Raw genomic sequence first — 56,988 nt, 5'->3', positions numbered from 1 at the left:
ATGTCTTCGGGTAGAGCAACTTCGACTATGGAATTTTCACATTATGTTGAAACTCCTTCGAATGTATCTGAAGAAGTGATCGCAAAAGCCAAAGGTTAATCTACTAAATAATACAAGATGAGTCAAAAAATTAGAATAAAATTAAAGTCTTACGATTACAACTTGGTAGATAAGTCTGCTGAAAAGATTGTAAAGACGGTAAAAAGTACTGGTGCTGTTGTAAACGGACCAATACCATTGCCAACACATAAAAAGATTTTTACTGTATTGCGTTCACCACACGTAAACAAAAAGTCTAGAGAGCAATTTCAATTAGCTTCTTATAAAAGATTATTAGACATCTATAGCTCTTCTTCGAAAACTATTGATGCTTTAATGAAATTGGAGTTACCTAGTGGAGTTGAGGTTGAGATCAAAGTATAAGAGTTTGATTAACTTTCGGTTTAATTTTTTTAAACCGAAAGTTTTCAATACTTTTGCAACCCAAATTAGAGTAGGGTGAAGCTGTTTTTGATGTAAAATTCAACAATAGTAACATGTCTGGAGCGTTTCGCGAAAGAAAAACGGAAAAAACAAAATCAGCGTTGACTTTGTTTGCGCTGTTTTTTTTGCACGAAATTTTAAGGAAAGAAATGAAACACACGTTTCAAAAACACAATTATTAATAAAGACGCGCTGGAGAATGCTCTATCGTCTAAAATTTTAACTAAATGTCTGGGTTAATAGGAAGAAAGATTGGAATGACCAGCTTATTCGATGAAAACGGGAAGAACATTCCTTGTACAGTGATCGAAGCGGGTCCTTGCGTAGTCACTCAGGTCAGAACCATTGAGGTTGACGGCTATAGTGCGTTGCAGCTTGGTTTCGATGACAAAACAGCAAAGAGTTCTAACAAAGCGTTAGATGGCCACTTTAAAAAGGCGGGCTCAGTTGCTAAGAAAAAAGTCGTTGAATTCCAAGGATTTGAAGAAGTGTATAAATTAGGAGATTCAATATCTGTTGCGCACTTTGAAGAAGGTGAGTTTGTGGATGTATCTGGTGTTTCTAAAGGTAAAGGTTTCCAGGGGGTTGTAAAACGTCATGGATTTGCTGGTGTTGGTCAAGCAACGCACGGACAACACAACCGTTTAAGAGCTCCAGGATCAATTGGTGCTGCATCATATCCTGCAAGAGTGTTCAAAGGAATGCGCATGGCAGGTAGAATGGGTGGAGATAAAGTGAAAGTACAAAACTTAAGAGTATTGAAGGTAGTTGCTGAGAAGAACTTACTGGTTGTTAAGGGAGCAATTCCTGGACACAAAAATGCTTTTGTAACTATTCAGAAATAATGAAAGTAGCAGTTTTAGATATTACAGGAAAAGATACAGGTAGAAAGGTTGAGCTTTCTAAGGATGTATTCGGTATCGAGCCTAATGATCACGCTATTTATTTAGACGTAAAGCAGTACTTGGCAAATCAACGTCAAGGAACGCACAAGTCTAAAGAAAGAGCTGAAATTAGTGGTTCTACTAGAAAGATAAAAAAACAAAAAGGAACTGGTACTGCAAGAGCAGGTTCTATCAAGTCTGGTGTTTTTAGAGGTGGTGGACGTATGTTCGGACCAAGACCAAGAGATTATTCTTTTAAATTAAACAAAAGTTTAAAACGTTTGGCACGAAAGTCTGCTTTGAGTATTCAAGCAAAAGACGAAAATGTGATTGTTATTGAAGATTTCAATTTCGAAACTCCAAAAACTAAAAACTTTTTAGACGTTTTAAAATCGTTAGAATTAGATACTAGAAAATCTTTATTCGTATTAAGTAATGAAAATGCAAATGTGTATTTGTCATCACGTAACTTAAAAAAGTCTAAAGTAATTAAGGCTTCAGAATTGTATACTTACGGTGTTTTAAACACCAACAAGTTAGTGATCACTGAAGGATCTTTAGAGGAAATAAACACAAATTTAAGCAAATAGGGATATGAGTATTTTAATAAAACCTATTATCACGGAAAAAGCTACAAACGATAGTGAAGTACACAATCGTTACGCATTTGTAGTAGCGAAAAAAGCTAATAAACTAGAAATCAAAGGAGCTGTTGAAGCAGCATACGGAGTTTCTATCTTAAGTGTAAAGACGTTAAATTATCCAATCAAAAGAAATACAAAGTTTACCAAAAAAGGTTTGGTAACAGGTATTAAGAGTGGGTATAAGAAAGCGATTATACAATTAGCAGAGGGAGAAAGTATTGATTTTTATAACAATCTTTAAGAAAAGACAAACATGTCAGTTAGAAAATTAAAGCCAATAACACCAGGTCAGCGTTTTAGAGTTGTAAATGGGTTCGACACCATAACAACTGATAAGCCGGAGAAAAGTTTACTTGCTCCGAAAAAACGATCTGGAGGTCGAAACAATCAGGGTAGAATGACAACACGTAATATCGGTGGAGGTCATAAACAAAAATACCGTATTATCGATTTTAAAAGAGATAAGTTAGGTATTCCCGCAACAGTAAAAACAATAGAGTACGATCCAAATCGTACCGCATTTATTGCGCTATTAAGTTATGCTGATGGAGAAAAGCGTTATGTGATTGCACAAAACGGTTTAAAAGTAGGTCAAGTAGTGGTTTCAGGTAGTAGTATTGCTCCAGAAGTAGGAAATGCAATGTATCTAAGTGAGATTCCTTTAGGAACTACAATTTCATGTATAGAATTACGTCCAGGTCAAGGTGCTGTTATGGCGCGTTCGGCAGGTTCTTTTGCACAATTGATGGCAAGAGAAGGGAAGTATGCAACAGTGAAATTACCTTCGGGAGAAACAAGATATATCTTGTTAACTTGTTTGGCTACGGTTGGAGTGGTATCGAATTCAGATCATCAATTACTAGTTTCAGGTAAAGCTGGTAGATCAAGATGGTTGGGTAGAAGACCAAGAGTGAACGCGGTAAGAATGAACCCTGTCGATCACCCAATGGGTGGTGGTGAAGGACGTGCTTCCGGAGGACATCCAAGATCTAGAAACGGTATTCCTGCAAAAGGATTTAAGACAAGGTCGAAAACCAAAGCTAGTAATAAGTATATTTTAGAACGTAGAAAGAAATAATAAGTTATGGCAAGATCATTAAAAAAAGGACCTTTCGTTCACTATAAATTAGAGAAAAAAGTGTTAGCTAATGTAGAAGCTGGAAGTAAAACAGTAATCAAAACTTGGTCTAGAGCAAGTATGATTACTCCAGATTTTGTTGGCCAAACGATTGCTGTGCATAATGGCCGTCAGTTTGTTCCTGTATTTGTTACAGAAAACATGGTAGGGCATAAGTTAGGCGAATTTTCACCAACACGCTCTTTTAGAGGACATGCAGGTGCGAAAAATAAAGGTAAAAAATAACAGACAATGGGAGTTCGTAAAAAAAATATGGCGGATCAGTTAAAAGAAGCGAGAAAGCACCGTGCTTTCGCTAAGCTTACTAACTGTCCTACGTCACCGAGAAAAATGCGTTTAGTAGCGGATCAGGTAAGAGGAGTAGAGGTTGAGAAAGCTTTACAAATTTTAAAATTCAGCCCGAAAGAGGCGTCTATAAACTTAGAGAAATTGTTGTTGTCTGCAATTGCAAACTGGCAAGCTAAGAATGGAGATGCAGTTATTGAGGAAGCTGGATTGTTCGTGAAAACGATTTGCGTAGATAGCGCAGGAATGTTAAAAAGATTAAGACCAGCTCCACAAGGGCGTGCTCATAGAATTCGCAAGCGTTCAAATCACGTTACACTAGAGTTAGGTGCTAAGAACCTAAGTAATCAATCAAAGTAGAAATGGGACAGAAAACAAATCCAATAGGAAATCGTTTAGGAATCATCAGAGGTTGGGAGTCTAACTGGTATGGTGGAAATGACTACGGAGATAGATTAGCTGAAGATTTTAAAATCAGAGAGTACGTAAATGCTCGTTTATCTAAAGCAAGTGTATCTCGTGTAATTATTGAGCGTACTTTAAAGCTTGTTACAGTAACAATTACAACTGCAAGACCTGGAATCATAATTGGTAAAGGAGGAACAGAAGTAGACAAGTTAAAAGAAGAGCTCAAGAAAATAACAGGAAAAGAGGTTCAAATAAATATTTTTGAAATTAAGCGTCCAGAATTGGATTCTAAGTTGGTTGCAGTAAGTGTTGCACGTCAAATCGAAAATAGAATTTCTTACAAGAGAGCTATCAAAATGGCAATCCAGGCTACGATGAGAATGAATGCTGAAGGAATAAAGATTCAGATTTCAGGTCGTTTAAATGGTGCAGAGATGGCGCGTTCAGAACATTTTAAAGAAGGTAGAATTCCGCTTTCAACGTTTAGAGCAGATATCGATTATTCACTAGTTGAAGCACATACTACTTATGGAAGATTAGGTATCAAAGTGTGGATTATGAAAGGTGAGGTATATGGTAAAAGAGAATTATCTCCTTTAGTTGGTTTGTCTAAGAAGCAAGTGGGCGGAAATAAAGGTGGTGCAGATCGTGGAAAGAGACCGCAACCTCGTAGAAGAAAATAATTTTTAAAATTAGAAATTAAAAATGTTACAGCCAAAAAGAGTAAAATACCGTAAGGTACAGAAGGCGAAAGGAAATATGACTGGTATTTCTGGTAGAGGAAATCAACTTTCTAATGGAATGTTCGGTATTAAATCTATAGATCAGAATTTATTAACTTCTCGTCAAATTGAAGCAGCTCGTATTGCAGCTACACGTCACATGAAAAGAGAAGGTCAGTTATGGATTAAAGTATTTCCAGACAAGCCAATTACTAAAAAACCGTTAGAGGTTCGTATGGGTAAAGGTAAAGGAGCACCGGATCATTTCGTTGCAGTTATAAAGCCAGGTAGAATATTGTTCGAAATTGGTGGTGTACCAATGAACGTTGCAAAAGAAGCCTTACGTTTGGCAGCGCAGAAACTTCCAGTAAGAACGAAGTTTGTGGTTGCAAGAGATTTTGATATTAACGCTTAATTCGCATAGAATGAAACAATCAGAAGTAAAAGAATTATCCATTGTTGCTCTTAATGAGAAACTTGGAGCGTTGCAAAAGAATTATACCGATCTTAAAATGGCTCACGCGATTACTCCTTTGGAGAACCCGTTACAGTTGAGAAGTTTAAGAAGAACTGTAGCAAGAATTGCAACAGAATTAACAAAAAGAGAATTACAATAATTCTATAGTCAGTTTTAAAGATGGAAAAAAGAAATCTTAGAAAAGAGAGAATTGGTGTAGTTTCAAGTAGCAAAATGGAAAAGTCTATTGTTGTTGCTGAAACTAAAAGAGTTAAGCACCCGATGTACGGAAAGTTCGTATTAAAGACTAAGAAGTACGTTGCACACGACGAAAAGAATGATTGCAACGAAGGAGATACCGTTAGGATCATGGAAACAAGACCTATGAGTAAATCTAAACGTTGGAGATTAGTAGAAATCCTAGAAAGAGCTAAATAATATGTTACAGACAGAATCAAGATTAAAAGTAGCAGATAATACTGGAGCCAAAGAGGTTTTAGTGATCAGAGTTTTAGGAGGTACAAGAAAGAGATATGCAAGTATTGGAGACAAGATTGTAGTATCTGTAAAGTCTGCGACTCCAAACGGAACTGTGAAGAAAGGACAAGTGTCAAGAGCAGTTGTGGTAAGAACTAAAAAAGAAGTAAGACGTAAGGATGGATCTTATATCAGATTTGATGATAATGCTTGTGTACTTTTAAATCCTACAGAGGAGATGAGAGGAACACGTGTATTTGGTCCTGTAGCTCGTGAGCTTCGTGAGAAACAATTCATGAAAATTGTATCATTAGCACCGGAAGTGCTTTAACATTATAACAAAATGAAGAAGTTTAAAATAAAATCAGGAGATACTGTAAAAGTAATCGCTGGAGACCATAAGGGATCTGAAGGGAAAGTTTTGCAAATCATTAGGGAGAAGGATAGAGTGTTGGTAGAAGGCGTGAATTTAGTTTCTAAGCACACCAAGCCAAGCGCACAAAAGCCCCAAGGTGGTATTGTAAAGAAAGAGGCATCACTTCATATTTCTAACGTGATGTTAGTGGAAGAAGGAGTTGCTGTAAGAGTAGGTTATCAGGTTGATGGAGATGCTAAGACTAGAGTCTCTAAAAAAACTAAAAAATAAGAATAATCATGAGTTACGTACCAAGATTAAAAGCAGAATACAAAGAAAGAGTGGTAAAAGCTCTTACTGAGGAATTCAGTTATAAGAATGTAATGCAGGTGCCAAAATTAGAAAAAATAGTTATTTCTAAAGGTGTTGGTGCTGCGATTGCAGATAAGAAATTAATAGATTATGCCATTGAAGAATTGACTAAAATTACAGGTCAAAAGGCGATATCTACGATGTCTAAAAAGGATGTTGCATCTTTTAAATTACGTAAGGGAATGCCAATTGGTGTGAAGGTTACGTTGAGAGGGGTTAAAATGTATGAGTTTTTAGATAGATTAGTTACTGCTTCTTTACCTCGAGTAAGAGACTTTAACGGTATAAAGGCAAATGGATTTGATGGTAGAGGTAATTACAATTTAGGAATTACTGAGCAAATCATTTACCCAGAAATAAATATTGACCAAGTGAAGAAGATCAATGGTATGGACATTACATTTGTAACGTCAGCAGCTACTGATAAGGAGGCGAAGTCACTATTAGGAGAATTAGGTTTACCGTTCAAAAAAAATTAAGAGATGGCTAAAGAATCAATGAAAGCTCGCGAACGTAAGAGAGCAAGCACGGTTGCAAAGTATGCTGAGAAAAGAAAAGCATTGAAAGATGCAGGTGATTATTTGGGTTTACAAAAATTACCAAAGAATGCTTCTCCAGTTAGAATGCACAACAGATGTAAATTAACAGGACGTCCAAAGGGATATATGAGACAGTTCGGTCTATCACGAGTTACATTTCGTGAAATGGCAAATCAAGGGTTGATACCAGGAGTCAAAAAGGCAAGTTGGTAGTATCCAAAAATAAAGCTTAAAAATAAAAATAGAATGTGTATATTTGCGCGCTCTATTTTTTTGGGTAAAAGAATTTTAACTGATTGTAGGTTCAAATATCACGGAGAATCCGTAGCACAAATAGAGGTGTTTGAAAACCATAATCGCAATATAAATAAGTATGTATACAGATCCAATCGCGGATTTTTTAACGAGAGTTAGAAATGCAATCGCAGCAGGGCACAGAGTAGTGGAAATTCCAGCTTCAAACTTGAAGAAGGAAATGACTAAGATTTTGTTTGATCAAGGTTTTATTTTAAGTTATCAGTTCAATGACAATAAGGTTCAGGGAGCAATCAAGATCGCTTTAAAATACGACAGAGAAACAAAGGAGTCAGTAATTAGAAAAATTCAACGTATCAGTACACCAGGTTTACGTAAATACGTTGGCTCATCAGAGATGCCAAGAGTATTGAACGGGCTTGGAATTGCTATTGTGTCAACATCGAAGGGTGTTATGACGAACAAAAAAGCACGTCTTGAGAACGTTGGAGGAGAAGTTTTATGTTACGTTTATTAAATCTTAAGAAATGAGTAGAATAGGAAAAAATCCCGTTAGCATTTCACAAGGTGTAGATGTTAACATAGAGAATAACGTGGTAATTGTCAAAGGAAAATTGGGTACGTTAACTCAGAAAATTTCAGATGGCATTACAGTTAAAATTGAAGATGGTATTATCACTCTTGATAGAACATCGGAAAGTAAAGACCATAAAGCACAACATGGTTTAATGAGAGCTTTGATCAATAACATGATTGAAGGTGTAAGCAAAGGTTGGACAAAAGATTTAGAGTTGGTAGGTGTAGGTTATAGAGCATCAAACCAAGGACAGAAATTAGATTTAGCTTTAGGTTTCTCTCATAATATTGTTTTAGAAATTGCTCCAGAGGTGAATATTGAAACAATATCTGAGAAAGGGAAAAACCCAATCATTAAATTATCTTCATTTGACAAACAGTTAGTAGGTCAAATAGCTGCAAAGATTCGTTCTTTCAGAGCTCCAGAGCCTTACAAAGGTAAAGGTGTTAAGTTTGTTGGTGAAATATTAAGAAGAAAAGCAGGTAAATCTGCATAATACATAGCATTATGGCATTATCAAAGCTACAAAGAAGAGCTAGAATTAAGCGTAGAATTAGAAAGATTATTTCTGGTACTGCTACCAAACCAAGATTATCGGTTTTTAGAAGTAATAAAGAAATTTACGCCCAAATAGTAGACGATGTAAACGGAGTAACATTAGCTTCGGTTTCATCACGAGATAAAGAGATAAAAGGGACTTCTAAACTAGAAGCTGCCGCAGCAGTTGGAAAGGCAATTGGTGAAAAAGCAGCGAAAGCGGGTATAGAAACAGTTGCTTTCGATAGAAATGGTTATTTATACCATGGTAGAGTTAAAGTATTAGCAGAAGCTGCAAGAGAATCTGGTTTAAAATTTTAAGAAATTATGCAAGGTTATAAAAACGTAGAAAGAGTAAAGCCAAGTGGGTTAGAGCTTGTAGATAAGTTAGTAGGAGTACAGCGTGTTACTAAAGTAACGAAAGGTGGTAGAGCATTTGGTTTCTCTGCGATTGTAGTAGTTGGTGATGGTAACGGTGTTGTTGGACATGGTTTAGGGAAATCTAAAGATGTAGCTTCCGCAATAGCGAAGGCAATTGAAGATGCCAAAAAGAATTTGATACGTATTCCTATCTTAGGAGGTACGTTGCCACATGAGCAAAAAGGAAAGTTTGGTGGAGCAAAGATCTTTATCAAGCCTGCTTCCCCTGGAACAGGAGTTATTGCCGGTGGAGCAGTACGTATGGTACTTGAATCTGTGGGTATACACGATGTATTATCAAAGTCACAAGGTTCTTCGAATCCTCACAATGCGGTAAAAGCAACTTTTAATGCATTGTTACAATTACGTAGTGCATCTGCAATTGCAAAGCAAAGAGGAATCTCTATAGAAAAGGTATTTAACGGATAAATCTAAGAACGATGGCAAGAATCAGAGTTACACAAGTAAAAAGTCAAATCGGGCGTCTTCAGAGTCAAAAAAGAACTTTAGAAGCATTGGGTTTACGCAGAATGAATCATACAGTTGAGCACGAGGCAACTCCTGCAATAGTAGGTATGGTAAATACAGTTAAACACTTAGTTTCTTTTGAAGAAATTAAATAAGACAGAAAAACATGAGTTTACATAATTTAACACCAGCAGTAGGTTCCATTAAAAAGGGAAAGAGAATTGCAAGGGGTGAAGGTTCTGGAAAAGGTGGTACCGCTACAAGAGGTCACAATGGACAGAAATCTCGCTCAGGGTATTCTAAGAAGATTGGTTTTGAAGGGGGACAGATGCCACTTCAAAGACGTGTGCCTAAATTTGGATTTACGAACATAAACCGCAAGGAATATCAAGGGATCAATTTAGACAAAATACAAGCTTTAGTAGATAGTGGAAAAATAACAGATACTTTGAGTTTAGAAACTTTAATTATTCATAGATTAGCAGGCAAAAATGAGCTTGTTAAGATTCTAGGTAATGGAGAATTAAAGGCGAAACTAAATATAACTGTACATAAGTTCACAGCAACAGCAAAAGCGGCGATTGAAGCTGCTGGAGGTCAGGCTGTAGCTTTATAAGAAACGTAAAGGATGAAGTTTATTAATACACTAAAAGACATTTTTAAGATTGAAGAATTAAAGAACAAAATTCTTCTTACGATCGGACTAATTGCGGTTTACCGTTTTATGGCGGCTGTTCCATTACCTGGAATAGATCCATTACAGTTGACAGCGTTAAAAGAAAGTACTTCGGGAGGTCTTTTAGGATTATTGAATGCATTTACGGGAGGGGCATTTGCTAGAGCATCAGTTATGGCGCTTGGTATAATGCCTTATATTTCAGCATCTATTGTAGTTCAATTGATGGGAATCGCGGTTCCTTATTTACAAAAACTACAGAAAGATGGTGAAAGTGGTAGAAAGAAAATTACACAAATAACGCGTTGGTTGACAATCGCTATTACATTGGTGCAAGCACCAACGTATATTACTGCGATAAAAACTCAATTTAATTTACCTCCAGAGGCTTTTTTAGTTGGTGGAGCTACATTTTGGGTATCCTCGATCATTATTTTAACTGCAGGTACAGTTTTTGCTATGTGGTTAGGGGAACGCATCACTGATAAAGGGATTGGTAATGGAATCTCACTGTTAATAACAGTGGGTATTATTGCAAATTTTCCCGCAGCATTTTTGCAGGAATTTGTGTCCAAAACGACCAATGCAGGTGCCGGTGGCGTAATGATGATTTTAATTGAGATTATTATGTGGTTTGTTGTAATTTTATTAACAGTCCTTTTAGTTACTGCGGTTCGTAAGATTGCGGTGCAGTACGCAAGAAGGAATGTAGCAGGAAGCGCTCAAAATGTTGCTGGTTCAAGAGATTATATTCCTTTGAAATTAAATGCGGCTGGAGTGATGCCAATAATTTTTGCACAAGCAATCATGTTTTTACCTTTAGCATTGGGACAAAGGTTTCCTGCCTTAGTAGGATTGACAAATCCTAATGGATGGCAATACAACGTCATTTTTGCTTTGTTGATAATTATTTTTAGTTATTTCTATACGGCAATAACGATTCCTACAAATAAAATGGCTGAAGATCTAAAAAGGAGTGGAGGTTTTATACCAGGAATTAGACCAGGTAAAGATACAGCAGATAGGTTAGATAGTATTTTGTCAAGAATAACGTTCCCAGGATCTTTGTTTTTAGCGGCACTATCAATTTTACCAGCAATTGTAGTTCAGTTTGGAGTGCAACAAGGTTGGGCAATGTTTTATGGAGGTACCTCTTTAATCATTATGGTAGGTGTAGCAATTGACACCATGCAACAAATTAATTCGTATTTATTAAACAATCATTATGATGGTTTAATGAAAGCGGGAAACAGCAATAGAAAATCGAATAAATAATATATGGCTAAACAATCAGCAATTCAACAAGACGGAACCATTACAGAGGCATTGTCTAATGCGATGTTTCGTGTCGAATTAGAAAATGGTCATATTGTTACGGCACACATTTCTGGTAAAATGCGAATGCATTATATTAAATTGTTACCTGGAGACAAGGTGAAATTAGAAATGAGTCCATACGATTTATCAAAGGCAAGAATAACTTACAGATACTAATTATAAAAACCAAACAGATGAAAGTTAGAGCATCAGTTAAAAAAAGAAGTGCCGACTGCAAAATAGTGCGCAGGAAAGGTAGATTATATGTGATTAATAAACAAAATCCTAGATTTAAACAAAGACAAGGGTAATGGCAAGAATAGCAGGTATTGATATTCCAAAGAACAAAAGAGGAGTTATTGCTTTAACTTACATCTTCGGTATTGGAAGCAGCAGAGCTAAAAAAGTTTTAGCGGAAGCAAAAGTAGACGAGAGTATTAAGGTTCAAGAATGGACGGATGACCAAATCGCAGCAATTAGAGAGCAAGTAGGTTCTTTTACAATTGAAGGGGAGTTGCGTTCAGAAGTTCAGATAAACATCAAACGTTTGATGGATATTGGTTGTCAAAGAGGGATACGCCACAGACTTGGTTTACCTTTAAGAGGACAGCGAACTAAAAACAATTCTCGTACAAGAAAAGGTAAGAGAAAAACCGTAGCTAACAAGAAAAAATAAAGTTAGACAAGTAATAAAGATCTGATAATAGAAATACTATAAAATTAGAAAACTAAATTACTAAAACTGAATCATTATGGCAAAAGCAAGTTCAAAAAAACGTAAGGTAATTATTGATGCAGTTGGAGAAGCGCACGTAACGGCGTCTTTTAACAACATCATTATTTCTTTGACAAATAAAAAAGGTGACGTGATATCGTGGTCGTCTGCAGGTAAAATGGGTTTTAGAGGTTCTAAAAAGAATACTCCGTATGCAGCTCAATTAGCAGCAGAAGACTGTTCCGCAGTCGCAAAAGAAGCAGGTTTACGTAAAGTAAAAGTGTATGTGAAAGGACCGGGAAATGGTAGAGAATCAGCTATCAGATCAATTCATAATGCAGGTATTGAAGTAACAGAAATTATTGATGTTACCCCAATTCCTCACAACGGATGTCGCCCACCAAAAAGAAGAAGAGTATAATTAAATATTTTAACCTATTGGGAATTAGATTATCGAAGGATTAGCCTTAATTCATAATCCCTAATTATAACAACAAAGAAATGGCAAGATATACAGGACCAAAGACCAAAATTGCACGTAAATTTGGCGAAGCAATTTTCGGCGAAGACAAGAACTTCGAAAAAAGAAATTATCCTCCAGGACAGCATGGAAATGCAAGAAGACGAGGAAAAAAATCAGAATATGCTACTCAATTAATGGAGAAGCAAAAAGCGAAATATACCTATGGTATTTTAGAGCGTCAATTTAGTAACTTATTTAAAAAGGCATCTGCTTCTCAAGGGATTACAGGTGAAATTTTGGTACAGTTATGTGAATCTCGATTAGACAATGTAGTTTACAGAATGGGAGTTTCAACTTCTAGAAGTGGAGCACGTCAGCTGGTTTCTCACAGACACATTACTGTGAATGGGGAAATTGTGAACGTACCCTCGTACAATCTTCTTGAGGGAGATGTTGTTGCGGTAAGAGAGAAGTCTAAATCGATACAAGCTATTGAAGATTCATTAGCATCTAATAGCAATGTATATGAATGGTTGACTTGGAATTCGGATAAAAAAGAAGGTACTTTTGTAAAGGTGCCAGCAAGACTTCAGATTCCAGAAAATATCAAAGAGCAGTTAATCGTAGAATTATATTCTAAGTAATAAATTAATCATATTGGAGTTTAGCCAAAGGGTTTATAAGTACTTCTTCAGACTTATTTTCCGCGCAACTAGATGACAATTAAAAAGAAGAAATATGGCAATTTTAAATTTTCAAAAACCCGATAAAGTAATCATGATTGAATCTACTGATTTTTCAGGTAGATTTGAGTTCAGACCGCTAGAGCCAGGTTTTGGTTTAACAGTAGGAAACGCTTTAAGAAGAGTACTTTTATCGTCGTTAGAAGGATTTGCAATCACCTCATTAAGACTAGATGGAGTAGAACATGAGTTTTCTACTGTCTCTGGTGTTGTTGAAGATGTAACAGAAATAATATTAAATTTAAAGCAGGTTCGTTTTAAAAAGCAAATTGAGGAAACAGACAGAGAAACTGTTTCGATTTCCGTTTCAGGTCAAGAGCAGTTTACTGCTGGTGATTTACAGAAATTTATTTCAGGGTTTCAGGTTTTAAATCCAGATTTAGTTATCTGTAACATGGATAAATCTGTGAAGTTGAATGCAGAGATAACAATAGAAAAAGGAAGAGGGTTTGTTCCTGCAGAAGAGAATAAAAAAGCATCTGCTCCCATAGGAACAATCTTTACAGACTCTATTTACACGCCAATCAAGAATGTAAAGTACGCAGTTGAAAACTTCCGTGTAGAGCAGAAAACCGATTATGAAAAATTGGTTTTTGATATTGATACGGATGGATCAATCAGTCCTAAGGATGCGTTAACAGAAGCAGCTAAGATTTTAATACACCACTTTATGTTATTCTCTGATGAGCGTATCACTTTAGAGGCAGATGAAATAGCACAAACTGAAACATATGATGAGGAGTCATTGCACATGCGTCAGTTATTAAAAACAAGATTGATTGACATGGATTTATCTGTGAGAGCTTTAAATTGTTTAAAGGCGGCAGAAGTAGATACATTAGGGGATTTAGTATCTTTTAATAAAAGTGATTTAATGAAATTTAGAAACTTTGGAAAAAAATCTTTAACAGAACTAGAAGAGTTAGTTATTGTGAAGGGATTAAGTTTTGGAATGGATTTAAGTAAATATAAGTTAGACAGAGATTAATCATTCATATTTTGCTCCTCAAAAAGAGTTGATGCAAGATGAAAGTTCAAAACAAAGGTCATGAGACACGGAAAAAAGCACAATCATTTAGGAAGAACAACTTCGCATAGAAAGGCGATGTTGTCAAATATGACTTGCTCATTAATAGAGCACAAGCGTATCAATACAACAGTGGCAAAAGCAAAAGCATTAAGAGTGTATGCAGAACCATTAATCACCAAGTCAAAATCAGATACAACGCACAATAGACGTATCGTTTTTTCTCATCTTCGTGATAAGGAAGCAGTAACAGAGTTGTTTAAGGAAATATCTGTGAAGGTTGCAGACAGACCAGGTGGATATTTACGTATAATCAAGCTAGGAAACCGTCAGGGAGATAATGCTCCGATGGCAATGGTAGAATTAGTTGATTATAACGAGATATATAATCCTAATGGAAATAAAGTAAAGAAAACTACAAGAAGAGGAAGAAGCAAAAAAGTTGAAACTCCGGAAGTAGAAGGTACTGTAACTGAAGAGAAATCTGAAGAAGAGTAAATGAGGCTTTGTTAAGTTATAAAAAAAGGGATAAACGTTTACGTTTATCCCTTTTTTTATAACTTGGTTTAATAGGATCGCCTTTCGGGGACAATCTATTTTTATTGATAATGCGCTGTTTCTTGGATACAATCAAATCTATGTTAAGAGAAGCATGAAAAAAAAGAAAATGTTGTCGTGCAGATTGGAATGGATGATACTTATAAACGGATGTAGCAGAGTAGAATTTATTCTATAACCCCAGAATGCAGTCAGTCCATTTTAGGTTTAAAAACGAGATTAAAGTTTAAAAAAGAAGAACGAGCACTGTTTATTTTTTTATATTTTTACATTAATTAATACAACAACCGATAATGAAATATCAAACAAGAAAGAAGGCATTGGTGCTATTGGCTGATGGTACTATATTTTATGGCAAGTCTGTAGGTATCGAAGGCACTGCAACAGGAGAGATTTGTTTCAATACAGGGATGACTGGATATCAAGAGATATTTACAGATCCGTCCTATTTTGGGCAGATGATGGTCACTGCGAATGCGCATATCGGAAACTATGGTGTAAATGATGAGGAAGTAGAGTCTGATGGTATTAAAATATCAGGATTAATTTGTAGAAATTTTAGTTTTACGCATTCTAGAGTAGATTCAGATGGAAATCTAAAAGATTGGTTTGAAAAACATAATATTGTAGCGATTTCTGACGTAGATACAAGAGCATTGGTAGCTTATATAAGAGATAATGGTGCTATGAACGCTATTATTTCTACTGAAATTGAAGATGTAGCTGCTTTAAAAAAGAAGTTGTCAGAAGTGCCTTCTATGGAAGGTTTAGAACTTGCCTCTAAAGTTTCAACGAAAAAGGCGTATTTCGTAGGTGATGAAAATGCAACGATAAGAATTGCTGCTTTAGATATCGGAATTAAGAAGAATATTTTAAGAAATTTAGCAAAAAGAGGTGCCTATATTAAGGTGTTTCCTTTTGATGCTGTATTTTCGGATCTTGAGGAGTTCATACCAAATGGATATTTTATTTCAAATGGGCCTGGAGATCCAGCACCGCTGAAAGCGGCACAAGAGCTGGCAAAGGAAATTATTAAAAGAGATTTGCCGTTATTTGGTATTTGTTTAGGACATCAGGTTATTGCGTTGGCAAACGGTATTTCTACCTACAAAATGCACAATGGTCATAGAGGGATCAACCACCCAGTTAAAAACTTAGTAACGGGCAAAGGAGAGATTACTTCTCAAAATCACGGTTTCGCAATTAACAAGGAAGAAACCGTTCAGAATGAAAATATAGAAATTACACACGTGCATTTAAATGATCACACAGTGGCGGGGATACGGTTAAAAAATAAACCTGTTTTTTCGGTGCAATATCATCCAGAAGCGAGTCCAGGACCGCATGATTCGGAATATTTATTTGATCAATTTATAGACATGATAAAAACAAGCAATCTTGTATAGTCTGGTTGGGTTTTTCAGATCACAAACAGTATTTTAAGAACTATTTTTATGTTAAACTTTAGAAACAGCCACTCAATTCAATTGAGTGGATGTTTTTTGTTCAATTTTAGCAAACGTTTTCGTAATTAACTGAAGACTATTTATCAAATGCTTCGTACATTTTGTAAATTAGCGAATAAATAGGTAAATTAATTAAACACAATATATAATGAGTATTATTATAAGCGTTCATGCCCGTCAGATTTTTGATTCTAGAGGAAATCCAACAGTAGAAGTAGATGTAACTACAGAAAATGGAATTTTAGGAAGAGCTGCGGTTCCTTCAGGTGCTTCTACAGGAGAACACGAAGCGGTAGAACTTAGAGATGGTGGTAAAGATTACATGGGTAAAGGTGTTTTAAATGCCGTTAAAAATGTAAATCAAATAATTGCGGCTGAGTTGTTAGGTGTTTCTGTTTTTGAGCAGAACGCAATTGACAAACTAATGATCGCTTTAGATGGTACGCCGAATAAATCTAAATTAGGGGCGAATGCCATTTTAGGAGTCTCCTTAGCAGTATCAAAGGCAGCGGCAAACGAACTAGGGATGCCGTTGTATCGGTATATTGGTGGCGTTTCAGCAAATACTTTACCCGTACCGATGATGAATATTATCAATGGGGGATCGCATTCTGACGCACCTATTGCTTTTCAAGAGTTTATGGTAATGCCAGTGAAAGCAGCAACTTTTTCGAAAGCAATGCAAATGGGTTCTGAAATTTTTCACAATCTAAAAAAAGTATTACATGATAGAAATTTATCCACAGCAGTGGGTGATGAGGGTGGTTTTGCTCCAAATTTACCAGGCGGAACAGAAGATGCGTTGGAAACAATTGCGATTGCAGTGAGCAACGCAGGATATACTTTAGGAGATGATATTATGATTGCCTTAGATTGTGCTGCTGCAGAATTTTATGTGGATGGAAATTACGACTATTCTAAGTTCGAGGGAGAAACTGGAAAAGTGCGATCTTCAAAAGAACAGGCAGATTATTTAGCCGATTTATCTGAAAAGTATCCGATCATTTCTATTGAAGACGGTATGGATGAAAACGATTGGGAAGGGTGGAAATACCTAACAGAAAAGATTGGACACAAAGTGCAGTTAGTCGGAGATGACTTGTTTGTGACAAATGTAGAGCGCTTGTCAAGAGGTATAGAAAATAATATTGCAAATTCTATTTTAATTAAAGTAAATCAAATAGGGACTTTAACAGAAACGATTGCAGCGGTGAATATGGCTAAAAATGCTGGTTATACTTCTGTAATGTCTCACAGATCTGGAGAAACAGAAGACAATACAATTGCAGATTTAGCAGTTGCTTTAAACTGTGGCCAAATTAAAACAGGTTCGGCATCGCGTTCCGATAGAATGGCGAAGTACAATCAATTATTAAGAATAGAAGAGGAATTAGGAGATGTTGCCTATTTCCCTAAGGAAAAAGCTTTTAATATTTAAGTTATATTTTTTCAAGAAGTAAAAAAGATTGTCTGAAAAGACAATCTTTTTTTGTTTTAAGATACAATTGATTTTGTCAAGCTTCTTAAGGACTTTAGTTTAAGAAACAGTTTATGAGCGCTATCCCTTTATTTAGAAGAGAGTATAGTCAATATTAGTAAAGCTGTTATTTTAAAATTACCAACGCCTAAATACTATTTAAACCAATTGAAGAGTATATCTATTCGTAGGATCCAATCAGAATGAAGTAGAGGCAAATCAACCGAGTTGCGAAAAAGCTGTTAAAAATGGGATAATAGCACCTTTAGCGCCCTGCTGGTGGAGGGAAGAGACGCATAGAGGTGTATATGCATCGTAACTTGGGTATGTTTTAAGAATTAAAAAGTTAATTCTAAAAATGTACTTGAAGTATTTTTTTCTTGTCGTGGCAAACAAAGATTTTTCGCGTCTTAATCTTTCAAGGATTCATTGCAAAAGTTAGAGTGTTGAAAAAGTAATACCCAAAGTTTCTTTTTTTTTAGAAAAATCATTTTTATTTTTAACAAGAGACTTGTGTTTTCGGTATCACACATATAATAAAATGCCTTTTTTAGTATTAAAATCGCAATAATTAGCTTTTATTTTGCAAGATTAATATTCTGGTAGAAGTTCTTCTAAATGTTATTAAATTCGCTACCTTAGCATCCTTTAGTTTACACGATAAAAACACAATAAATGTCAGATATAGCAAAATTACAAATTGGAGAAAATACCTATGAATTTCCACTAATAAAAGGAACAGAAAATGAGCTTGCCATAGATATCAAGTCTTTAAGAGCGGTCACAAATGGTGTAATTACTATTGATGCTGGTTTTAAAAATACAGGCTCTTGTGAAAGTGCGATTACTTTTCTAGATGGTGAAAAAGGGATTTTAAGATATCGAGGTTTTGCGATTGAAGAGTTGGCTGAAAAAGCAGGTTTTTTAGAAGTTGCTTATGCTTTAATTTTTGGAGAGTTGCCTACAAAGGAGCAGCTTGAGAAATTTCATACAGATATAAAATCAAAGTCTGTAGTAGACGACGATGTAAGAAAAATTTTAGAGGCTTTTCCAAAGTCCGCACATCCTATGGGAATTTTATCATCTTTGACCAGTGCACTGACTGCTTTTAATCCATCTTCAGTAAATGTAGATTCAGAAGAAGAGATGTACAATGCTATTGTGAAAATATTAGGTAAATTCCCAGTATTAGTAGCTTGGACTATGCGTAAAAAATCAGGCTTGCCTTTAAATTACGGTTCAAGGTCTTTAGGGTATGTAGAAAATGTTATGAAAATGATGTTTGAAGAGCCGAATGAAGAATACATTATAAATCCAATTATAAAAGATGCATTAGATAAGCTTTTAATTTTACATGCAGATCATGAGCAAAATTGTTCTACTTCAACTGTGAGGATTGCAGGATCTTCTCATGCAGGTTTATTTGCTTCTTTATCCGCAGGGATTTCAGCTCTTTGGGGTCCTTTACACGGTGGAGCGAATCAAGCTGTTTTAGAAATGCTAGAGGCTATAAAAGCAGATGGTGGGGATACAAAGAAATACATGGCAAAGGCGAAAGATAAAAACGATCCTTTTCGTTTGATGGGTTTTGGTCACCGCGTTTATAAAAACTTCGATCCAAGAGCTACTATCATAAAAAAGGCAGCTGATGAGGTATTAAAAGATCTCGGTGTAGAAGATCCTATCTTGGAGATTGCAAGAGGGTTAGAGCAAGAAGCTTTGAATGATCCTTATTTTGTAGAGCGTAAACTGTATCCAAATGTAGATTTCTACTCTGGAATTATATACAGAGCTATGGGGATACCTGTAGAGATGTTTACCGTAATGTTCGCACTAGGACGCTTGCCGGGCTGGATTGCTCAGTGGAAGGAGATGCGTTTAAATAAAGAACCTATAGGAAGACCTCGTCAGATTTATATAGGAGAAAACTTAAGACCTTTTAAGTCAATAGAAAATCGATAATTTAAAAGAGTATATTCACCCAAATAAAAAGCTTCATAACTCTATGAAGCTTTTTTTATCCTTTATTAGATGTTAGCACTCAATATTAAGAACGAAACTTCCAGGTTAAGAGCCGTTGTTTTAGGAATTGCAAAAAGTAACGGGGGAATTCCCAAAGTCGCAGATTGTTACGATCCGAAAAGCATACAGCACGTCCTGGCTGGTACCTATCCAGAGGAGTCTGCAATGATTGTGGAAATGGAAGCAGTAGCAGTAATTCTTAAAAAGTACGATGTACAAGTTTTTAGACCAAATATTATTGAAAATTACAATCAAATTTTTTCGAGAGACATTGCTTTCGTTATTCAAGATAAATTTGTCAAGGCAAATATTTTACCGGATAGAGATCAAGAAATTGAAGCGATACATTCTGTAATTTCTAAAATTAATCCAGCAAATATTATTAAACTACCAGAAGAATGTCATGTAGAAGGAGGCGATGTTATGCCTTGGAATGAATATATATTTGTAGGGACTTATTCGGGTGAAGATTATGCAGAATATATTACAGCGCGTACAAATGTAGCTGCGGTTCAAGCTATAACGGCACTGTTTCCAGAAAGAATTGTAAAATCCTTTGAGTTAAGAAAGCACAATACAATAGCAACAGAGAATGCACTGCACTTAGATTGTTGTTTTCAGCCTATAGGAAGAGATAAAGCGATACTCCATAAAAACGGATTTTTAGTTGAAAAGGAGTATGAGTGGTTGTTAAACTATTTTGGAAAGGACAATGTTTTTGAAATTGATAAAGAAGAGATGTTTAGTATGAATAGTAATATTTTTTCTATTTCTGAGGAGGTAATTATATCAGAAAAGAAGTTCACTCGTCTTAATACTTGGTTGCGTGGAAACGGATTTATTGTTGAAGAGGTTGCCTATGCGGAAATTGCAAAACAAGAAGGTTTGTTGCGGTGCTCTACCATGCCCTTAGTGCGAGATTAAATGATGTTTTTTTAGTAGGGTAAAGTGGTAGTTAGTTGTTTTAAGAGTAGTATCGTTAAAATTATATTACGAACTCTTAAAATAGAAATCATGAACATAACAAGACAATTATTAACTACACTTTTAGTAATCACTATTAGTTTTTCTTACGGCCAAGGTCAAGAAAAAGATACGATTGTGGGAAAAGAAGACTACTACAATAAAAGAGCAAAGGAAGATGCCAAATTTGAGCAGGAGTTTACCGCAAAATCAAAATCTGAAGACAAAAAGTTTTGGAAAGAACAAAAGCAATACGAAAAAGAATTAAAGAAAAGAGATGCGATTGCTCATAAAGCTTATATGAAAGGCAAAAGAGACGCGTATGCAGAGCACTCAGATCATTGCAATAGTTATTGCAATCATGGATACTATTACCGGTACCATGTAAACTATTATTATCACAACAATTATCAATACCAAAGATCGTATCATAGGACACCTAATCAGACACGTGTGCAGGTTAGAATTCCAAGCATAGGTTTGAGTATTTTTTAACAGATAGCTTTAAAAAACCGTTTCCAAAAAAGGAAGCGGTTTTTTGATAAAAAGAGGGCGCAGTCATAATATGTGTCTATCTTTGTGGTCAAATTTAAAAAGATGCAGCAAACCACAAATGCCATACTCATGATTCGTCCTATTAATTTTAGGATGAATGAACAGACAGCCGTAAATAATTATTTTCAAGAAAATATTGATTTACAAAATGCTGAAATCACTAGAAAAGCACAAGAGGAATTTGATCGCTATGTTTTTAAATTGAAAAGCTTTGGTGTAGCGGTATTGGTAATTTCTGATACAGATACATTTGATACGCCAGATTCGATTTTTCCCAACAATTGGATTTCTTTTCATGCAGACGGTACTGTTGGTCTGTACCCAATGTTTGCAGAAAACAGACGTTTAGAAAGAAGAGATGACATCCTTACAGAAATAGAAGAAAAAGGGTTCTTGATAGAGAATGTTGTAGATTATACTGCCGCTGAATTTGAAGATATTTTTTTAGAGGGTACTGGAAGTATCATTTTAGATCGGGTTAATAAAAAAGCATATTGTGCTTTATCTGTTCGTGCAGATGAAAATTTGTTTATTGAATTCTGCGAGGATTTTGAGTATACACCCGTAATTTTCATTGCAAATCAAACCGTAAAAGGGAAAAGAGAGGCAATTTACCATACTAATGTAATGATGTGTGTTGCAGAGACATTCGCTGTAATATGTTTAGCAACTATAGATGATAAGTCTGAAAGAAAAAATGTATTAAAACACTTAAAAGAAGATGGGAAACAAATAATTGAAATTACAGAACTTCAAATGCACAACTTCGCAGGAAACATGCTTCAGGTTCGTGGTGCAAATGATGAATTGTTTTTAGTTATGAGCTCAGCTGCTCACGCGGCATTAACGCAAAGTCAAATCGCTAAAATTAACAACCATTGCAAAATTATTTCTAGCTCACTAGAAACGATAGAAGCTTGTGGTGGTGGAAGTGCACGATGTATGATGGCCGAGGTATTCTTACCAAAAAGATAAATTGTTTTGATAAAAAAGAACCAGCTCAAAACGGTGTAATTATATAGAAAGTTTTAATTTAGGTAGGCATGTGTTACTTTCTTTTTGGATTTTTCATCGCTACTGCATCCTCCCTCTTTGTAGAGGATGCCATTTTGAAAATGCAAAAAGTATCTGTAGAAATAAGTTCCTTATAATAATTTTATTTTTCTAAGACTTCTTCAATTACTGCTCCGGATGTTCCGTTAGGAGCTTCAATCCTTAACAAATTAGAGATGGTGGGTGCAATGTCTATAATGTCGTATTTTTTTGAAGAGCGGCCTTTTTTTATGCCATTTCCGTAAAAAATAACAGGTACATGGGTGTCGTAAGAATATCCAGAACCATGGCTAGTTCCCCTTTTGCCCCCTGTTAAAGTAGCAGGGTAGGGAACTATTAAAACATCTCCAGAGAACTTTTGATTGTAACCATTCTGAAGCGCATTCATAATACCACTTGTAAAGTGTGTGGTTTGCAAAGTTTTAGCAGTTACAGCTTTGTAAACATTGTCAAAATTCATAACTTCATCTGCTAATTTTTGAGCAACTGTATTTTGATCCAGTCCTAAAGATTCAATTTTTTCTTTGTCTAAGAAGATTTGATAATTAGAAATATTCGCTACCAGATCTTTCGATTTAAAATACTTCTGAGTAATGTTTGTAATATAATTTTCAAGTTTATTGTTGTCTATATAATGTGCTGGGATTTTTAAAGACTGCAAATAAGAGGGAACGTGCACAGCAGCGTGGTCTGCCGTTAAAAATAAGGTATACTTTCCCTTGCCAACTTCAGCATCTAAGAAACTAAACAAATCCGCTAAATCTTGGTCTAAGCGCAGGTAGCTGTCTTCGGTTTCCACAGCTGCAACTCCATATTTATGGCCAATATAATCCGTTGAGGAGAAACTGATCGTTAAAAAATCTGTGAATTCGGATTTCCCTAAATTCTCGCCTTTGATTACTGCTTTTGCAAAATCTACAGTAAAGGTGTTTCCTGCGGGCACTGTTTTTATTAAATCAAAATTTCCGTTATTTTTTCTTAATTTTTTTAAATCTTTTGGAAACGTAGGTTTTTCTTGTCCCTTTAGATTTCTTTCAAAGACGTTGTTGTCAGACCTGCTTTGGGTATATGTTTTGATATCATATAAGGTATTCCAGGTATCGTTTAAATACGAGTTGGCTTTATTTTTGGTATTAAATTCTTGAACCCACTTGGGTAGTTTCTGCATGTAATAAGAGCTGGTAATCCACTGGTTTTTATCTCCTGCATCATACCAATATGCGGCATTCGCAGTATGTCCAACCGGTAATATCGCAGCCCGGTCTTTTATCGAAATTCCAATGGTTTTCCCGCGCATGTTCTGAGCTAAATGAAGTTCATCTGAAATGGTTGTAGTGAGCATTTTTTTTGGCGATTTTGCTCCAACAGTGCCATTATTTCCAACAGTTTTATAGGAAGTATCGTCAACACAATAAATATTTTGTTTTGAATATTTATCATACCAATAATTTGAAATTATTCCATGGTTGCTTGGTGTTGTACCCGTGAAAATTGAAGTGTGACCTACTGCCGTGTAAGTTGGGATATAATTATAATGCGCATTTTCTAACGAAAACCCATCTTCCAAAATCCTATTAAAACCATTTTCACTATACCGCTCTGAGAAACGTGTTAAATAATCATACCGCATTTGATCTATGACGATACCAATCACTAAAGTTGGTTTTTGAGCGATTTTTTTCTTGTTTGTGCAGTTTGAAAAGAATAGTACAGTGGTCAAAAAGTAAAAAATAATATTTTTCATTTTGGAAGCTTAAATTTTTATTTCAAAAGTAATTATTTTTTATTTTGATGTGGTATAATTAACAATCAATTAATGATATTTTAATACTTTAGCCTAAAATTTGGTAAGATGACGTATTTGGAACATGTTGGTAAATATTTTATGATGTTGAGATTGGTTTTTAAGAGGCCGCAAAAATTTCATATTTTCTACACTGCCTTGATGAAAGAGATCGAAGATTTAGGACTTAAGTCCATCGGAATCATTATGTTTATTTCCTTTTTTATTGGCGGGGTAATTGCATTGCAGACAGCATTGAATTTAGACAGCCCCTTTATTCCAGATTCTTTAATCGGTTTTGCTGCTAAAAGATCTATTATTTTAGAATTTGCACCCACTTTTTGTTGTATTATTTTAGCCGGTAAAGTGGGGTCGTATATCACCTCGAGTATCGGAGCTATGAGGGTGACAGAGCAAATAGATGCTTTAGAAGTAATGGGCATAAATGCCTTAAATTTTTTGGTATTGCCAAAAATCTTAGCAGCGTTATTCTTTTATCCATTTTTAATAATTTTAGCAATGGTTTTGGGAATTTTTGGAGGTTGGTTAGCAGGGGTTGCATCGGGCTTATTTTCTGGAGTGGATTATATTATAGGAATCCAAACAGAGTTTAACTCTTTTCTTATAGTGTACGCAATGATTAAAACATTGGTATTTTCATTCATAATAGCAACGGTACCGGCATATCACGGATATTATGTAAAAGGTGGGTCAATTGCGGTGGGTAGAGCAAGCACACAGGCTGTAGTTTGGACGACTATTTTAATTGTAATATCTAATTATATTTTAACACAACTGTTATTAACTTAAACGCATGATAGAGGTTCACAATTTATATAAAGGTTTTAATGGAGTAGAAGTTCTCAAAGGAATTTCAACTACGTTTTTACCTGGAAAAACAAATTTAATTATTGGACAAAGTGGTTCCGGAAAAACAGTTTTTTTAAAATCACTTATTGGCTTGCACATTCCAGAGCAAGGAACCGTTTCTTTTGATGGAAGAATAAATACAGAATTCTCTCAAAAACAAAAAATGCAATGGCGTCAGGAAATTGGTATGGTTTTTCAAGGAAGTGCGCTATTTGATTCACAGACAGTAGAAGAAAACGTAATGTTTCCATTAAAAATGTTTACGGATAAATCACAAGCAGAAATGTTAGACCGTGTAAACACTGTTTTAACTCGGGTAAATTTAGACAATTCAAATAAAAAATTACCTGCAGAGCTCTCTGGTGGTATGCAAAAAAGAGTTGCCATTGCAAGGGCTATTGTTATGAACCCTAAATATCTGTTCTGTGACGAACCAAATTCTGGTTTAGATCCTCAGACGGCAATTGTAATTGATAATTTAATTCAAGAAATTACAGACGAATATAAAATTACTACGGTAATTAATACGCATGACATGAATTCTGTAATTGAAATAGGAGAAAAAATTGTTTTTTTAAACAAAGGTATAAAAGCGTGGGAAGGTACTAGTGAAGATATATTTTCTACTGATAGTGAGGCGGTTGTCAGTTTTGTATATTCCTCTAATTTGTTGAAAAAAGTCAGACAAGTTTATTTAAACAAAACATTATAAAAATTTAAGTTGTTTTCTTTAAATAAGTCTTATATTTGCACCCGCTAAGGAAAAGAAAATGACCGGGTAGCTCAGTTGGTAGAGCATCTCCCTTTTAAGGAGAGGGTCCTGGGTTCGAGCCCCAGCCCGGTCACAATAGCAGTAAAAGAGTTTGTAGTTTTCTACAGACTCTTTTTGTTTTTATAGAGTTTTGCCTTTTCCGTTTTAGGCTTGGCGCTCCTTTTTTTAAGGAATTTAAAACAACATTCTTTTATCAATTTATACGCATGTTGATGATACTTTTTTTATTTAACATATTTTTGACACTACAGTTTCATTTTAATAAATATTTTAGATTGAAATTTAAAAGATAATGAGTAGAATTTGTGTAATTACCATTTTAATTTTTTTTATGAGTGATGTGAACCAACTTATTTTTGACTTTAACATAAATTCAGACATCTCAGATTGGAGTGTTGTCGATGATGGTGTGATGGGAGGCAGGTCCTCTGGAAATTTTAACATGAGTCCCGAGGGATTTGGAGTCTTTCAGGGCAGCGTATCTTTAGAAAATAATGGAGGCTTTTCTTCCCTGAGATATGGGTTTCCTAAAATGAAATTAAAAGACTTTTCGGAAGTTGTCCTGATCGTCAAAGGAGATGGTAAAAAATTTCAGTTTAGAATTAAAGATCAGAGATCTAATTATCATTCATACATTGCTGTTTTTGAAACAAATGGTGCCTGGCAAACGATCAGAATTAAACTTTCAGAGATGTATCCCGCATTTAGAGGAAGAACACTTACCATCGGAAATTTTTCATCTAAAAATATGGAAGAAATTGCATTTTTAATTGGGAATAAAAAAGAGGAGAATTTTAAACTAGAAATAGATAAAATTTATCTGCACTAAACAGATATTTAATTTCAAATCAGTTTTTTTCGTATATTTCCCAGCGTATAAAGATCTTTTGAAAGATGCAAGAAGAAATTAAAAAAGAGAAAGCGATAGATGTAAGTGAGGCCTCTAAGCAAAACATTAAAAAGGAGGCAAAGGGCCTGTTTGAGAGTATAAAAAAGTTTCTAATAGCGCTTTTTGATTTTAGAGCAGATACAGATCACGAAGCGACAATAGCGGCTATTAAGGCAGACATTCCATTTAAAGGAGCAACTGCATGGATTTTGTTGTTTGCAGTCTTTGTGGCGTCTATAGGACTCAATGCGAATTCGACTGCGGTAGTTATTGGTGCGATGCTAATATCTCCCTTAATGGGGCCAATTTTAGGGCTAGGGATGTCTTTCGCGTTGAATGATATCGACACTTTTAAAAAGTCTTTGCTGAACTTAGGCATTATGATAGGACTGAGTTTGTTTGCTTCTTTTTTATTCTTTTATATATTTCCTTTAAGTGAAGATAATTCAGAATTATTAGGACGGGTTAGTCCAGATATTAGAGATGTGTTAATTGCATTTTTTGGAGGTTTGGCCTTAATGGTTGCGAGAACTAAAAAGGGAACAGTTGCTTCCGTAATTTTTGGTGTGGCTATTGCAACTGCTTTAATGCCTCCTTTGTGCACCGCTGGTTATGGTTTGGCAAAAGGAAATTTCACCTATTTTCTCGGGGCAATGTATCTATTTATTATCAACACAATCTTCATTGCATTGGCAACTTTTTTGGTTTTAAAATTACTCAACTTTCCAATGCATAAGTATGCAAATGCGGCGAAGAGAAAAAGATATTCTACCATTGCTACCGTTATTGGTTTGGCTGTTATGATTCCTGCAATTTTTACTTTTATTACAGCGTTTCAAAAGAACCAAATGAATACACAGATCAATTCTTTTATTACAAATGAGATTAAAATAAATAAATTTTTACAATTAATTGACTGGGATAAGGATATCGAAAAGAAAGAGATTTATTTAAATTTTTTTAATGAGATAAACGAAGCGACGGAGAATGATCTTCTTAATGAATTAGCAAACGTTAACACGTACCCGAACTTGGCTGATTTTAAATTAAAAATAAAAGGAAGTGATACCAAGAGTTTCGAACTTATTACGACAGCATATACTGAAAAACGAGAGGAACTTCAAGAAAGTAAAAATATCATCGCAGGATTGCAAAAACAACTTACAGACTTACAGGAAACTATTTTTATGTTAAATAATAGAATTGAGCAGGATGCTTTGTATAAAAATAAGAAAGTGATTGCGTTTAGTAGAATTGCCAAAGATGCAAAAATAAGATATTCGGATATTGAGGAAATAGGTTTTGCAAATGTATTGTCTTCTAAAGACTTTATTAAAATTGATACGATTCCAGTGGCTACAATTAAGTGGAATCTAAAACTATCAGATAGTATGATTAGAGCGAAAGAGTCTGCGTTAAGAAATTGGCTTCAAAAAGAGATGCAGTTAGATACTCTTTTTATGAGAAGAGATTAAATTAAAAAGCTTCTGAAAAGAAGCTTTTTAATTTAATCTAGGAGTATTCTCTTTGATAAGAAGCCACTTCAACATTTTGATGAAAGAGGTATGCTTTTTTATTTGCGAGATTTAAACATTCGTAACGCGTTCTCCTTTTAGCACCTCTTTGGTAAATAATATCTTTGAAAATAAAAAGACTGCCTTGGGGAATTGCAAATATAAAATTCTTCCCAGCTGCTGCTATGTTTCCTTTGAGAGCTAACGAGAGTTTTACGTCAGAATCGGTACTGGCCTTTGGGTTTTTTAAGTAATTTGCCAAATAAGGTAAGATTTCCATTGGGTACATTTCTGGATTTAAAAAAGGCAGCATTAAATGTTGAAAAACAGTTTTCCATTCTTTTCCATGTGGTTTTGCTTTTCCGAATTTTTGATGGGTAACATGGTGTGCGATCTCGTGAATTAAAGTTAATAAAAATTGATGCTTATTGAGGTTGTTGTTCACTGTTATTTGAAACTTCCCATTTGGCAAACTCCTAAAGTCACCGTGTTTGGTTTCTCTTTGATGTACTATTTTCAATGTAAAATTGTGTTCATTAATCAGAAATTCCACGAATGGAATTGCTTTCAAAGGAACGAAATCTTGATATTTTGAATTCAATTTACAGTGGAGCGTTTATGGCGTTGAAGAAGAAACTTGTAGGACTTTTCCGTTGTAAAATTTGTGCCCTGTTAAAGAGAACTCGTAAATATAATTTGCCATCTCCGCGGCAGAAAGGGGTGCTTCATATCCAGGAAATGCTTCTGCTAACATTTCTGTTTGTACTGCTCCAATAGCCAGAACGTTAAAAGCAATTTGCTGCTCTTTGTACTCTTCCGCTAATACTTCCGACAAGGTAATTACGGCACCCTTTGCTGAAGAATACGCTGCTAATCCTGGAAATTTCATACTTCCCTGAATTCCTCCCATAGAGCTAATAGTGACCACATGACTTCCTTTCTGTAAATAAGGTATCATCAATTTTGTGATTTCCGCAACGGCAAAAACATTGACCTTATACACTTCTAGAAAATCGTCTGAAGAGATTTCTGTGAAAGGTTTATTTATTAATTTGCCAGCGTTATTAATTAAAATATCTACTTTCCCCCACGTGTTTTTTATAAAATCAGAAATTTTAAGAACTGCTTCAGGGTTTGAAATATCTAGAGATAAAATGGTAATATTTTTATGATTTACAGCTGTTAAAGGGGCTGAATTCCTAGAAATAGCCAAAACTTGGTGCCCGCTTTCTGCGTATTGCTTGGCAAGATCAAATCCGATACCTCTGCTGGTACCCGTGATAATTACATTTTTCATTTTTTATTTTTAGTACCTGCAAATTAGGTATTTTTTCATACATTTAACTGAAAACGAAATAGAAATGAAGAAATTACTTTTGCTTTTTATAGCCATCTTTTTAGTACAGAATATAACAGCACAGACCACGTATATTTTGTGCGGAAAAATTATCAATACGGAATCTGGAGAAATAGAATCAAATAAAACCATCATTGTAAAAGAGAATAAAATATTTAAAGTAAGGAGCGGTTATTTAGCGCCTAAAAGTACCACGGATATTGTGATCGATTTAAAAGATAAAGTAGTCATGCCCGGTTTAATTGATTTTCATGTGCATATTGAACAAGAATTTGATAAGGACACCCGGTTGAATTCATACATTCTAAATGAGGCAGATATCGCATTTAATGCTGTGGGATTTGCAAAGACAACCTTGTTAAGCGGTTTCACAACAGTAAGAGATTTAGGAGGAACGGGAGTGAATATTTCCATTAGAAATGCAATAAACGCGGGTAAAATTCCTGGACCAAGAGTTTTTACGGCAGGCAAAGCGTTGGCAACTACTGGAGGGCATGCAGATCCAACAAATGGTAGTAGCAGTTCTTACTTGGGAAATCCAGGACCTAAAGAAGGGGTTGTAAATTCTGAGGAGGATGCAAAAAAAGCAGTACGACAGCGGTATAAAAATGGAGCTGATTGGATTAAAATTACGGCAACTGGTGGGGTGTTGAGCGTTGCAAAGTCTGGTGACAATCCACAATTTACAATTGAAGAGGTAAAAGCAATTTGCAGTACAGCGAAAGATTATGGAATGTATGTTGCGGCTCACGCACATGGTGATGAAGGAATGCAAAGGGCAATTATTGGAGGTGTAAAAACAATAGAACACGGCACGTATATGAGTGATGAAACGATGGCGTTGATGTTACAATATGATGCCTACCTAGTACCAACAATTACTGCGGGTAAGGAGGTTGAAGAGAAAGCGAAGATTGTAGGTTTTTATCCAGATATTGTTGTACCAAAAGCATTGGCTGTTGGTCCGCAGATTCAAGGAACCTTCGCAAAGGCGTATAAGAAAGGAGTAGGGATTGCATTTGGAACGGACGCAGGCGTATTTAAGCATGGTCAAAACGGAAAAGAGTTTGGTTTTATGGTGGAAGCTGGTATGCCAGCGATAGAGACTTTGCAGTCTGCAACAATTACAAACGCAATGTTGTTAAAAATGGACAATCAAATAGGGCAAATTAAGGAAGGGTTTTATGCAGATATTATTGCAGTGGATGAAAACCCCTTGCAACATATCGATGCGATGGAAAAAGTTGTTTTTGTAATGAAGAATGGCGTAGTTTATAAAAAATAAACTAAGGGTAGCGGAGGTTTTTAAAGTAGATAAAATAGGCCAATACAGCAACCACACTATTTAAATGTGATGTGTTGATACGCACCAATATCGGGAAGAGTCGTTCTGTCAACTCCAAGAATATCAAGAGTAAAAGATGTGGGTATTGCTTTATTTATAGCCTGACTTTTTTCACCGATCATAAAATCACTTTCTTGCGTATTTTTAAAGTTAGAATTGCCATTTAAAATAAAGTCAGTGTAATTTGTATTATTTTCAAAATCTATTTCAGTTACATTTTCAAATGAATTATTGGTGTCATTGAATTTAATCATACAATTTTTAATAGAGTAATTAAACAGACCAGCCGCCGCTGCTCGGTCAATAATAAATTCGATATTATTGTTTCCATCAAAAATGCAGTTGGTAAAATTAGCGGCTTTCAAATCTCTAGTTTCTGTAATTTCTTGCCCTCCTTCATTGTTGTAAACAGCGAAATTATTTATTAAAACTGCAGGTAATTGGCGAATTCCATTGTTCCAATAATTTGCAAAAGTACTGTGTGTAAAATTATAGGTTCCACCCATGGTTACTGCTAAAGATGCCTGTCCAGCAGCACCAATAACCACATTGTGTCCATCGATACTTGTTTCCCTTGCCAAAATACCAAAATTAAAGTGATTGTAAATTTCGGTATTTTGAATGTTTAATGTTGGAGCAGTGCTAGCACTGATACTGTCTATTAGAATTCCTATAATTCCGTTTTTAATTTGTGCATGATTGATTGTATTGTCTTTACTTCCAGCACGCATCCAAATGGTGCCCCATTGGCCAGGTGTTTTACGAAATCTGTTTTGTAACCTGTCTCCTTCAAAAATCACTTTTTCAGCAGGCGTCCCGTTTACTTTTAAACTTCCTTTTTTGTCTACAATTAAACCGGAATTATCGTGAAAATAAATTCGGGCACCCTCCGTTATTGTCAGGGTCTTATTTGCAGGGATGGCTGCATATCCATAGATCACCGTAGGCTTTTCTTTCGTAAAAATAAGTTCAGAGTCTTTGAGAAAACGGCCTTTAATTGTTGTTGCTTGTCCATCTAAACTTAAACTGTCAATACGCATAGAAACAGCATCTTTTCCTGGATAAATGAAATTTGCATCTTTAATTAAAGTGATTAGATCAATATTTTGTTGATGCTCACCATTATCAAATAAGATTTTGTCTGTGTATAACAGCGCGCGTTTCTTGGTATTATTAACTGTGGTTTCTATAAATATGTAAATGCTGTCTTTCGCAAGAATATCAATATCGTTAAATTCTTTTCCTGGAATTCCGTCAACACTCAACCTATAGAGAGAAGACTTTCCCTTTTTTAGCTGTATTCGAGGAATCGTAATTGCATTATTTCCCCTATTATAAACCTTTAAGCTATACGTAGCAGAGCCAATATTTTTAAAAATAGTATCTAAAAAAACAGTGTCTTTTGAAAATTCTAGATTCCCAGAATTTGGTACTGTAGAAAAATCTTTCCGACAAGAACTTGCGCTAATAAGAACAACGCAACTAATAAAAAAAACAAAGTTTCGCATAGATTTTTTGATGTATTTACAATAAATCTAATTTAAGATCTAAGTCTAATAAGAACGGTGAAATATTTTAATTATTGTTTTATCAGTCTTATTTCAAACAGCTTACTCCACCGTTTGCCGGTTACAAACAATCTGTCATTTTTGGCATCATAAGCAATGCCGTTTAGCACTTCATCGTTGGGTACTAATTTTTGTGTTTTTGCCATTTCTTTTTCTAATCCCCTCAAATCGCCAAGTCCCATAACAATTCCGTTTTTTGGATTGATAATGGCAATGGTGTTTTTTTGATATTTGTTAGCGTAAATCTTTCCATTTACCAATTCGAGTTCATTGAGATAATTAACAGATCGGTCATTTGTATATACTTGGATAGCACTTTTCTCCCGCATGGTAATAGGGTCTAAGAACCAAATTTTATTAGATCCATCAGATTTTATCAATTCCGTTTCATTGTGTGTGATGCCCCAACCTTCACTACTCTGGTTATAAGGGAATTCTCCCTCTTTTTCAAAGCTTTCTAAGTTGTAAATAAATCCTTTTTTTCCTTCCCAAGTGAGCCAAATAATTTTGGCACCAACAATGGTCATTCCCTCACCAAAATATTTTTTGTTCAAAGATACTGTCTTTAACACTTCACCAGTTTCAATGGCTACCTTCCTCAAAGTGGATTCACCCCGCTGTCCTGTTGTTTCGTACAAAAAACCGTTGTGATATTCTAAACCCTGTGTATACGCACTGCTGTCATGTGGGTAGACGTTTATAATCTCATAAGTATAAATAATGGGTTTATTATTTGCAAAAATTTCTATAAAGCCAGTTTCTTTTTTTGTTTTTCCATCGAAAAAAGCAAGTGCAACGATTGCGTGTTTGCCCACTCCTAAAGTATCGGTCTGGATAAGTGCAGTTTTGCCTTCACTGCGGATTTCTTTTCCATTGAGATAAAACTTAACTTTATCAACAGGTTTATCGTTTTTTTCAATCAGCTGAATTCTAACGGTATCGTTTAACGAAACCTTTTTAGGTTTGTTTAAAGAAAAGTGATAGTTATTCGAACAAGAAACAACTAGAAGTAAAAGTAGTGCTAGGAAGGGTAAAATAGAATATTTCTTCATTATTTAGGTAGATTTCATTGTGGCAGTAGGTAAATATTCAAAAAAAAGACCAAATAAAACAACTTTTAGTAGTGAAAAGAAGCTTTAATTTCTTTTTTGTGGAAATAAAAACTATTTATTTATTTGTCAATTAAAAAATAAGGTTAAATTTGCAGACTCAAAATAGTTAAGAACAGCTATTTAGAATAGAGTAAAAATTTACCAATTTTACTTTTACAAACATAACATTAAAGTATTAAATATATAAAAAAATGAGAAAAGGAATTCATCCAGAAGATTATAGACTGATTGCTTTTAAAGACATGTCTAACGGAGACGTATTTTTAACGCGTTCTACTGCAGATACAAAAGAAACTTTAGAGGTTGAGGGTGTAGAGTATCCTTTAGTAAAGTTAGAGATCTCAAGAACATCTCACCCGTTTTACACTGGTAAATCAAAGCTTATCGATGCTGCAGGACGTATTGATAAATTTAAAAACAAATACGCAAAATTCAAAAAAGAGTAATCTTAGAATTTTAGAGAATATAAAAACTTTCACCTTTTTGGTGAAAGTTTTTTTTATGGAATTCATTTAGGTAAATTTTGTTTTGGTATCAGAGTCCCGAACGTTGCTCCAGCCACTACATTGTTTCAGGATCAATTACAAAGTCCATTCTTCTATTCTTTTCGTGCTGCTGTGCACTGCACATGGTTTTATTATCGCATTCGTTTACCAACAGAGCTTCTCCATATCCCTTTACTCTAACGATGCTGTCAGCATTGATTCTACTGAGTAGTAGATAAGTGTGCACGGAGCTTGCACGTCTTTTAGAAAGTTTTAAATTATAGTCTCTGTCACCTCTGGAATCAGTATGAGCCTCTGACTTAAATTTAACGGTAGGGTATATTTCTAAAAAATTAAGTGCGAATTTTGGTTGTGATATTGCTATTTGGGTAATCGTTGATTCATCAAAGTCAAAGAAGATTGTTGCGATGTTAATAACAACCTGTTCTTTTTGAATTTTTAATTCTTTCGTTATTTAAAAGTTTTAAGAAACAGTAGCAAAGCGAGGGTTTTTTGAAATGAAAAGGCTACCAGATACCGAAGCAAAGTCCTTTCTATAAGCTTTAAATACATAGTTTTGGTTCATGGTCAAGCTAGTATTGTAATTTCCTGTTTATTTCCTTAAAAAGCTTTTTACCATCTTGTTATTCAACGTATATACTGTTATTTTTACCTGCGGCAAGATTGAGTTATCCGAGCCTTTTTGTTTTGTAAAACAGTTATTTTCAGGTTGGTTTTTTTTTAAAAGAATAAATATCGTCACTTCCTTTCCCATCAGGTCTATTAGATGAAAAACAGCCTTTATTCGTTTCAATTTCTTGGTATGCAAAGTCATCTGAAGAAGAATTAATTGCTCCTTCTAAATGAGTTGGTGCGCTAAATTCATTTCTATTGACTTGTGAAGAATAGATGTCTAATCCTCCTTTTCTTGTAAATATGTCAGAGGAAAAATAAAGGGCACTATCTGTGGTGCTTCGAAACATTTCATTGGCAAAACCATTTACTTTATTCCCCAGATTTATGGGTATTGAAACAATGCATATTGCATGCGCTAATCCTTCATAAAACCTTACTGTTACAAACTTTCCATTGGCAGACCTACTATTTGGATTGTCGACGCAATTTCCCGAACTTAATTCGGACGTACTTGTTGCATATATTTTTTGTGAGTGGGGTTTTAATCTAGGTAGTGAATAAAAAAGATCGTAAAAATTAGCGTTTGTTCGTGCTTTTTTTTAGTTCTATAGCATTTTTTTCCTAATACTTCGATTGCGTCTAAGATTTAAAACTTGAAAGTGATGTAGGTTTAGAATCATGTATTTTCGTTCTGCAAGTTGAATTTATTTCTAGAGAATGTCAACAGGTATAAACACATGTCTTGACGCGAAGCCCGTGCTAATGAATACTCAGTTTGGATATTATGGTATTTCATATTTTTTTTACACGAGGAAGTAGACAGCGCATATTTCTTTTAAATTAGAAACTCGAAATTTAATTTGATGAAAAAAGTGTTTAGGTTTTCTTGATTTAGAAGAAAATAAGTGTAAAGTCAGCCAGTAATTATTAAGTTTTGACATGCTTTTTTATTTGACTGACAGGTTGGAGGTTTGTTTTCTTTGTGTTTAATTTCGTTTAAAAGCTTCTATAGTAACTGGTAGTTTGGTTTAGAGCCATTTTTTATATTTTTAATGTGTTCTTTTTTTGAGATATATATATTTATCTTAAATTTTAGGCTCTTTGGCTTGGTTTTCGCGGTAAAAGGTTGAAAGGTTAAATAAAAACAGCTGTTGTGTAAGAATTACGTAAAGCTTGTTTTTAAAAATTAAACAATAGAGTATGAGTCAAGTCAAAGAGAACAACACAGTAAAAGTAAATTATACAGGTAAGTTATCTGATGGACAGGTTTTTGACAGTTCTGAGGGAAAAGAACCAATAGAGTTTACTTTAGGACAAGGACGATTGATTCCTGGTTTTGAGAAAGGTTTAATTGACATGGAGTTAAACGAGAAGAAAACAATTACAATTCCGAAAGAAGAAGCATACGGAGATGTAAATAAGGACCTAATACAAGAAGTAAAAAAATCTGAACTTCCTCAAGAAATGGCTCCTGAAGTAGGAATGGGTCTTGTTTCTAAGTCTCCAGACGGACAAGAAATGAATCTTGTTGTGGTTGAGGTTCGAGAAGAAACAATTGTTATTGATGGGAATCATCCATTGGCAGGCAAAGAGCTTATTTTTGATTTGGAAGTATTAGAAATTAAAGATACAGAACTTATTAAGTAATTTTTTTCATTTACATAGCTTACAGCCTTTACTTTATGCAAAAGTAAAGGCTGTTTTTTTTAAAATGTAGGCATGTCTTAATTTCATTTATTAACAAGATGAAGGTTGCTACTGTTTACTTTCTGTCTAAAAAATCTTGGTAAGAATTCTGTGTAATCGCTTTTCCTAAAGAATCTAATTTGTGGGAAGCACTGCCATATGTTTCCATGGGTTTTTTACTCACATAATCAAACAAAAAGAGGCTATTTTTAGAAAGAGTGCCAAAACCTTTGTTAAAAATATAGTGCGCATATTGATGTTTTGAAGTATTAAAAATATTTTTACTGAATTTAAATGCTGTATTGTCTCCTTCTAACAGGTCTAACAATGTGTATGATACATCCACCTGACTCGAAATATTATCTATTTCAATACCAGTTTGATTCAATGCACCACCAAGCCACAACATTGGGATTTTAAACTTTTTTGGGGAATTGAAAGCGCCTTTGTGTGCTGGAGATCGATGGCCGTGGTCCGCTAATATAATTATCAATGTGTTTTTATACCAAGGTTGTTTTTTTGCATTTTTAATAAAATCACCGATCACTTTATCTGTATATGCATGTGCGCTCCTAAATTTATTTTCTTCGGTATCTTTCCCAAATTTATAATCTCCTGGGATCTCGTAGGGTTCGTGACTTGTTAAGGTTAGCGCTATTTTAAAGAAAGGTGTTTTTTGTTCTTTCGCTAAATCGTCAGAAAATCGTTTCATAAAGATGTGGTCATGTGCTCCCCATTTAGAGTTCCAATCTTTTTTGTCAAAGTCACTGCCATCGACAAAATCAGTGATTCCAGCATTGCGCAAATAAGTATTCATATTTCCGAAATTTAAGTCGCCGCCGTGGTAAAAGGAAGTTGCATAGCCCAAGTCAATCATTTTTTGAGGCAGCATTGGCAAACTTCTTGTTTTGTTGGGCATTTTCATAATGCTTTCAGAGGGTTGGGGATAATATCCACTTAGGATTGCAGGAATTCCTTTGTCTGTCCGGTCTCCGTTTGCGTAAAAGTTGGTAAATAAAACGCCTTCTTTAGAAAGGTTGTTGAGGTTTTCTGTAACTTCGGGTTCTCCACCCAAAGAACCGACAACTTTTGCGGTTAAGCTTTCCCAAATAATTAAAATTACGTTTGGTTTTTTGGTATTTAGGATGGCCTTTTGATTTGTTTTTATAAGGGCGTTTTTATTCTTGTTAATAATAGTTTTAGCGACTTCGTTTGTAAAATTAGTATAGGGGTTTTTACCATTAGACTTGTGGGTCAGTGCGTTGGAAAAGTTCCAGACAAAATTGAGGGCTGCATGATTTGCAAACATCTGATTTGAAAAATAAACATTGCTCTGGTTTACGGGAATGGTTTGCAGACCTCCTCTTATCGGCACCAATAAAAGTACAATAAGGAGTAAAAATAGAGGAGCTTGTTTCCAGTTTCCTTTGGTAATTTTTTCAATATTTTTAGTGATTATTTTTTTGAAGATTTTCATAAAAACAAAAGAAACGACAAACCAAAAAAGAAGACCAAAGGTCATTTGGGAGGCAGCAACGGATGCAAGCATTACTTCTGGAGTATTCAAATAGGTAAACAGCGTTGTGTCTAATCGAACTCCCCAGGATGCATACAAGCTGGCATCAATAATCAATAATAACGTTAGCGAAATTAAAAGAATATAGGAATACCATTTTATGAGATTTCCTATTTTTTTAGGATTGCGAAATAAAGAAAAAAGAATCAATAAAAAAGGCAGTATGCAGAGATATCCCGAAAACGAGGCATCTAAACGAGCGCCATATAAGAAAGTTTTTAAAGTGGTATTTATTGAAAGATTTTGAGTTTTTTCGAAGTAGAAAAGGAGAAAGAATAAACGTGCAAAAATAAAGTAACCGATCCATAAGCAGAAATAAGAAAGGCTAAAGACAAGTCTATTTTTAAGATTTTTCAAATTTTATTAGTTTGGGTCTTATTACTACTATTTTAGGCATTCAAAACGTATTGCCCGATTTTTGTAAAAGCCGACTAGTTTTCTGTTACTTTTAAACGTGCTTTTGCAGTTACAGAAACGTCAGCATATTCTTTGTTGAGATATTTTAAATAACCCGTAATAGCGATCATGGCAGCATTGTCAGTGGTATATTCAAATTTAGGAATATAGGTGAACCAGCCAAAATGTTTTTCGGCTAATTTTAATCGATTTCTAATTTCAGAATTGGCAGAAACACCTCCCGCAATGGCAATGTGTTTTATGTTTGTTTGTGTTACGGCATTTTTTAATTTATCCATTAAAATTTCGACAATTGTAAATTGTATGGAAGCACAAATATCATTCAAGTTTTCTTCAACAAAGTTCGCGTTTATTCTCTGCTGTTTTTGAATAAAATAAAGAATTCCTGTCTTTAAGCCACTAAAGCTAAAATCTAAATCGCCAACTTTAGGTTTTGTAAATGCAAAAGCTTTTGGGTTTCCCAATTTTGCGTATTTATCTATTAAGGGGCCACCGGGATACGGCAATCCTAAAATTTTTGCAGATTTATCAAAAGCTTCTCCTACAGCGTCATCTATGGTTTCTCCTAGAACTTCCATTTTGAAATGTTCTGTAACTTTTATAATTTGCGTATGCCCTCCGCTGATGGTAAGGCAGATGAAAGGAAAAGGGGGTGGGGTAGTCGCATCGTCTATGATGAAGTGTGCAAGAACATGTGCTTGCATGTGGTTGACGTCTATTAGAGGAATTTGTAAACCTAGTGCCAATGATTTTGCAAAAGAAGTACCTACTAATAAAGACCCCATTAGACCGGGTCCCCTTGTAAACGCAATGGCAGAAACTTTTTCTTTTGTTATTTTTGCCTGTTCTAATGCTTGTTGAACTACTGGCACTATGTTTTGCTGGTGGGCTCGGGAAGCTAATTCAGGCACTACGCCTCCATATTTAGCATGTACCTCTTGATTGGCAACAATATTACTCAGTACCTTTCCATCACAGATTACTGAGGCGCTTGTGTCATCACAAGAAGATTCGATACCTAAAATATAAATGGGTGTTTTCATGGTGCTTCTGAAATGGATTTCAGCGAAATTAAGTATAATTTTAGGGTGATTTTCCTTTTTTAAGAATAGAAATTTAAATCTTTGTTAAAATTGCACGTTCTTTGCTTAATTTGGCAATATTTTTGATTAAGTTTCTTTATATATTGTAAACATTACTAAAATTTTTAGGCATCCAAATCGTGGGGAGAAACATATTAAAATTCTTAGGGTATATCTTGCTCTTTCTGCTGTTGGTTAGTATTTTGCTTTCTACTTCCCTTGTGCAAACAAACTTAGGGAGCTATGCAACCAAGAAGATGAATCAAGACTTGGGCATCCACTTAAATATTGGTCAAATAAACCTTTCTTTTTTAGGCAGTATAGTCTTAAAAGACGTACAAATTCGCGACCACCACCAAGACACCTTAATATTTGTAAAGAGACTGAGTAGTTCTATTTTGAGCGGTAAGAAAATTTTGGATGGCACTTTACTTTTTGGAGACATTTCGCTCCAAGACGCATTTTGTCATATGAAGACATATCAGGGCGAAACGAGTAGTAATATGTCTGTTTTTGTGGACAGTTTTCGCAAGGACACGGCAAAGGATTCTCTGGATTCTCCATTTATTTTAAAAGCTAAAAACATCTATGTGCAAAACTTAGATTTTAAGTTAAATGATGAAAATAATGATACTTCTCTCAAATTCGCTGCCGCTGGGGTTGGAGGAAATCTGCAGAATATGGCTATAGTTGGTCCAGATTTTGCAGCAAACGCAAGAGGCTTGTATTTTAGAACAAATCATGGAGTACAAGTAACAAATCTAACAACCAATTATGTGTATGCTCCGAATGCAATGACTTTTGGCAACACCAGGTTAGAAACGCAGAACTCTCGTTTACTTGGAGATATTATTTTTGCCTACAGAAAAGGAGGGTTAGCTGACTTTATTGACGCGGTACAAATTAAAGCAAATTTTAAAGGCAGCAAACTAGGGATTTTAGATTTAAAAAGATTTTATAAAGAGCTAAGCGGAAATGATTTGATCTCTTTTTCAGGGAAGATGGACGGTAATTTAAATGATTTTGATCTTAACAAATTAATTGTTTCAACAGAAAAGGGAATTCGTTTAATTGGAGATTTATCGTTTAAAAATGCTGTAAATAGGAAAAGAGGTTTTGTTTTTAATTCTGATTTAAATAACCTAACAGCAACCTATTCCGAGCTTACAGATATCCTGCCAAATGTTTTAGGGAAAATTCTACCTTCAGAATTAAAGAAATTAGGACAGTTTAATATTCAGGGTAAAGTACAGGTTACTCCGGATAAAATGGAGGCGAATGTTCAGATCCAATCTCAAATAGGTACTGTGGTTACTGATTTAGAAATCAAAGATATTGATGCCATTGATACTGCTTCATATTCGGGAGATATTGTATTTGAATCTTTTGATATTGGAGCATTGCTGAACAACCCCTTATTTGGAGAAATCTTTTTAAAAGGACAGGTTATTGGGCGTGGCTTTAAGTTGGAAAATGTAAATACGAAGTTTGTAGGGAATATTTCTAAGTTTAATTTTAAAGGATATCCCTACAAAAACATCACGGTAAATGGACAATATCAAAATAATAAATTTGATGGAGGTTTGGTCATAGAGGATGATAATTTTAAAATGAATTTTAATGGACTAGCAGACATGTCCTCTGCACTGCATAAATTTGATTTTAAGTCTGATATCAAGTATTTAAATCTTAAAAAAACCAATCTTTTCAACCGAGACTCTATCGCTATTGTAAAGGGAAGGATTGCATTGGATATTGAAGGAAACGCTTTTAATGATTTGTTAGGAAAAGCAATTTTTAAGAATGTGCTGTATACAAATCAAGAAAAAGAGTACAGTTTTAAAGAGTTTACCGTTCGCTCTTCTCAAAAAGATAGCATTAAAACAATAGATGTTGCTTCTAATGATATTGTGGAAGGTTCTATTGCAGGTAAATATTCGTTTTCTGAACTTTTAAAAGTAGCTCAAAATGCATTGGGTAGTATGTATACAAATTATCAACCTTATAAGGTAGCTTCCAATCAGTTTTTAGATTTTAATTTCACCCTTTATAATCAAATTGTAAATGTATTTTTCCCAGAGATCTTTATCGACAACAACACCATTATAAAAGGCAAAATAAATGGAGATAAAAACTTATTTAGAGTGCAACTTTCTTCTCCTAAAATAGTTCTTTTTGGAGCAGAAATAAAAGAAATATCACTAAGAACAGATACGAATAACCCATACTATAATACCTCTTTAACTGCGGAAGAGGTAAATACGAAATATTATAATATTTCTAAATTAAACCTTTTAAATAGAACCGAAAATGATACGTTGTATTTTAAGTCCATTTTTAAGGGAGGAAAGACAAAAGATGAAGATTTTAACCTTGATTTTTTCTATACTTTTAATGCAGAGAGTAAAGCGGTTTTAGGTTTTGAAAAATCCTCATTTATTTTTAAAGAAAATACTTGGAATATCAATCCAGACAAAAATAATACCGATAAAATTACATTTGATTTAAAGACAAATGAGTACAATTTTAGTCAATTTAGTTTGGTTTCAGGAGCGCAAAAAATTGAATTTACAGGCAATTTAAAAGGAACGACAGAAAAGGTTCTTTTAGCAGATTTTACAAAAGTAAATCTGAAAAGCTTTTTACCTGTAATAGACAGTCTAAGTTTGGGAGGATCGCTTTCTGGACATCTTGACTTTTTACAAAGAAACGGAGACTATGCACCAGCAGGCAACTTAACGGTCCAAGACTTTGAAGTCAATGATTTTATACAAGGCGATCTTCTTCTAAATGTAAAAGGAGATAATTCTTATAAAAAGTACGATGTAGCAGTTTCCATAGAAAACAAAGATGCTAAAAGTATTTCTGCGATGGGAGTTTTAGATTTTTCAGAGAAAAGACCAATCATCGATTTAAATGTTTTTCTAGAAGCATTTAGATTAGAGGCATTTAGTCCATTAGGTAAGAATATTTTGTCTTTAATGAGAGGATCAGCAACTGGTGATTTTTCTTTAAAAGGTTTTTTAGGAAACCCAGATATGGAGGGTGCACTTCGACTTAAAAATTCAGGTTTAAAATTTCCCTATTTGAATGTTGATTATGATTTTGAAGGGGAGTCAGTAATTACGCTTTTGGAACAGTCTTTTATTTTAGAAGATTTTATTTTAGTAGACACAAAAAAGAAAACAAGGGGTGTTTTTAAGGGGGATATTTCTCACAATAATTTTAAGCAATGGTTTCTAAGTTTAAAAATAGAAAGTGATAATCTTCTGATTTTAGATACTGAAAATTCAGAGGAGGCGCAATATTTTGGGACCGCTTTTATTGACGGCTCTGCTGCGATTTTTGGTTTAACAGATCGATTGACCATAGACCTCAATGCCAAAACAATGCCGGGAACTGTGTTTGTAGTGCCTTTAAAAGACATTGAAACGGTAGACAGTTATAGTTTAATCCATTTTAAATCAGAGGAAATTAAGACACAAGAGCGTCAGAAAGAAGTGGCTTTAGAGGCGCTAAAAGGCCTTACGTTAAACATCGATTTAGAGGTGACAAAAGATGCAGTAGCGCAAGTTGTAATTGACGAAGTTTATGGAAGCCAACTGTCGGGAAGGGGTGCTGGGAATCTTCAAATAGAAATTAATACCAGAGGAACTTTTAACATGTATGGAGACTATTTAGTAGATAGTGGGGTGTATGATTTTAAATATGGTGGTTTTGTTAACAAGCCCTTTTTAATTCAAAAAGGAGGTACCGTCTCTTGGAATGGAAATCCTGCAGATGCAAACTTAGAGGTATCGGCTGTTTATAAAGCAAAAGCAAATCCAGGTGTTTTGTTAGAGAACTTTAATTCCAACCGGAATATAGAAGTAGATTTGGTAACAAAAATTACAGGGAGTTTATTTAATTCAAAACAAGAGCTAGACATTCAATTAACAAATGTAGATCCAACCATTGCAAATGAATTAGAGTTTATTTTAAATGACAATGATGTAAATGAAAAGACAACACAGTTCATATCACTTTTGGCTTTTGGTAATTTTGTCAATCCCGATAAAGTTAATTTTGATGCAAATACAACGATTACAAATACTGCTTCTAGTGCGATCGCTGCAGCTTTTTCGGGTCTTTTAAATAGTCCTGAAAGTAAATTTCAGTTAGGTGTGGATTATCAGCAAGGACAAAATAACAATGATTTAGATCGACTAAATACAGACAATCAGGTGGATTTATCTGTAAGTACTCAGGTGAGTGATAGGGTGGTAATCAACGGTAAGGTTGGGGTGCCAATTGGTGCGCAAACACAGGCGAGTGTCGTGGGTGAGGTAAAAGTAGAGGTACTGTTAAATAAGGAAGGAACTTTTAGAGGAACTATTTTTAATAGGCAAAATGAAATTCAGTATACTGCCGAAGACCAGGGATATACGCAGGGTGTTGGTTTGTCTTATCAAGTGAATTTTAATACACTTTTAGGCTTGCTTCAAAGGGCAGGTGTTAAAAGAAATAAGAATTTAAAAGAAGTTGGTGCTGTAAAAGAAGATACCACGAAAATAAAAGGATTGCGCGCCGAAGATTTTGGAGAGAATTAACGACGAAAGTTGCAATATGCTTAAAAATAAATCGTCAAGAAGTAGGCAGCGATAAAAACGGATTCGAGCGTCTTTATTTTTATAAATAAGAACAATAAAATCTACAGGTTACATCGTCTTTCGAGATTCATATTCCTTTAAAATAAAGGGAAAATAGGCTAAAACGATTTCGTAGATTTTTTTATATAAATGCTTAAAAAGCAGTAATTTTACCCGATACGATATGAAAGAAATTAAAAAAATAGCGGTCATGACATCCGGTGGAGATGCTCCAGGGATGAACGCAGCCATAAGGTCTGTTGTAAGAGCATGTGCTTATTATGGCGCAAATTGCGTAGGAATATACAGAGGCTATGAAGGTCTTATAGAAGGAGATTTTATAGAGTTAACTGCGAGGAGCGTTAATAATATTATTAACAAAGGAGGTACTATTTTAAAATCCGCACGTTCGAAAGAATTTAGAACAAAAGAAGGCCGCGCAAAGGCGTTTGAAAATTTGAAAGAAAACGAAATCGATGGCATGGTTGTTATTGGGGGAGACGGCTCTTTTACCGGAGCAGTAATTTTCAATGAAGAATATAATTTTCCAATCATCGGGATTCCAGGAACAATAGACAACGATATTTTTGGAACATCACATACGATTGGTTATGATACTGCTTTGAACACAGCAGTAGAAGCCATTGATAAAATAAGAGATACAGCTTCATCGCATAACAGGTTGTTTTTTGTGGAGGTAATGGGAAGAGACGCTGGTTTCATAGCGTTAAATGCAGGAGTAGGAGCAGGAGCAGAAGAAATTTTAATTCCTGAAGAAAATTTGGGATTAGACAGAATGTTAGAATCTTTGAAGAAAAGTAGGAGGACAGGAAAATCTTCAAGTATTGTTGTAGTAGCTGAGGGAGACAAGTCTGGAAAAAACGTGTATGAATTGGCTAAGTATGTAGAGGAAAACTTACCAGAATACGATGTAAGAGTATCCGTTTTAGGTCATATGCAAAGAGGAGGCTCGCCTTCTTGTTTTGACAGAGTTTTAGCGAGTAGGCTAGGAGTCAAGTCTGTTGAACTTTTATTAGATGGACAAACAAACTTAATGGTGGGTCTAAATAATAATGAAGTAATTAGTACAAGCATCAAAGAAGCAATAACGGGAGGTCACTCTATCAATCAAGAACTTTTAAGAGTTTCTGATATTATGACTACATAATTTAAATAAGTAATTAAAGATTAAAAAAATGATAAAAGTAGGAATTAACGGATTTGGAAGAATTGGAAGATTAGCATTCAGATCTTCTGTGGCAAGAGAAAATGTTCAGGTAGTAGGGATAAATGATTTATTGGATGTAGATTATTTAGCATACATGTTAAAATATGATTCAGTTCATGGAGCATTTGACGGAACCGTAGAGGTAAAGGACGGTAAGTTAGTTGTAAACGGAAATGAAATTAGAATTACAGCAGAAAGAGATCCTGCAAATTTAAAATGGGACGAAATTGGTGCTGAATACATCATAGAGTCTACTGGGTTTTTCCTAACAGAGGAAACTGCTGAAAAACACTTATTAGCAGGTGCTAAAAAAGTAGTTTTATCTGCGCCATCTAAAGATCATACACCAATGTTTGTAATGGGTGTAAACAATACAGAATTAAAAGCAGATCAAAAAATATTTTCTAATGCTTCTTGTACAACAAACTGTTTAGCGCCAATAACCAAGGTCTTAAACGACAATTTTGGTATTGTTGAAGGTTTAATGACGACTGTGCATGCCGCTACAGCGACACAAAAAACAGTAGACAGTCCTTCACTGAAAGATTGGAGAGGTGGTAGATCTGCAATTCACAACATTATTCCTTCTTCTACAGGAGCTGCAAAAGCAGTAGGAAAGGTAATTCCATCTATGGATGGTAAGTTAACAGGTATGGCTTTTAGAGTCCCTACAATGGATGTTTCTGTAGTAGATCTAACTGTAAAGTTAGAAAAGCCTGCTACGTATGCAGAAATTTGTGCAGTGATGAAAGCGGCTTCTGAAAGTGGTCCAATGAAAGGTGTTCTTGGATATACAGAAGAGCTAGTAGTGTCACAAGATTTCGTTGGAGATACAAGAACTTCAATTTTTGATGCAAATGCAGGTGTTGCTTTGAATGATAATTTTGTTAAGGTTGTTTCTTGGTATGACAACGAAATGGGATATTCTACAAAAATTGTAGATTTAATTGAATACGCAGCAACCTTGTAATTTTAAAAAAATTAAATTGAGTAAAAAAACCTGATTGCGTTAGCGCAATCAGGTTTTTTTCTTTAGATAAAAATGATAAATTAACGGCTCTTATTTTACCGCGATCATACTAATCTCTACGTTCACAAATTTTGGTAAATTTGCAACTTCTACCGTTTCTCTTGCCGGAGCTGTCGCGTGGTTAAAATACCCTCCATATACTTCGTTTATTTCAGCAAAGTTATGCATGTCGGAAATGAAAATCGAAGATTTTATAACGTTTTCAAAAGTCATTTCAGCGGCTAGTAAAACTTGTTTCATATTTTCCATAACTTGCTTTGTCTCCGCTTGTATTGTGTCTATTACTAAGACTCCATTTTCTGGGTTAATTGCAATTTGGCCAGAAGTGTATAGCGTGTTTCCTGATAAAATAGCTTGATTATAAGGTCCGATAGGAGCAGGAGCTTTTGTGGTTCTAATAATTTTTTTCATTTTGCTTATTTTTTTGATTCTTTACAATGTTTGCACTTTTTTTTATTTTTATACTAAGTCTATAAATATTGTAATCGGATATGGATTGTTGAGCTATAAAATTAATTAGAATAATTGTCTATCTGGTGGTTTGTTTTTGTCCCATTTCAAATCAGACAAAATGGAAGATTTCACCCCAATAAAAAAGGTGTATGAGGAGTTTGTGCCAAAAGGAACCCAGTTAAAGTTGAAGTTCCAGCTGTCTAAATCTCTCGTGAAATTAAATCTTGAAAAGGTAAAAGCGCCACCTAAAACGTCGTATCCAGAAGAGTATCCAACTTTCCATTTCGGAGACAGCTCTACATTTCCGCTAAACATAATACTGTGTACACCTATTTCGCCCCCATCAAGGCCATTATTTCTATAGTTGGTAGAATAGGCAAGACTAATAGACCAGGGGATGTCTGCTTGATATAGGTTGGCCGTTTTATCTTGATCCTTTGTTTTTGAAGAATTATTTCTATTGCCAAATCCATCCGTAGGATTTATATCAGCACCAATAACGTCTTGTGTATTGTTGGGGTCGTTGTTGTTGTCTTTATTGTTACCTTTTTTGTCTTTTTTAAAATCTTCACTAGAAATAGCATAATTTGCCGTTAAATTTGCGTTTGTTAATCTTAGGCCCAAAAGATTATTATTAAATTCATTAATTCTCATTGGGGCTCCCGTTGCAGAAGCAACAACTTTGTAGGGATCGAAAGAACCGCTAAAGTTTATGGCTAATTTATCTTTAAACAGTCGAGTCCCTGCTGAAAAGCTCACTGGAGACCAGCGCAAACTGTCTGCAGCAATATTGTAAGAGCTATTAAAGTTTAGGTTGTTTAAGAGCGTTATTTTTTCATCCTCCTCGTCACTGTCAGGATCTTTTGGCGCGAGCTTTGCTTCTAAAACATTATTTAAAGACATTCCTATAGAATTACTTACACCAGAAGAGGGGCCGCCATAAATACCTTGGTCAAAAAGCGTATAACTTCGCAAATCACTGGGATCGTTACTTGCCTGCACCTGTTGAAGATATTGGTCTTTAAAGTCTGGTCTGTAAGAGTAAGAAATGGAAGGTCTAATTGTATGACGTATTCCTTTTAGACGTCCTTTTTTGAAGTTAAAGGTTCCGTAGATATTGGTTGATAAACTGGCACCGGCATTGTATTCTCTGTAGCTTTTAAAACCTCTTAAAGTGTCGGTTACAATTACGTTTTCCGAAGCATCATATTTTTTTTGAATATAGTCAAATTGCCATGTCTCCTCATAGTTTGCACTTGGAGAAAGGGTTAGGTATTTAAGCACTTTGATGTTGGTATTGGTTCCAGTTCTGTGTTGCATGCCCGCTCTAGCAGTTTCAAACATCTTAGCAGTCATAAAATCGTCATCAGAGGTGTTAATTAAATATTTACCATCCAGCGTGTAATTAAAGCCCATTTTTTGAATGGGGTTCTTTTTTACACCCCCTACTCCGGCAAACGGGTACACTCGATTCATATTTAGATTCAATGAAGGAAGCGTCATTGTAATCTGCTCTGTATTGGTGTTTTGCTGATGTTGTGCCGTAACATTCAAGTTGAATGGGGTTCCAACAAAAGTTTTGCTATAGTTTACGGAGGAATTAAAGGTATTTGTTTGTGTTTGTGCGACGTTGAACTGATTTTGAGACTCTCTAAAAAACCGAGAACTTCCTAAGTTCACAGATGCTGTAAATCGAGAGTTAGGACTTGCTTTTGAATCTTGATTGTGTGACCACCGAATATTAAAGTTATTCGCTTTGCTATAGTCATCAAAACCTCTAATTCCGTTGATGTTATTTTCAAAATTAAAATTAAAAGTACCATTAAAGCGATACCTTTTGTTATAACTCGAATTGGCACGAAAACCCCAGCTACCGTTCGCATAAGCGTCACCGGTGATTCCGAGGTCAACATAGTCACTTATGGCAAAATAATATCCTCCGTTTTGGAATCCAATACCTCTTGTACTACTTCCAGTGTCTAATGCTGGGATTAGAAATCCAGAAACACTTGTCTGAGAAGTTGGAAAATAGGCAAAGGGTAAATATATTGGCGTTGGCACATCTGCAAGAAATAACTGGCTACCACCAACAATTATTTTTTTTCCAGGGATGATTTTGGCTTTGCTTGTTCCAATGTAATAATCTAATTTTTCGGAAGTTGTAAATTTAATTTCTCTTACGTAAATAGTGGAATCATTTACTCTTTTCGTTTTTTCTCCAAAAGTAAACATCTCACCTTGTTTTGTTTTTAAGCCGTAAATGAGCGCTTTCTTGGATTTAAAATTATAAACCATAGAATCTTGTTCCGTTTCTTCGCTGCCTTGCTTAAAAACAGGTATTTGCGAATACCCTAGGCTGTCAATGATTCCTTTTGCGAAGAGTGTGTTCCTTGTGTAATCAATAACAATAATACCTGCTTTTAAGTCAATATCGGAATACGTCACGTGGGCTTCGTTGTAGAGTGTTATCGTCTTGTCTTTTGCATTTTGTTGGGTGTAGTCTTTTGCAAAATGTACGATAATGTCTTGAATACTTTCTTTTGGTTTCAATGAATCTAAGGCAATAGTGTCTTTTTCTTTCAAGAGCAAAGAATCATTTTTAAAGGCAATAGGAGTGGCTGTTTCTCTATTCGAGATACTGTCTTTTACCGCCATGGGAACTACTATTTTATCAAATGGCTTTAGGTCTTGAGAAAAACCTGGCTTTGTGAAAAATAAGCAGCAAAAGAAAAGTATGTATGATAGGTTTGTTTGCAATGCTTTAAATGCTATTTTTGTTTCTGAGTAAAAATATGATGTCCTATCTATAGGCCTTATTAAGTTTTCAAAATTAGTAAAATTTTATTGATGCAATCCCAACAAAACCACAAAAAGATTATTCAAAGTAAAATCCTGTTTCTACTTTTTTTCGTATTTCTATTTCAGAGTGCTTCTGGACATGCTCAAAAGCAGTATGCAGTTGTTTTAGATGCTGGTCACGGAGGGAGTGATCCTGGTAATTTAGGGAGTGGATTTAGAGAAAAGAGCATTGCTTTACAAGTTGTATTAAAGGTGGGTGAAAAGCTAAAACAGTACAAAGATTTGAAAGTAATTTACACGAGAAAAACAGATGTTTTCGTGGATTTATGGAAAAGAGGAGATATTGCAAATCATGCAAAGGCGCACCTCTTTGTCTCCATTCATTGTGATTCTCATACTTCAAATGCATTTGGTGCCGGAACTTTTGTTTTGGGCTTAAGAGGAAACAAGAAAAATCTGGAAATCGCAAAAAGAGAAAATGCTGTGATTCTTTTAGAAGATAATTTCAGAGATAAATACAAAGGGTTTGATCCAAACTCTGCAGAGTCTGTAATTGGGTTGTCATTATTGCAAGAAGAAAATTTAGATAAAAGTTTAGCAATTGCCAGCTTAATTCAGAGCAATTTCACCGACAGATTGAATAGAAACGACAGAAAGGTAAAGCAGGATAATTTTCAAGTGTTGAGAGAAACAATAATGCCAAGTGTTCTTATAGAATTGGGCTTCTTAACAAATAAAAAAGAAGGGCGTTTTTTAAATTCTAAAAATGGGCAACTTCAAATGGCAAATGAAATAGCAGATGCTATTTATAACTATATTAAAAATATTAAAATAAATACAGTGGTTCAGGGTGATGTTCCCAAAGTAGCTGCAGCAGAGATCGAGTTTAAAGTACAATTAGCTGCTGGCAAAAATAAAATTTCTACAGCATCTTATAATTTCAAAGGCCTAAATGAGGTTGAGAGAATTTTCATTTTTGGTCTTTATAAGTACTATTACGGGACGAACGTTAACTATAGTTCAGTAGCGGCAGCACTGAAGAATGCACAGTCTAAGGGGTACAATTCTGCTTTTATTGTTGCCTTTAAAAAGGGGCAACAAATTACGATGCAAGAAGCCTTAAAAAACCAGCAGGATTAAAGGTTTCTATTGAAAAAATAGTGGTAATTTTGCAGTAAAATCTAGAGACATGTCAAAGGAGTTGAAATTAGGTATTATTACAGTAGGAATTATTGTGCTCTTTGTTTGGGGATTTAATTTTTTAAAAGGTGAAAACTTATTTGCTTCTGGTTCTAGAGTATTTCTAGTAGAGTATGCGAAGATTGGTGGACTTTCAAAAGCCAGTCCAGTAACTATAAACGGATTAAAAGTTGGTAAAGTAGATAAAATTGAATTTGATACAAGCATAGAGAGAAGAGGATCTTTAATTGTAACTTTTACCGTAGAAAATGAGTTCGAGTTTTCAAGAAAAAGCATTGTAAAAATATATTCTCCCAATCCGTTAAGCGGTTCTAGTTTAGCGATAATTCCAAACTATGAAGGCGAAACAGCGGTCTCTGGAGATCTTTTGTATGGTGAAATGGAAGAAAGTCTGTTTACCTCTATTGGAGAAAGATTAAATCCATTGCAACAGAAAATAGAAAGAGTAATTGTGCGAACAGATACTTTATTTAGCAGTATCAATAGAGTTTTGAACGAAAATAGTGTCAATGAAATTAATCGTTCTATTGCTAATTTATCAGGGGCCATCTCGGACATTAGACAAACGATTCAAGCGGTGAATACAATGATTTCTGACAATCAGGAAAATTTAACAAGTACCATTAAAAACACTAAAAAAATTACCGAAAATTTAAGCAAAGTGTCCGACAGCATTAGTGCGATAGATTTCGGTGAAATGGTGGCAAAAGCAGAGGAAGCTGTTGGTAATTTTAATCAAATGTCTCGAAAAATTAATGACGGAGGGGGCACCATTGGCAAGTTACTCAACGATGAAAGGATGTACGATAATTTAGAAGCGGCTACCAAAGAACTTGAAGAACTACTCAGAGATATAAAATTACATCCAAAAAGATACATTCATTTCTCTATCTTTGGTAAAAGTCCAGATCCGTATGCTGTCGAAATAAAAAATTAATTTTAACTTTTAGCAATATTCTAATGCAATATCTACCAAATATACTCTTTGCAATCGCTCTCACCTTAGGGCTCGGCTTTTTTGCGATGAATATTCGCAAAATTTTTAGAAATATAAATCTAGGAAAAAAAATTGATCGTACAGACAACACTGCTGCGCGTTGGAAAAATATGTTTAAAATTGCGCTTGGACAATCTAAGATGGTGCGAAGACCTTTTTCAGGTTTTTTACATGTGATTGTTTACGTGGGGTTTGTGATTATTAATATTGAGGTGTTAGAAATTGTAATTGACGGGCTTTTAGGTACACACAGGATATTTCAGAACTTTATAAGTGCTTCTTTTTATGCTTTTCTAATTGCGACTTTTGAAATACTAGCAGCGCTGGTATTTGTAGTGGTTACACTTTTTTGGACTCGTAGGAATTTGGCAAATATCAAGCGTTTTTTGAGTCCAGAGATGAAAGGCTGGCCGAAAATGGATGGGAATATCATACTCTATTTTGAGATGGTTTTAATGACCCTTTTTTTGGTAATGAATGCAACGGACACTTCTTTTCAAGAAGGAGGGATTGGAAACCCAATAAGTCAGTTTTTAGTGCCTTTATTCGGGAGCTTTTCAGTGGGTGGTTTGCATGCAATTGAGCGCACAGCTTGGTGGTTTCATATCTTAGGAATTTTAGTTTTCTTAAATTATCTTTTTTATTCAAAGCACCTGCATATTTTATTAGCGTTCCCAAATACTTTTTTTGCAAACTTAAATCCAAAAGGACAATTCAACAACTTGGCTTCCGTAACGAATGAAGTGAAGCTAATGATGGATCCTGATGCAGATCCGTATGCAGCACCTGATACGGGAGCAGATGAGGAAATTCCTGAGAAATTTGGAGCGTCAGATGTTTTGGATTTGAATAAAATACAGCTTTTAAATGCATACACTTGTACGGAATGTGGTCGCTGTACTTCTGCTTGTCCCGCAAACCTTACTGGTAAAAAATTATCTCCGCGTAAAATTATGATGGATACCAGAGATCGGATGGAAGAGGTTGGTAGAAATATAGATGCAAATGGCGGAACATTTAAAGAAGATGGTAAACAATTATTGAATGACTATATTTTACCAGAAGAACTTTGGGCGTGTACAAGTTGCAATGCTTGTGTAGAAGAGTGTCCCGTGAATATAGACCCACTTTCAATTATTATGGATATGAGAAGGTATCTTGTGATGGAGGAAAGTGCTGCTCCTCAAGAATTAAATATGATGATGACAAACATCGAAAATAATGGAGCACCTTGGCAATACAATCAGCAGGATCGTTTAAATTGGGCAAACGAGGAGTAAACAAATTTTAAAAGACACGTTTAAATAGAAGTTGAATAAACTTCACATATAACACAAGAAACACAAAGCTAAAAATATGATAGTACCTACAATGGCAGATATGATGGCTCAGGGAAAACAACCAGAAGTGTTGTTTTGGGTGGGTGCAGCAGGAAGTTATGACGATAGAGCGAAAAAAATAACAAGGGCATTTGTAAAAATATTACAGCAGGCAAAGGTAGATTTTGCGGTCCTAGGAGTTGAAGAGTCTTCTACTGGTGACGCTGCTAAAAGAGCTGGAAATGAGTTTTTGTTTCAGATGCAGGCAATGATGAATATCGAGGTTTTAAACGGATATGAAGTCAAAAAAATTGTGACTTGTGATCCGCATTCTTTCAATACTTTAAAGAATGAATATCCAAGTTTAGGGGGGACATATGAAGTTTATCATCATACGCAATTCATACAAAATTTAATTGCTGAAGGCCGTTTGAAAATCGATCAAACCACACTTCAAGGAAAAAGAGTGACCTTTCACGATCCTTGTTATTTAGGGAGGGGAAATGATATTTACGAATCTCCAAGAGATTTAATTAAGAGACTTGGCGTGAATTTAACAGAGATGAAACGCAATAAAAGATCTGCCTTGTGTTGCGGGGCAGGGGGTGCCCAAATGTTTAAGGATGCAGAGGCAGGAGACAAAGAAGTAAACATTCTAAGAACAGAAGAAGCTTTAGAAACAAAACCAGACATCATTGCTACTGGCTGTCCATATTGCAACACAATGATGACAGACGGAATTAAGTTCAAAGAAAAAGAAGCAGCCGTTGTGGTGAAAGACATTGCAGAATTAATCGCAGAAGCAAACAACTTATAAGATGAAAAAGATATTTTTAGCAGTATTTTGTTTAGTTTTTTTTTCATGTGTTAAAGATGAAAAGAAAAAAGAGACTCCTTCCGATACCACTCCAGAAAAGGAAGTAGTACTTTTGAAAGAGCCTGTGAAACTGGAAGAAGCACTAATTTTTACAGTACAAATAGCCGCATGTAAAAAAGAATATAAAAAACTTGAAGTCATAGAAAATGTAAATGTTTATGAAGAAGGTACCTTCTTTAAATATAGGATTGGGGCTTTTCAAACGTACAAAGAAGCTACTGCCCACAAAAAGCAACTAAACAGAAAACACAAAGGTGTTTTTGTACAGGCGTTGCTAAACAATGCACCAATATCAATAACGGAAGCTTTACTCTACTAATTTTCATGCCAGATTTTTTTCAAAACAATACCGTTACTACGTTTCCAGAGGTTGCGAAAATTGATTTTAAGTCAATTCATAACAAGTATTTTAAAGTAATTGTAATCCAAACGACCTTGCTTTTCGTGGCATTATTTTTAGTGGCTTTTATCATTAATTATAAAGCTGTTGTAATACTAAATTTTGATGTTTTTTGGCTATATACTCTTTTATCACTCGCGTTTATTACCGTGTTATTTTTGAAAGTCATTGGCTTTAAAAAAAGGAAGTACGCGGTTAGAGAGAAAGATATTTCTTATAAGAAAGGGGTTTTGTTACAAAGCTTAACAACGGTTCCTTTTAACAGGATACAGCACGTAGAAATAGATCAGGGTCCGATTGCGCGTTACTTCGGTTTTGTTTCTTTGAGCGTGTTTACAGCAGGTGATAGTAGCGACGATTTAAAAGTTCCTGGACTTTTAAAAGAGGAAGCAGAACAAATAAAGGAATTTATTAGTACCAAAATCGATGGATAGCACAGAGAATTTTAGCCAATTTAGAAGGCAGTCTAAAAAAGGAATTCTTGTGATTTATCTGAATTTAATATACACGGCGCTCAAAGCGTTTTGGTTGCTCCTTGTAATCTTTCTTCAAAAATTTTCAAACATATCAGAATCCACAGTTTTTTATATTTATTTGAGTGTTGGCGGATTGCTTTTGTTTTTTTTAATAAGAGCCTTTTTAATTTTTAAAAACTTTCAATTTAAAATAGAAAATCAGCATTTTATTTTAGAAAAGGGAATTTTGAAAAAGACAAGCACTTCCATTCCCTTTGACAGAATCCAGAATATTAATTTCAAGCAAAATGTCATTCAGCAATTAATTAATGTTCACGAAGTAAATATTGAGACTGCCGGATCCAGTAAAGCGGAGATTTCAATTAAAGCGTTGTCATTTGCAGAAGCAAGTGCTTTGAAGGATAGGGTTACTATTGATGTAAACGCTTTTAAAGCAGAGGCTAAGGAAAATAAATCACCTTTATTAAAGGTTGGTTTAAGCGCCTTAATCAAAGTGAGCCTTACCGAAAATCATTTGCAAAGTTTAGTGCTACTATTTGCGATTCTCGTCGGTTTTTACCAACAAATTAGTGAAATTTCTAACGGTTTAGGAAAGCAGGAAGTATTGGATAATTATATTTTTAAAAACAGTTCTGCTTTACAGAGCAGTGTTTTTTTAATTATTGGGCTGCTGCTGTTTTTAACTATAATTGCGGTCGTGAGCTCTGTGGTGCGTGTATTGTTAAGACATTTTAATTTAAGGGTTTATTTAAAGGACAATGCTTTGGAGATTTATCAAGGTCTAATAACTAAAAAGTCTATCGTTTTAAAGAAAGATAAAGTACAGCACATTACAATTTCTCACAATCCAATAAAAAAGAAGTTAGGGATCTCTTTCATTACATTTAAGCAAGCAGTCAGCGGAAAAGTGAAGAAGAAGCAAGATAAAATTATTAAGATAGTAGGCTGTAAAAAAGAGCAAATAGCGATAATTACAAACTTGCTTTTTCCGAATGAAATTTTGGAAGCTGAAAAGAAAAATTTTTCAAATGTGTATTTTAAATTTAGGATGTACCTAAGAAGTATTGTTTTTTTAGTGGCTTTAAACGTGCTATTTGTAGTTTCTCAACTAGGTATTTGGATTTTCTTAGTCAATCTTATATTGTTTCCTATTGTGGTATTCTTTGTAGAATTACAATATAGAAAACGGTATTATTATTTTAATGAGAATATACTCGTATTAAATTCGGGAAGCATAGAAACACATCGAACGTATTTGCCTTTTTTTAAAGTTCAGAACATACAGTTAAAACAAACCATATTGCAGGCGAATAGAGAAGTGGTAGATGTCGTTTTTCAAACTGCTTCTGGAAAAATAAAAATTCCGTGTATTTCGATGGAAAGTGCGCAAGAAATTTATAATTATACCTTGTTTAAAGTGGAAACCAGTATAAAGTCATGGATGTAAAAAGTTATATTAAAGCGGCACGTTTGAGAACACTGCCGTTGTCTATTTCCGGAATTATTGTAGGTAGTTATCTGGGGAATGAATTTTTGAATAAACTATCTGAAGGTAGTATACGAAACTCTGTTTGGGAAACCTCCATTTTTTGGCTGGCAATTTTGACAACCATTGGTTTTCAAGTACTGTCAAATTTTGCCAATGATTATGGCGACGGAATAAGAGGGGCTGATAAAAATAGAATTGGAGAAGCAAGGATGGTTTCATCGGGGGCAATTTCGCCGAGACAAATGAAAAACGCAATGGTAGTGACTACAGTGCTTACATTATTTTTTGCGCTGTTGCTGATTTATGTTTCTTTTGGTAGTGAGAACTTCGGATTTTCTTTTCTGTTTTTTGGTTTAGGAGTGGCCTCTATTGCGGCAGCTATAAAATATACAGTAGGGAATTCAGCATACGGCTATAGTGGTTTTGGAGATGTCTTTGTCTTTGTCTTTTTTGGACTTTTAAGTGTGGTAGGCTGTTATTTTTTATACACAAAACAGCTACAAGCTCTCATCTTTTTACCGGCGTTTTCAGTCGGTCTTTTAAGCACAGCTGTTTTAAATTTAAATAATTTGCGAGATCGTGAGGAAGATAAAAAGAACAATAAAAACACAATGGTGGTAAAGTTAGGGTTCGATAAAGCAAAAATATATCATTATTTTTTAGTGTTAACTGCACTTGTTGCCGCGTTGACGTATGTATTTTTAGATTATCGTTCTATCTATCAATTACTTTTTTTAGTGGCTTTTATTCCACTCTTTAAAAACATGATTACAGTATCAGAAAATGTGGTTCCTGCAGCTTTGGATGGAGAGTTAAAAAAAGTAGCATTGAGCACCTTCTTGTTTGCTGTGCTTTTTGGAATTGGGCAGTTTTTTTAAAAATAAGGGAAACAAGATTACTCACTAGTGGTACGGAAAAAATAAGAATAGATCTATGAAAACAAT

At 34.8% G+C, this 56,988-nt stretch carries 66 protein-coding genes and 1 tRNA gene (2 of these 67 only partly in view); 56 read left to right on the top strand and 11 right to left on the bottom strand.

Annotation, left to right across the window (positions count from 1 at the left end; genetic code table 11):
- The 36 genes from fusA to ctlX form a co-directional block, all read left to right on the top strand.
- Positions 1-99, top strand: the 3' end of a protein-coding gene (gene fusA / locus PI23P_RS00625; RefSeq protein WP_004568746.1) for an elongation factor G. 2,019 nt of this gene lie to the left of the window's left edge; the window shows 99 of its 2,118 coding nt (coding positions 2,020-2,118); its start codon lies off the left edge, out of view; it ends in the stop codon at positions 97-99.
- 18 nt (positions 100-117) lie between these two features.
- Entirely contained in the window at positions 118-423 is a 306-nt protein-coding gene (rpsJ, locus tag PI23P_RS00620; protein ID WP_004568745.1) for a 30S ribosomal protein S10, read from the top strand.
- Between the two features lie 287 nt (positions 424-710).
- Positions 711-1,328 (top strand): 50S ribosomal protein L3, encoded by a 618-nt coding sequence (rplC, locus tag PI23P_RS00615; protein WP_004568743.1) that lies wholly within the window; start codon positions 711-713, stop codon positions 1,326-1,328.
- Positions 1,328-1,957 carry a 50S ribosomal protein L4 gene (gene rplD / locus PI23P_RS00610; RefSeq protein WP_004568742.1) on the top strand — a complete coding sequence of 210 codons (630 nt, stop codon included), beginning with the start codon at positions 1,328-1,330 and terminating at the stop codon, positions 1,955-1,957. Before rplC ends, rplD begins: the two co-directional genes overlap by 1 nt.
- A gap of 4 nt (positions 1,958-1,961) precedes the next feature.
- Positions 1,962-2,252 carry a 50S ribosomal protein L23 gene (rplW, locus tag PI23P_RS00605; protein ID WP_004568741.1) on the top strand — a complete coding sequence of 97 codons (291 nt, stop codon included), beginning with the start codon at positions 1,962-1,964 and terminating at the stop codon, positions 2,250-2,252.
- A gap of 12 nt (positions 2,253-2,264) precedes the next feature.
- Entirely contained in the window at positions 2,265-3,089 is an 825-nt protein-coding gene (gene rplB, locus PI23P_RS00600; RefSeq protein ID WP_004568740.1) for a 50S ribosomal protein L2, read from the top strand.
- 6 nt (positions 3,090-3,095) lie between these two features.
- On the top strand, positions 3,096-3,374 hold the full coding sequence (rpsS, locus tag PI23P_RS00595) for a 30S ribosomal protein S19 (RefSeq protein ID WP_004568739.1): 279 nt from the start codon (positions 3,096-3,098) through the stop codon (positions 3,372-3,374).
- 6 nt (positions 3,375-3,380) lie between these two features.
- Positions 3,381-3,794, top strand: a complete 414-nt coding sequence (gene rplV / locus PI23P_RS00590) for a 50S ribosomal protein L22 (protein ID WP_004568738.1) — start codon at positions 3,381-3,383, stop codon at positions 3,792-3,794.
- A gap of 2 nt (positions 3,795-3,796) precedes the next feature.
- Complete coding sequence (gene rpsC / locus PI23P_RS00585) at positions 3,797-4,525, top strand: 30S ribosomal protein S3 (RefSeq protein WP_004568737.1); 729 nt, start codon at positions 3,797-3,799, stop codon at positions 4,523-4,525.
- Positions 4,526-4,547: 22 nt separating this feature from the next.
- A complete protein-coding gene (rplP, locus tag PI23P_RS00580) occupies positions 4,548-4,979 on the top strand; it encodes a 50S ribosomal protein L16 (protein WP_004568736.1) in 432 nt (143 codons plus the stop codon).
- Between the two features lie 10 nt (positions 4,980-4,989).
- Positions 4,990-5,181: a 50S ribosomal protein L29 gene (rpmC, locus tag PI23P_RS00575; protein ID WP_004568735.1), complete on the top strand. Its 192-nt coding sequence runs from the start codon at positions 4,990-4,992 to the stop codon at positions 5,179-5,181.
- 20 nt (positions 5,182-5,201) lie between these two features.
- Complete coding sequence (gene rpsQ / locus PI23P_RS00570) at positions 5,202-5,459, top strand: 30S ribosomal protein S17 (RefSeq protein ID WP_004568734.1); 258 nt, start codon at positions 5,202-5,204, stop codon at positions 5,457-5,459.
- 1 nt (position 5,460) lies between these two features.
- Complete coding sequence (gene rplN, locus PI23P_RS00565; protein WP_004568733.1) at positions 5,461-5,829, top strand: 50S ribosomal protein L14; 369 nt, start codon at positions 5,461-5,463, stop codon at positions 5,827-5,829.
- 12 nt (positions 5,830-5,841) lie between these two features.
- Complete coding sequence (gene rplX / locus PI23P_RS00560) at positions 5,842-6,144, top strand: 50S ribosomal protein L24 (RefSeq protein WP_004568732.1); 303 nt, start codon at positions 5,842-5,844, stop codon at positions 6,142-6,144.
- Positions 6,145-6,152: 8 nt separating this feature from the next.
- Positions 6,153-6,704, top strand: a complete 552-nt coding sequence (rplE, locus tag PI23P_RS00555) for a 50S ribosomal protein L5 (RefSeq protein ID WP_004568731.1) — start codon at positions 6,153-6,155, stop codon at positions 6,702-6,704.
- Positions 6,705-6,707: 3 nt separating this feature from the next.
- Positions 6,708-6,977 (top strand): 30S ribosomal protein S14, encoded by a 270-nt coding sequence (gene rpsN, locus PI23P_RS00550; RefSeq protein WP_004568730.1) that lies wholly within the window; start codon positions 6,708-6,710, stop codon positions 6,975-6,977.
- Between the two features lie 160 nt (positions 6,978-7,137).
- A complete protein-coding gene (rpsH, locus tag PI23P_RS00545; RefSeq protein WP_004568729.1) occupies positions 7,138-7,536 on the top strand; it encodes a 30S ribosomal protein S8 in 399 nt (132 codons plus the stop codon).
- A gap of 10 nt (positions 7,537-7,546) precedes the next feature.
- Complete coding sequence (gene rplF / locus PI23P_RS00540) at positions 7,547-8,092, top strand: 50S ribosomal protein L6 (RefSeq protein ID WP_004568728.1); 546 nt, start codon at positions 7,547-7,549, stop codon at positions 8,090-8,092.
- A gap of 11 nt (positions 8,093-8,103) precedes the next feature.
- Positions 8,104-8,454, top strand: coding sequence for a 50S ribosomal protein L18 (gene rplR / locus PI23P_RS00535; protein WP_004568727.1), 351 nt, complete (start codon positions 8,104-8,106; stop codon positions 8,452-8,454).
- Positions 8,455-8,457: 3 nt separating this feature from the next.
- A complete protein-coding gene (gene rpsE / locus PI23P_RS00530) occupies positions 8,458-8,982 on the top strand; it encodes a 30S ribosomal protein S5 (protein ID WP_026288769.1) in 525 nt (174 codons plus the stop codon).
- 11 nt (positions 8,983-8,993) lie between these two features.
- Positions 8,994-9,176 carry a 50S ribosomal protein L30 gene (gene rpmD / locus PI23P_RS00525; RefSeq protein WP_004568725.1) on the top strand — a complete coding sequence of 61 codons (183 nt, stop codon included), beginning with the start codon at positions 8,994-8,996 and terminating at the stop codon, positions 9,174-9,176.
- Positions 9,177-9,187: 11 nt separating this feature from the next.
- Complete coding sequence (gene rplO, locus PI23P_RS00520) at positions 9,188-9,637, top strand: 50S ribosomal protein L15 (protein ID WP_004568724.1); 450 nt, start codon at positions 9,188-9,190, stop codon at positions 9,635-9,637.
- Positions 9,638-9,649: 12 nt separating this feature from the next.
- Positions 9,650-10,972 carry a preprotein translocase subunit SecY gene (gene secY / locus PI23P_RS00515; protein WP_004568723.1) on the top strand — a complete coding sequence of 441 codons (1,323 nt, stop codon included), beginning with the start codon at positions 9,650-9,652 and terminating at the stop codon, positions 10,970-10,972.
- A 3-nt stretch (positions 10,973-10,975) separates the two neighbouring features.
- Positions 10,976-11,191 (top strand): translation initiation factor IF-1, encoded by a 216-nt coding sequence (infA, locus tag PI23P_RS00510; RefSeq protein ID WP_004568721.1) that lies wholly within the window; start codon positions 10,976-10,978, stop codon positions 11,189-11,191.
- Between the two features lie 17 nt (positions 11,192-11,208).
- Complete coding sequence (gene ykgO / locus PI23P_RS12290; RefSeq protein ID WP_004568720.1) at positions 11,209-11,325, top strand: type B 50S ribosomal protein L36; 117 nt, start codon at positions 11,209-11,211, stop codon at positions 11,323-11,325.
- Complete coding sequence (gene rpsM, locus PI23P_RS00505; protein WP_004568719.1) at positions 11,325-11,690, top strand: 30S ribosomal protein S13; 366 nt, start codon at positions 11,325-11,327, stop codon at positions 11,688-11,690. Before ykgO ends, rpsM begins: the two co-directional genes overlap by 1 nt.
- Positions 11,691-11,766: 76 nt before the next feature.
- Positions 11,767-12,150, top strand: coding sequence for a 30S ribosomal protein S11 (gene rpsK / locus PI23P_RS00500; RefSeq protein WP_004568718.1), 384 nt, complete (start codon positions 11,767-11,769; stop codon positions 12,148-12,150).
- A gap of 80 nt (positions 12,151-12,230) precedes the next feature.
- On the top strand, positions 12,231-12,836 hold the full coding sequence (rpsD, locus tag PI23P_RS00495) for a 30S ribosomal protein S4 (protein ID WP_004568717.1): 606 nt from the start codon (positions 12,231-12,233) through the stop codon (positions 12,834-12,836).
- 94 nt (positions 12,837-12,930) lie between these two features.
- Positions 12,931-13,923, top strand: a complete 993-nt coding sequence (locus PI23P_RS00490) for a DNA-directed RNA polymerase subunit alpha (RefSeq protein WP_004568716.1) — start codon at positions 12,931-12,933, stop codon at positions 13,921-13,923.
- 60 nt (positions 13,924-13,983) lie between these two features.
- On the top strand, positions 13,984-14,460 hold the full coding sequence (gene rplQ, locus PI23P_RS00485; RefSeq protein ID WP_004568715.1) for a 50S ribosomal protein L17: 477 nt from the start codon (positions 13,984-13,986) through the stop codon (positions 14,458-14,460).
- 353 nt (positions 14,461-14,813) lie between these two features.
- Positions 14,814-15,926: a glutamine-hydrolyzing carbamoyl-phosphate synthase small subunit gene (gene carA / locus PI23P_RS00480; RefSeq protein WP_004568714.1), complete on the top strand. Its 1,113-nt coding sequence runs from the start codon at positions 14,814-14,816 to the stop codon at positions 15,924-15,926.
- Between the two features lie 208 nt (positions 15,927-16,134).
- Positions 16,135-17,424, top strand: coding sequence for a phosphopyruvate hydratase (eno, locus tag PI23P_RS00475; protein ID WP_004568713.1), 1,290 nt, complete (start codon positions 16,135-16,137; stop codon positions 17,422-17,424).
- Positions 17,425-18,138: 714 nt separating this feature from the next.
- A complete protein-coding gene (locus tag PI23P_RS00470) occupies positions 18,139-19,425 on the top strand; it encodes a citrate synthase (protein WP_004568712.1) in 1,287 nt (428 codons plus the stop codon).
- Positions 19,426-19,494: 69 nt separating this feature from the next.
- Positions 19,495-20,409 carry a dimethylarginine dimethylaminohydrolase family protein gene (locus tag PI23P_RS00465; RefSeq protein WP_004568711.1) on the top strand — a complete coding sequence of 305 codons (915 nt, stop codon included), beginning with the start codon at positions 19,495-19,497 and terminating at the stop codon, positions 20,407-20,409.
- A 90-nt stretch (positions 20,410-20,499) separates the two neighbouring features.
- Entirely contained in the window at positions 20,500-20,943 is a 444-nt protein-coding gene (locus tag PI23P_RS00460; RefSeq protein WP_004568710.1) for a hypothetical protein, read from the top strand.
- 102 nt (positions 20,944-21,045) lie between these two features.
- Positions 21,046-21,978, top strand: coding sequence for a citrulline utilization hydrolase CtlX (gene ctlX, locus PI23P_RS00455; RefSeq protein WP_004568709.1), 933 nt, complete (start codon positions 21,046-21,048; stop codon positions 21,976-21,978).
- 181 nt (positions 21,979-22,159) lie between these two features.
- On the opposite strand, the gene pafA is transcribed toward ctlX, so the two are convergent.
- Entirely contained in the window at positions 22,160-23,800 is a 1,641-nt protein-coding gene (pafA, locus tag PI23P_RS00450; RefSeq protein WP_004568708.1) for an alkaline phosphatase PafA, read from the bottom strand.
- A 108-nt stretch (positions 23,801-23,908) separates the two neighbouring features.
- On the opposite strand from pafA, the gene PI23P_RS00445 reads away from it, so the two are divergent.
- From PI23P_RS00445 to PI23P_RS00425, 5 genes are all read left to right on the top strand, one after another.
- On the top strand, positions 23,909-24,649 hold the full coding sequence (locus PI23P_RS00445; RefSeq protein WP_004568707.1) for an MlaE family ABC transporter permease: 741 nt from the start codon (positions 23,909-23,911) through the stop codon (positions 24,647-24,649).
- Positions 24,650-24,653: 4 nt separating this feature from the next.
- Positions 24,654-25,421: an ABC transporter ATP-binding protein gene (locus tag PI23P_RS00440; RefSeq protein ID WP_004568706.1), complete on the top strand. Its 768-nt coding sequence runs from the start codon at positions 24,654-24,656 to the stop codon at positions 25,419-25,421.
- Positions 25,422-25,481: 60 nt separating this feature from the next.
- Positions 25,482-25,554 (top strand) — tRNA-Lys (locus PI23P_RS00435).
- A 219-nt stretch (positions 25,555-25,773) separates the two neighbouring features.
- Complete coding sequence (locus PI23P_RS00430; protein WP_004568705.1) at positions 25,774-26,310, top strand: CIA30 family protein; 537 nt, start codon at positions 25,774-25,776, stop codon at positions 26,308-26,310.
- 65 nt (positions 26,311-26,375) lie between these two features.
- Positions 26,376-27,845, top strand: a complete 1,470-nt coding sequence (locus tag PI23P_RS00425) for a DUF389 domain-containing protein (protein WP_004568704.1) — start codon at positions 26,376-26,378, stop codon at positions 27,843-27,845.
- Between the two features lie 37 nt (positions 27,846-27,882).
- Here the strand turns inward: PI23P_RS00425 and PI23P_RS00420 are convergent, their stop codons facing one another.
- Together PI23P_RS00420 and PI23P_RS00415 are read right to left on the bottom strand one after the other, a co-directional pair.
- Positions 27,883-28,485 (bottom strand): SprT-like domain-containing protein, encoded by a 603-nt coding sequence (locus PI23P_RS00420; RefSeq protein ID WP_004568703.1) that lies wholly within the window; start codon positions 28,483-28,485, stop codon positions 27,883-27,885.
- 15 nt (positions 28,486-28,500) lie between these two features.
- Entirely contained in the window at positions 28,501-29,181 is a 681-nt protein-coding gene (locus PI23P_RS00415; protein ID WP_004568702.1) for an SDR family NAD(P)-dependent oxidoreductase, read from the bottom strand.
- A gap of 64 nt (positions 29,182-29,245) precedes the next feature.
- On the opposite strand from PI23P_RS00415, the gene PI23P_RS00410 reads away from it, so the two are divergent.
- On the top strand, positions 29,246-30,526 hold the full coding sequence (locus tag PI23P_RS00410) for a metal-dependent hydrolase family protein (RefSeq protein WP_004568701.1): 1,281 nt from the start codon (positions 29,246-29,248) through the stop codon (positions 30,524-30,526).
- Positions 30,527-30,582: 56 nt separating this feature from the next.
- On the opposite strand, the gene PI23P_RS00405 is transcribed toward PI23P_RS00410, so the two are convergent.
- Both PI23P_RS00405 and PI23P_RS00400 read right to left on the bottom strand, forming a co-directional pair.
- A complete protein-coding gene (locus tag PI23P_RS00405) occupies positions 30,583-32,094 on the bottom strand; it encodes a hypothetical protein (RefSeq protein WP_004568700.1) in 1,512 nt (503 codons plus the stop codon).
- A 71-nt stretch (positions 32,095-32,165) separates the two neighbouring features.
- Entirely contained in the window at positions 32,166-33,206 is a 1,041-nt protein-coding gene (locus PI23P_RS00400; protein ID WP_004568699.1) for a glutaminyl-peptide cyclotransferase, read from the bottom strand.
- A gap of 251 nt (positions 33,207-33,457) precedes the next feature.
- Here PI23P_RS00400 and PI23P_RS00395 point away from each other — a divergent pair, with 251 nt between their 5' ends.
- Entirely contained in the window at positions 33,458-33,712 is a 255-nt protein-coding gene (locus PI23P_RS00395; RefSeq protein WP_004568698.1) for a type B 50S ribosomal protein L31, read from the top strand.
- A gap of 115 nt (positions 33,713-33,827) precedes the next feature.
- Here the strand turns inward: PI23P_RS00395 and PI23P_RS12285 are convergent, their stop codons facing one another.
- Both PI23P_RS12285 and PI23P_RS00390 read right to left on the bottom strand, forming a co-directional pair.
- Positions 33,828-34,172, bottom strand: a complete 345-nt coding sequence (locus tag PI23P_RS12285) for an OmpA family protein (protein WP_302846528.1) — start codon at positions 34,170-34,172, stop codon at positions 33,828-33,830.
- A 304-nt stretch (positions 34,173-34,476) separates the two neighbouring features.
- Positions 34,477-34,734: a hypothetical protein gene (locus tag PI23P_RS00390; RefSeq protein WP_004568696.1), complete on the bottom strand. Its 258-nt coding sequence runs from the start codon at positions 34,732-34,734 to the stop codon at positions 34,477-34,479.
- 853 nt (positions 34,735-35,587) lie between these two features.
- Between PI23P_RS00390 and PI23P_RS00385 the strand changes: the two genes are divergently transcribed.
- The gene (locus PI23P_RS00385; RefSeq protein ID WP_004568695.1) at positions 35,588-36,034 is read left to right on the top strand and encodes an FKBP-type peptidyl-prolyl cis-trans isomerase; all 447 of its coding nucleotides are present in this window, start codon (positions 35,588-35,590) and stop codon (positions 36,032-36,034) included.
- A 115-nt stretch (positions 36,035-36,149) separates the two neighbouring features.
- On the opposite strand, the gene PI23P_RS00380 is transcribed toward PI23P_RS00385, so the two are convergent.
- Positions 36,150-38,006 (bottom strand): LTA synthase family protein, encoded by a 1,857-nt coding sequence (locus PI23P_RS00380; protein ID WP_238299956.1) that lies wholly within the window; start codon positions 38,004-38,006, stop codon positions 36,150-36,152.
- A 74-nt stretch (positions 38,007-38,080) separates the two neighbouring features.
- Entirely contained in the window at positions 38,081-39,109 is a 1,029-nt protein-coding gene (gene tsaD / locus PI23P_RS00375) for a tRNA (adenosine(37)-N6)-threonylcarbamoyltransferase complex transferase subunit TsaD (RefSeq protein WP_004568692.1), read from the bottom strand.
- Positions 39,110-39,405: 296 nt separating this feature from the next.
- Here tsaD and PI23P_RS00370 point away from each other — a divergent pair, with 296 nt between their 5' ends.
- The 3 genes from PI23P_RS00370 (at position 39,406) to gap (ending at position 45,974) form a co-directional block, all read left to right on the top strand.
- The gene (locus PI23P_RS00370; protein ID WP_018945076.1) at positions 39,406-43,737 is read left to right on the top strand and encodes a translocation/assembly module TamB domain-containing protein; all 4,332 of its coding nucleotides are present in this window, start codon (positions 39,406-39,408) and stop codon (positions 43,735-43,737) included.
- A gap of 223 nt (positions 43,738-43,960) precedes the next feature.
- Complete coding sequence (pfkA, locus tag PI23P_RS00365) at positions 43,961-44,944, top strand: 6-phosphofructokinase (protein ID WP_004568690.1); 984 nt, start codon at positions 43,961-43,963, stop codon at positions 44,942-44,944.
- Positions 44,945-44,972: 28 nt separating this feature from the next.
- Complete coding sequence (gene gap, locus PI23P_RS00360) at positions 44,973-45,974, top strand: type I glyceraldehyde-3-phosphate dehydrogenase (RefSeq protein WP_004568689.1); 1,002 nt, start codon at positions 44,973-44,975, stop codon at positions 45,972-45,974.
- Between the two features lie 90 nt (positions 45,975-46,064).
- On the opposite strand, the gene PI23P_RS00355 is transcribed toward gap, so the two are convergent.
- Together PI23P_RS00355 and PI23P_RS00350 are read right to left on the bottom strand one after the other, a co-directional pair.
- Positions 46,065-46,445: a Rid family detoxifying hydrolase gene (locus tag PI23P_RS00355; RefSeq protein ID WP_004568688.1), complete on the bottom strand. Its 381-nt coding sequence runs from the start codon at positions 46,443-46,445 to the stop codon at positions 46,065-46,067.
- A gap of 105 nt (positions 46,446-46,550) precedes the next feature.
- The gene (locus tag PI23P_RS00350; protein ID WP_004568687.1) at positions 46,551-49,142 is read right to left on the bottom strand and encodes a putative LPS assembly protein LptD; all 2,592 of its coding nucleotides are present in this window, start codon (positions 49,140-49,142) and stop codon (positions 46,551-46,553) included.
- A 192-nt stretch (positions 49,143-49,334) separates the two neighbouring features.
- Between PI23P_RS00350 and PI23P_RS00345 the strand changes: the two genes are divergently transcribed.
- The 9 genes from PI23P_RS00345 to PI23P_RS00305 form a co-directional block, all read left to right on the top strand.
- Positions 49,335-50,426, top strand: a complete 1,092-nt coding sequence (locus PI23P_RS00345) for an N-acetylmuramoyl-L-alanine amidase family protein (protein WP_004568686.1) — start codon at positions 49,335-49,337, stop codon at positions 50,424-50,426.
- Positions 50,427-50,475: 49 nt separating this feature from the next.
- Positions 50,476-51,423 (top strand): MlaD family protein, encoded by a 948-nt coding sequence (locus PI23P_RS00340; protein ID WP_004568685.1) that lies wholly within the window; start codon positions 50,476-50,478, stop codon positions 51,421-51,423.
- A gap of 23 nt (positions 51,424-51,446) precedes the next feature.
- Complete coding sequence (locus PI23P_RS00335; protein WP_004568684.1) at positions 51,447-52,763, top strand: 4Fe-4S dicluster domain-containing protein; 1,317 nt, start codon at positions 51,447-51,449, stop codon at positions 52,761-52,763.
- Positions 52,764-52,839: 76 nt separating this feature from the next.
- Entirely contained in the window at positions 52,840-53,619 is a 780-nt protein-coding gene (locus tag PI23P_RS00330) for a (Fe-S)-binding protein (protein ID WP_004568683.1), read from the top strand.
- Between the two features lies 1 nt (position 53,620).
- A complete protein-coding gene (locus PI23P_RS00325; RefSeq protein WP_004568682.1) occupies positions 53,621-53,998 on the top strand; it encodes an SPOR domain-containing protein in 378 nt (125 codons plus the stop codon).
- Positions 53,999-54,003: 5 nt separating this feature from the next.
- Positions 54,004-54,513 carry a PH domain-containing protein gene (locus PI23P_RS00320; RefSeq protein ID WP_004568681.1) on the top strand — a complete coding sequence of 170 codons (510 nt, stop codon included), beginning with the start codon at positions 54,004-54,006 and terminating at the stop codon, positions 54,511-54,513.
- Positions 54,506-56,002 (top strand): PH domain-containing protein, encoded by a 1,497-nt coding sequence (locus PI23P_RS00315; protein WP_004568680.1) that lies wholly within the window; start codon positions 54,506-54,508, stop codon positions 56,000-56,002. The genes PI23P_RS00320 and PI23P_RS00315 overlap by 8 nt, the downstream gene beginning before the upstream one ends.
- Positions 55,993-56,922: a 1,4-dihydroxy-2-naphthoate octaprenyltransferase gene (menA, locus tag PI23P_RS00310; protein WP_004568679.1), complete on the top strand. Its 930-nt coding sequence runs from the start codon at positions 55,993-55,995 to the stop codon at positions 56,920-56,922. Before PI23P_RS00315 ends, menA begins: the two co-directional genes overlap by 10 nt.
- Before the next feature lie 55 nt (positions 56,923-56,977).
- On the top strand, positions 56,978-56,988 hold the 5' end (the start) of the coding sequence (locus PI23P_RS00305; RefSeq protein WP_004568678.1) for an SRPBCC family protein. Its footprint extends 508 nt past the window's final position; only the first 11 of its 519 coding nucleotides appear in the window; its start codon is at positions 56,978-56,980; the stop codon falls past the right edge of the window.

This window comes from Polaribacter irgensii 23-P (assembly GCF_000153225.1).
Classification (GTDB): domain Bacteria; phylum Bacteroidota; class Bacteroidia; order Flavobacteriales; family Flavobacteriaceae; genus Polaribacter; species Polaribacter irgensii.
The sequence above is the reverse complement of the archived record's forward strand: the minus strand, read 5'-3'. Positions and strand labels throughout refer to the sequence as shown.

Coding starts and splice junctions, on each gene's coding strand:
- rplC (WP_004568743.1), top strand. CDS start 711: ATGTCTGGGTTAATAGGAAGAAAGATTGGAATGACCAGCTTATTCGAT.
- rpsC (WP_004568737.1), top strand. CDS start 3,797: ATGGGACAGAAAACAAATCCAATAGGAAATCGTTTAGGAATCATCAGA.
- PI23P_RS00390 (WP_004568696.1), bottom strand. CDS start 34,734: ATGTTTCGAAGCACCACAGATAGTGCCCTTTATTTTTCCTCTGACATA.
- rplD (WP_004568742.1), top strand. CDS start 1,328: ATGAAAGTAGCAGTTTTAGATATTACAGGAAAAGATACAGGTAGAAAG.
- rplB (WP_004568740.1), top strand. CDS start 2,265: ATGTCAGTTAGAAAATTAAAGCCAATAACACCAGGTCAGCGTTTTAGA.
- PI23P_RS00370 (WP_018945076.1), top strand. CDS start 39,406: ATGAATCAAGACTTGGGCATCCACTTAAATATTGGTCAAATAAACCTT.
- PI23P_RS00460 (WP_004568710.1), top strand. CDS start 20,500: ATGAACATAACAAGACAATTATTAACTACACTTTTAGTAATCACTATT.
- rpmC (WP_004568735.1), top strand. CDS start 4,990: ATGAAACAATCAGAAGTAAAAGAATTATCCATTGTTGCTCTTAATGAG.
- PI23P_RS00385 (WP_004568695.1), top strand. CDS start 35,588: ATGAGTCAAGTCAAAGAGAACAACACAGTAAAAGTAAATTATACAGGT.
- PI23P_RS00430 (WP_004568705.1), top strand. CDS start 25,774: ATGAGTAGAATTTGTGTAATTACCATTTTAATTTTTTTTATGAGTGAT.
- rplX (WP_004568732.1), top strand. CDS start 5,842: ATGAAGAAGTTTAAAATAAAATCAGGAGATACTGTAAAAGTAATCGCT.
- PI23P_RS00345 (WP_004568686.1), top strand. CDS start 49,335: ATGCAATCCCAACAAAACCACAAAAAGATTATTCAAAGTAAAATCCTG.
- carA (WP_004568714.1), top strand. CDS start 14,814: ATGAAATATCAAACAAGAAAGAAGGCATTGGTGCTATTGGCTGATGGT.
- rpsQ (WP_004568734.1), top strand. CDS start 5,202: ATGGAAAAAAGAAATCTTAGAAAAGAGAGAATTGGTGTAGTTTCAAGT.
- rpmD (WP_004568725.1), top strand. CDS start 8,994: ATGGCAAGAATCAGAGTTACACAAGTAAAAAGTCAAATCGGGCGTCTT.
- PI23P_RS00400 (WP_004568699.1), bottom strand. CDS start 33,206: ATGAAGAAATATTCTATTTTACCCTTCCTAGCACTACTTTTACTTCTA.
- rplQ (WP_004568715.1), top strand. CDS start 13,984: ATGAGACACGGAAAAAAGCACAATCATTTAGGAAGAACAACTTCGCAT.
- infA (WP_004568721.1), top strand. CDS start 10,976: ATGGCTAAACAATCAGCAATTCAACAAGACGGAACCATTACAGAGGCA.
- pfkA (WP_004568690.1), top strand. CDS start 43,961: ATGAAAGAAATTAAAAAAATAGCGGTCATGACATCCGGTGGAGATGCT.
- rpsS (WP_004568739.1), top strand. CDS start 3,096: ATGGCAAGATCATTAAAAAAAGGACCTTTCGTTCACTATAAATTAGAG.
- rplN (WP_004568733.1), top strand. CDS start 5,461: ATGTTACAGACAGAATCAAGATTAAAAGTAGCAGATAATACTGGAGCC.
- ctlX (WP_004568709.1), top strand. CDS start 21,046: ATGCAGCAAACCACAAATGCCATACTCATGATTCGTCCTATTAATTTT.
- rpsM (WP_004568719.1), top strand. CDS start 11,325: ATGGCAAGAATAGCAGGTATTGATATTCCAAAGAACAAAAGAGGAGTT.
- rplR (WP_004568727.1), top strand. CDS start 8,104: ATGGCATTATCAAAGCTACAAAGAAGAGCTAGAATTAAGCGTAGAATT.
- tsaD (WP_004568692.1), bottom strand. CDS start 39,109: ATGAAAACACCCATTTATATTTTAGGTATCGAATCTTCTTGTGATGAC.
- PI23P_RS00465 (WP_004568711.1), top strand. CDS start 19,495: ATGTTAGCACTCAATATTAAGAACGAAACTTCCAGGTTAAGAGCCGTT.
- rpsJ (WP_004568745.1), top strand. CDS start 118: ATGAGTCAAAAAATTAGAATAAAATTAAAGTCTTACGATTACAACTTG.
- secY (WP_004568723.1), top strand. CDS start 9,650: ATGAAGTTTATTAATACACTAAAAGACATTTTTAAGATTGAAGAATTA.
- PI23P_RS00415 (WP_004568702.1), bottom strand. CDS start 29,181: ATGAAAAATGTAATTATCACGGGTACCAGCAGAGGTATCGGATTTGAT.
- PI23P_RS00335 (WP_004568684.1), top strand. CDS start 51,447: ATGCAATATCTACCAAATATACTCTTTGCAATCGCTCTCACCTTAGGG.
- PI23P_RS00405 (WP_004568700.1), bottom strand. CDS start 32,094: ATGCGAAACTTTGTTTTTTTTATTAGTTGCGTTGTTCTTATTAGCGCA.
- PI23P_RS00395 (WP_004568698.1), top strand. CDS start 33,458: ATGAGAAAAGGAATTCATCCAGAAGATTATAGACTGATTGCTTTTAAA.
- pafA (WP_004568708.1), bottom strand. CDS start 23,800: ATGAAAAATATTATTTTTTACTTTTTGACCACTGTACTATTCTTTTCA.
- PI23P_RS00315 (WP_004568680.1), top strand. CDS start 54,506: ATGGATAGCACAGAGAATTTTAGCCAATTTAGAAGGCAGTCTAAAAAA.
- PI23P_RS00410 (WP_004568701.1), top strand. CDS start 29,246: ATGAAGAAATTACTTTTGCTTTTTATAGCCATCTTTTTAGTACAGAAT.
- PI23P_RS00440 (WP_004568706.1), top strand. CDS start 24,654: ATGATAGAGGTTCACAATTTATATAAAGGTTTTAATGGAGTAGAAGTT.
- PI23P_RS00350 (WP_004568687.1), bottom strand. CDS start 49,142: ATGGCGGTAAAAGACAGTATCTCGAATAGAGAAACAGCCACTCCTATT.
- rpsK (WP_004568718.1), top strand. CDS start 11,767: ATGGCAAAAGCAAGTTCAAAAAAACGTAAGGTAATTATTGATGCAGTT.
- PI23P_RS00425 (WP_004568704.1), top strand. CDS start 26,376: ATGCAAGAAGAAATTAAAAAAGAGAAAGCGATAGATGTAAGTGAGGCC.
- PI23P_RS00490 (WP_004568716.1), top strand. CDS start 12,931: ATGGCAATTTTAAATTTTCAAAAACCCGATAAAGTAATCATGATTGAA.
- rplV (WP_004568738.1), top strand. CDS start 3,381: ATGGGAGTTCGTAAAAAAAATATGGCGGATCAGTTAAAAGAAGCGAGA.
- PI23P_RS00445 (WP_004568707.1), top strand. CDS start 23,909: ATGACGTATTTGGAACATGTTGGTAAATATTTTATGATGTTGAGATTG.
- PI23P_RS00470 (WP_004568712.1), top strand. CDS start 18,139: ATGTCAGATATAGCAAAATTACAAATTGGAGAAAATACCTATGAATTT.
- PI23P_RS00320 (WP_004568681.1), top strand. CDS start 54,004: ATGCCAGATTTTTTTCAAAACAATACCGTTACTACGTTTCCAGAGGTT.
- rpsH (WP_004568729.1), top strand. CDS start 7,138: ATGTATACAGATCCAATCGCGGATTTTTTAACGAGAGTTAGAAATGCA.
- rpsN (WP_004568730.1), top strand. CDS start 6,708: ATGGCTAAAGAATCAATGAAAGCTCGCGAACGTAAGAGAGCAAGCACG.
- rplO (WP_004568724.1), top strand. CDS start 9,188: ATGAGTTTACATAATTTAACACCAGCAGTAGGTTCCATTAAAAAGGGA.
- rplP (WP_004568736.1), top strand. CDS start 4,548: ATGTTACAGCCAAAAAGAGTAAAATACCGTAAGGTACAGAAGGCGAAA.
- rplW (WP_004568741.1), top strand. CDS start 1,962: ATGAGTATTTTAATAAAACCTATTATCACGGAAAAAGCTACAAACGAT.
- rplE (WP_004568731.1), top strand. CDS start 6,153: ATGAGTTACGTACCAAGATTAAAAGCAGAATACAAAGAAAGAGTGGTA.
- PI23P_RS00355 (WP_004568688.1), bottom strand. CDS start 46,445: ATGAAAAAAATTATTAGAACCACAAAAGCTCCTGCTCCTATCGGACCT.
- PI23P_RS00330 (WP_004568683.1), top strand. CDS start 52,840: ATGATAGTACCTACAATGGCAGATATGATGGCTCAGGGAAAACAACCA.
- rplF (WP_004568728.1), top strand. CDS start 7,547: ATGAGTAGAATAGGAAAAAATCCCGTTAGCATTTCACAAGGTGTAGAT.
- PI23P_RS00325 (WP_004568682.1), top strand. CDS start 53,621: ATGAAAAAGATATTTTTAGCAGTATTTTGTTTAGTTTTTTTTTCATGT.
- PI23P_RS00340 (WP_004568685.1), top strand. CDS start 50,476: ATGTCAAAGGAGTTGAAATTAGGTATTATTACAGTAGGAATTATTGTG.
- gap (WP_004568689.1), top strand. CDS start 44,973: ATGATAAAAGTAGGAATTAACGGATTTGGAAGAATTGGAAGATTAGCA.
- ykgO (WP_004568720.1), top strand. CDS start 11,209: ATGAAAGTTAGAGCATCAGTTAAAAAAAGAAGTGCCGACTGCAAAATA.
- eno (WP_004568713.1), top strand. CDS start 16,135: ATGAGTATTATTATAAGCGTTCATGCCCGTCAGATTTTTGATTCTAGA.
- menA (WP_004568679.1), top strand. CDS start 55,993: ATGGATGTAAAAAGTTATATTAAAGCGGCACGTTTGAGAACACTGCCG.
- rpsD (WP_004568717.1), top strand. CDS start 12,231: ATGGCAAGATATACAGGACCAAAGACCAAAATTGCACGTAAATTTGGC.